Genomic DNA, 57,671 nt, shown 5'->3' with positions numbered 1-57,671 from the left:
CCGTGCGATGCACAGCCGCTGCCGCTGCCCGCCGGAGACGTTGACGCCGCCCTGGGCGATCGGAGCCTCGAGCCCCCCGGGCATCCGGCGGACGAAGTCCTCCGCCTGCGCGGTGCGCAGCGCGGTCCAGAGCTCCTCGTCCGTCGCCCCGGCGTCCCCGAGCCGGAGGTTGGAGGCCACGGTGCCGGAGAACAGGTACGGCCGCTGCGGCACGAGGGCCACCCGGGCGGCGATCTGCTCGTGGGACAGCCGGGGCAGCGGGACGCCGTCGAGCTCCACCGTGCCCCCGGTGGGGTCCAGCAGCCGGGGGACGAGGTGCAGGAGGGTGGACTTGCCCGACCCGGTGGCGCCGACGACGGCGGTCGTCCGGCCCGGTCCGGCCCGGAAGCCCACGCCCTCCAGCACGGGCAGCTCCGCCCCGGGGTACCGGAACGTCACGTCGCGCAGCTCCACCACGCCGGTCCGGGAGGCGGGGACCACGGGCGCGGCGGGCTCCCGCAGGGAGGGCTCGGTGCGCAGGACCTCGGTGATGCGCTCGGCGCACACCATGGCGCGCGGGACCATCATCACCATGAAGGTCCCCATCATCACGGCCGTCAGGATCTGCAGGAGGTACTGCAGGAACGCGGTGAGCGAGCCGACCTGGATCTGCCCGGCCCCCACCCGCTGGCCGCCGAACCACAGCACGGCGGCGGAGGCCAGGTGCAGGATCATGGTGATGACCGGGAACATCAGCACGAACAGGGAGCCGATGCGCACCGACACGTCGGTAAGCTCCCGGTTGGCGGCCGCGAAGCGGCGGCGCTCGTGGTCCTCCCGCACGAAGGCCCGCACCACCCGGATGCCGACGATCTGCTCGCGCAGCACCGCGTTGATCCGGTCGATCCGCCCCTGCATGAGCCGGAAGAGGGGCATGAGCAGGCCCACCAGCACGCCCACCGCGATCCCGAGCACGGGCACCGACACCCACACGAGCCAGGAGAGCCCGGCGTCCTCCCGGAGGGCCATCACGATCCCGCCGGCGCACATGATGGGCGCCGCCACCATGAAGTTGAGCCCCATGAGCACGAGCATCTGGATCTGCTGGACGTCGTTGGTGCCCCGCGTGATGAGGGTGGGGGCCCCGAAGCCGTTGACCTCCCGGGAGCCGAAGGAGCCGACCTGCCGGTGCACGGCGCGGCGGAGATCGCGGCCGGTGCCCATCGCCGCCCGGGCCGCGCAGTACACCGCGGCGACGGCGGCCGCCACCTGCAGGAGCGCGACGCCGAGCATCACCTCCCCGACGCGCAGGATCAGGCCGGTGTCGCCCCGGACGACGCCCTCGTCGATGATCCGGGCGTTGAGGCTCGGCAGCAGCAGCGCGGCGATCGTGGCGACCAGCTGGAGCGCGACGACGGCCAGGACCCACGGCAGGTAGCGGCCGGTGTGCTGCCGGACGAGACGGAGAAGCATGGGCGTCCGCTCCTGGTGGCGGGACGGGCGGGGCGGACCGGGCGGTCCGTGATCCAGGCTACGCCGGGGCGCGGACACCGTGCCCCGCCCGGTCCGCCGGGGCCTCGCCGCCGATTGTGGCCTTTCGTGAAGTGGATCACTACAACCCCTGGTAAAACCACACGAACTCACATAAACTCAAGGGAACGCAAAGACAGTCCATCGTTCCCGTCCGTGAGGTGCACGCCATGTTCGCAGAAGAACGCCAGGCCGAGATCGCCGAGCTGGTGCTCACGACTCGCCGGGTCAACGGCGCGGACCTGGCACGCCGCTTCGACGTCACCATGGAGACGGTCCGGCGCGACCTCGCGGCCCTCGAGGCCGCGGGCAGGCTCCGCAGGGTGCACGGGGGCGCCGTCTCCGCGGACCAGTCGACGTCCGACGAGAAGGCCATCTCCTCCCGCAAGCACCTGAACACCCCGGAGAAGCGGCGGATCGCGCAGGCGGCGTTCGACCTCCTGCGCACCAGCGGGGCCGGGGCCGTCGTGCTCGACGCCGGCAGCACCGTCGAGGCCCTGGCCGACCTCATCGTCCGCACCGACTCCACCCTGCCGGACGGGCAGGAGCAGCTCATCATCACCCACGCCCTGCACATCGCCGCCAAGCTCGCCGACGCCTCGGGCATCGGGCTCGAGCTCGTCGGCGGGCGCGTCCGCAAGCTCACCTGGGCCGCCGCCGGCGGACGGGCCGCGGAGCACTACACCCGCCTGCGCCCGGACCTCGCGTTCGTGGGCTGCAACGGGATCCACGCCGCGTTCGGGCTGAGCACCCCGGACCCCATCGAGGCGGTCGTCAAGACCGCCATCATCCAGACCTCCCGCCGGGTCGTGGTCCTCTGCGACTCGGCCAAGCACGATCAGGAGACCCTCATGCGCTTCGCGTCGCTCGACGAGATCGACACCCTCATCACCGACCGGGCCCCCGGCCCCGAGCTGGCCGCCGCCCTCGAGGAGGCCGACGTCGAGGTGGTGATCGCGTGATCCTCACCGTCACCCTCAACCCGTCCCTCGACCGCACGGTCGAGCTCCCGGCGCCGCTGCGCCGCGGCGCCGTCCAGCGCGCCGACGGCGCCCGGCAGGACGCCGGCGGCAAGGGCGTGAACATCTCCCGGGCGCTGCGCGCAAGCGGCGTCCCGACCCTGGCCGTGCTGCCGGGCGACCCCGGCGATCCGCTGCTGGCGGAGCTCACCGCGGCCGAGGTCCCCTACGAGGCGGTCCCCGTGGGCGCCCCGATCCGCTCGAACATCACGATCACCGAGCCGGACGGCACCACCACCAAGATCAACGCCCCGGGTGCGCCGCTGGGCACCGAGCACGTCGACGCCGTCGTCGAGCTCCTGGTGGACCGCGGCGCGGACGCCTCCTGGGTGGTCCTGGCCGGCTCGCTGCCGCCCGGCGCCCCGGAGGACGTCTACGCCCGGATCGTCCGCCGGGTCCGCACGGCCCTGGGGGAGCGCTCGCCCCTGTTCGCCGTGGACACCTCCGGGGCGGCGCTGCAGGGCGCCGTGTCCGGCGACGACGCCCTGCCCGACCTCATCAAGCCCAACGGCGAGGAGCTCGCCGAGCTCGTCGGGACGGTCGACGGCGAACGGCTCGAGGCGGACCCCGACCTCGCGGCCGCCACCGCCGCCGCGCTCGTGGACCGCGGCCTGGGCGCGGTCCTCACGACCCTCGGGGCCGGCGGGGCCGTGCTCACCGTCCCGGAGGGCTCCTGGCACGCCGTCCACGCCCCCGTGGCCGTGCGCTCCACCGTGGGCGCCGGCGACAGCTCGCTCTCGGGCTACCTCATCGCCCAGGAGCGCGGGGACGCGGCGCCGGAGTGCCTGCGGCAGGCCGTGGCCTCCGGGTCCGCGGCGGCCGCGCTGCCGGGCACCCGGGTCCCCACCCTCTCCGAGACCACCCCCGAGGCGGTCACCGTGCGGGAGCTCCCCGCGCGCGCCGTCTCCGGCTGAACCGAACCACTCCACCCCACCTCATCCGAACCACCCGGGCCACCGGCCCGGCCGCTCAAGGAGGACATCGTGTCCGAGCTCATCACTCCCGACCTGGTCTCGCTCGACCAGGACCTGGGAGCAGACAAGGAATCCGTCATCGGCCGGCTCGCCGCCCTGGTGCAGCGCACCGGCCGCGCCGAGCAGCTCGACGGGCTGCTGGCGGACGCCATCGCCCGCGAGAACAAGACCGCCACCGGCATCCCCGGCGGCATCGCGATCCCGCACTGCCGCTCCGCCGCCGTGACCGAGCCGACCCTGGTCATGGCCCGGCTCGCGCAGGGCGTCCCCTGGGGCGCCAAGGACGGCCCCGCCGACCTCGTCTTCTTCATCGCGGCGCCCGAGGGCGCCGACCAGACGCACCTGAAGCTGCTGGCCAAGCTCGCCCGCTCGCTGATGAAGAAGGACTTCGTGGCCGCCCTGCGCGCCGCGCGGTCCGAGCAGGAGGTCGTCCGGATCGTCGACGACGCGCTGGGGCTCGGCGGGACCGCCGAGGGCGCCTCCCCGACCGGCCCGGCGACCGCCGGCGCCACGTCCGCCGCCGCGGTGCCCGCCTCGGTCGACGCCCGGGCCGCGGACGGGGGCGCCGCGCCGGCGTCCGCCGCCCCGGCCGCGGGCGACGCCGGCCCGCACGCCGGCAAGAAGATCGTGGCCGTCACGGCCTGCCCCACCGGCATCGCCCACACCTACATGGCGGCGGACGGGCTGACCTACGCCGCCGAGGACATGGGGGTCGACCTCCAGGTCGAGACCCAGGGCTCCGCCGGCTTCACCAAGCTGGACCCCGCCACGATCGCCGCGGCGGACGCGGTGATCTTCGCGACCGACGTCGACGTCCGGGACCGCGCCCGGTTCGCCGGCAAGCCCTTCGTCGCCTCGCCGGTCAAGCGCGGCATCGACGAGCCGAAGGTCATGATCGAGGAGGCCCTCGCCAACGCCGGGAACCCGAACGCCCCGCGCGTGCAGGGCGGGGCCGGCGGGGACGCCGACCAGGGCGCCACCGGCGGCGCGAACGAGGGCTGGGGGACCCGCATCCGCAAGGCCGTGATGACCGGTGTCAGCTACATGATCCCGTTCGTGGCCGCGGGCGGGCTGCTCATGGCCTTCGGCTTCATGGTGGCCGGGGCGGACATCGCCAACATCGCCGACGACGTGCTGACCGGCTCCACCATCTGGAACCTCGGCGAGTTCACCCTCGCCCAGTACATCGGCGCGGTCCTGTTCAAGATGGGCAACCTGGCCATGAGCCTGCTGGTGCCTGCACTGGCCGGCTACATCGCCTACGGCCTGAGCGACCGTCCCGGCATCGCCCCGGGCTTCGCGGCCGGCCTGGTCGCGAACTTCATGGGCGCCGGGTTCCTCGGCGGCATCGTCGGCGGTCTGCTGGCCGGTCTCGCCGCCTACTGGCTGGCGCAGCCCCGGCTGCCCCGCTGGCTGGGCTCGCTGATGCCCGTGGTGATCATCCCGCTGCTCGCCACGATCTTCGCCGCGGGTCTGCTGCTGCTGGTCCTGGGCGGGCCGATCGCCACCTTCATGGCGTGGCTGACCGAGGTCCTCAACGGCATGACCGGTGCCAGTGCGCTGGCGCTCGGCGCGATCCTCGGCCTGATGATGGGCTCGGACCTGGGCGGGCCGATCAACAAGGTCGCCTACACGTTCGCCGCCGCCGGCCTCGGGGCCGCGACCGTCGCCAACACCGCCCCGCAGGAGATCATGGCCGCGGTCATCGCCGCCGGCATGGTGCCCCCGCTGGCCATGGCCCTCGCCTCGACGGTGGCCAAGCGCTACTTCACGGTGGCCGAGCGGGAGAACGGCAAGGCCGCGTGGCTGCTGGGGGCCTCCTTCATCTCCGAGGGCGCCATCCCGTTCGCCGCGGCCGACCCGCTGCGCGTGCTCCCCGCGTCCATGGTCGGCGGCGCCGTGACCGGCGCGATCAGCATGGCCACGGGCGTCACCTCCGCCGCGCCGCACGGCGGGGTGTGGATCCTGCCGGTGATCGGCAACCCGCTGATGTTCCTGCTCGCGGTGGTTGTCGGTACCGTGGTCACAGCAGGCATCGTCGTCGCCCTCAAGCACGTGGGCGGTGCGCACGGCCGGGTGGCCGACGCCACCCGCTCGCGCGAGGATGCCGCCGCTGTGCCGACCACCGCCTGAGCGGTGCGCACGGGCCCCGACCGGGGCCCGTGCGCACCGATCCGAGCCTTCTCGAGGAAGAGGAACACGATGCAGACACTGACAGGCGTGGGGGTGTGCGCGGGCCGCGTCATCGGCGAGCTCGTGAGCATGCCGGAGCCGGTCTCCGAGCCGGCCGCGGGGCTGATGCTGCGGGACGAGGAGCCCGAGGCGGCGGTGGCCCGGCTGCACACGGCCGCCGCCGCGGTCAAGGCCGAGCTCAAGCGCCGCGCCGAGGTGGCGACCGAGAAGGACGCCGCGGACGTGCTCAAGTCCACCGCGCTCATGGCGGGGGACAAGGCACTGCTGAAGAACGCCGCGAAGCTCGTCAACGGCAAGGGGCTCGCCCCCGAGCGCGCCCTGTGGGAGGCCGCGAGCGACTACGCGGACCAGATGCGCGCCCTGGGCGGGTACATGGCCGAGCGCGCCGCGGACATCGAGGACGTCCGGGCGCGGCTCGTGTCCCAGCTCCAGGGGCTGCCCATGCCGGGCGTGCCGCAGCGGGACGTCCCGTTCGTGCTGACCGCCGAGGACCTCGCGCCCGCCGACACGGCGACCCTGGACCCCGAGATGGTCCTGGCCCTCGTCACCTCCGGCGGCGGCCCGCAGTCCCACACGGCCATCCTGGCCCGCAACCTCGGGCTCCCCGCGGTCGTGGCGGCCCGGGGCGTCGAGGCGCTCGCCGACGGCACCCGCGTGTTCGTGGACGGCGCCACCGGTGAGATCCGCACCGAGCCCGGCGCGGACGAGCAGGAGCTCGTGGAGGCCTGGGTGCGCAGCGCCGCGGCGCGCGAGGCCTTCGACGGCCGAGGCGTGCTCTCGGACGGCACCGAGATCCCGCTGCTGGCCAACGTGGGCACTCCCGAGGACGCCCGCACGGCGGCCGCGGCCGGGGCCCAGGGCGTGGGGCTGCTGCGCACCGAGTTCTGCTTCCTGGGCCGGGACAAGGAGCCCTCGGTCGAGGAGCAGGTGGAGCAGTACACCGCGATCCTCGAGTCCTTCGCCGGCAAGAAGGTCGTGGTCCGCACGCTCGACGCCGGAGCGGACAAGCCGCTGCCCTTCCTCACCGACACCGCCGAGCCGAACCCCGCGCTCGGGGTCCGGGGCTACCGCACGGACCGCTCCGTGCCGGGCGTGCTCGCCCGGCAGCTCGAGGCGATCGCGCTGGCGGAGAAGGCCACGGACGCGGACGTGTGGGTCATGGCGCCGATGATCGCCACGCCCTCCGAGGCCCGGGACTTCGCCGTGATGGCGACCGCCGCAGGCCTGCGGGTGCCCGGGGTCATGGTCGAGACGCCGTCCGCGGCCGTCACCGCCGACCAGATCCTGCGCCACGTCAAGTTCGTGTCCCTGGGCACCAACGACCTGACCCAGTACACGATGGCCGCCGACCGGATGATGGGCTCCCTCGCGGAGCTCAACAACCCGTGGCAGCCCGCCGTGCTGCGGATGATCCGGTACACCGTGGAGGGCGCCCGCCGGGCCGAGTCCGAGGGCGCCGGTCCGCGCAACGTGGGCGTCTGCGGCGAGGCCGCGGCCGACCCCGCGCTCGCCGTGGTGCTCGTGGGCCTCGGGGTGCACACCCTGTCCATGAGCCCCCGCGGACTGGCCGCGGTCGCCGCCGTGCTGCGCAGCGTCGACCTCGCCACCGCCCAGGCCCTCGCCGAGGTCGCGATCGAGCAGCCCAGCGCGGAGGAGGCCGCCGCCGCCGTGCGGACCGAGCTCAGCGTGCTCGCCGAGCTCGGCCTCTGACCCACCGACCGCACCGTTTCCGCACCACCCCAACCACCGGGGCCCGTCACCCAGGGCCCCGCAACCCGAAGGAGCACCACCATGGCAGAACGCACCGCCACCATCGCCTCGTCCGTCGGCCTGCACGCCCGTCCCGCCGCGATCTTCGCCGAGGCCGCCGGGGAGTACGACCTCGACATCACGATCGCCGCCGAGGGCGAGCCCGAGGACGAGGCGATGGACGCCTCGAGCGTGCTGTCCCTCATGTCCCTCGGCGCCGGCCAGGGGGACAAGGTCGTCCTCCGCGCCGAGGGCGCGGGCGCCGACGACGCGCTCGACGCGCTCGTGCAGATCCTCGAGACGGACCACGACGCCGAGTAGGACCCCGCCGCACCGTCCAGCCACGGCGCCCGCCCACCGCACGGTGAGCGGGCGCCGTCGCGCGTGCCGACCCGCCGCACCGACCTCTCACGTGCTCCGACTACCGTGGAGGGGATGCCCGCACTCTCCGATGGAGGACCGATGACCGCCGATCGACCACCGCTCGACCACCGCCGCCGGGAGCCGGAGCGCGCCGCGCAGGCCCCGCGGCGGGCCCTCGTCGTGGGCACGGGCCGGGACCGGGGGGCCCTCGCGGCGGCGCGCGCCCTCGAACGGGCGGGCTGGCACGTGGGCGTCGGCACCCCGGACGGACCGGGCATGCTCGGCGCCACGCGGGCGGCCGCGGCCCGCCACGAGGTGCCCCGCCCGCGCGGGGACGGCGCCCGCTTCATCGACGGGGTCCGCCGGGCGGTCGCGGAGGGGTCCTACGACGTCGTCTTCGGCGCCGGCGACGACTGGATGGCCGCGGTCTCGGCCTACCGCCAGCACCTCCCGGCGGCGGTGGCGCACCCGGGCCCGGACGTGGTCGCGGAGGCCCTCGACAAGGTCGGGCTCGCGGACCGGGCGGCCCGGGCGGGCCTCGCCGCCCCCCGGACGCTGGCGGCCACGGACGAGGCGCTCGCCGCCTGGGACGGCCCGCTCGTCGTCAAGTGCCGGGCGCACTGGGCGCCCGGGCAGACCCGGCCCCACCGCATCGAGGCCAAGCTCTTCCCGGACGCCCCCGCCGCCGCCGGACAGGTGCGGCGGATCCGCGAGGCCGGTGCCGAGCCGGTGCTGCAGGTGCCCGTGCGCGGCACCCTCGGGGCCCTCATCGGGGTCCACCACGACGGCCGCCTGCGCGGCCGGGTGCAGCAGACCACCTCCCGGCTGTGGCCCACGCCCAACGGCGTCTCGACCCGTGCGCAGACGGTGCCCGTCGACGAGGAGCTCGCGGCGCGCGCCGAGGTGCTGCTGCGCGACCTGGGCTGGTGGGGCCTCGTGGAGCTGCAGTTCCTCACCGGGGACGACGGCGTCCCGCAGCTCATCGACCTCAACGGCCGCTTCTTCGGCTCGATGGCCCTGGCCGAGGCCGCCCGCCCCGGGCTGGCCGACGCGTGGGGCCGGCTGGTGCTCGGCGCGCCCGTGCCGGAGCTGCCGGACGCCCGCCCCGGGGTCCGCTACGCCTGGCTCGCCGGGGACCTGCGGCGGGCCTCCGTGGAGCGCCGCGGCGGTCTGGCCGCGGACGTCGCCGACACCCTCCGCTGGGGCCGCGGCGCCCAGCACAGCGTGTGGGACCTGCGCGATCCCGGACCCACGTGGCACCTGGCCACCTGGCGGCTCAGGAACGGCGCCCGCTCCGGGTAGGGCGGCGCCGCGTCAGCGCCTCCGGCGCAGCGTCCGCAGCGTCTCGCCCACGAGCAGGCGCTCGGGAGCCCGCAGCACGACGAGCCCGAGCAGGTACGTCCCGCCCACCACGGCGGCGCAGAGCGCCGCGAGCACGAACGAGGGCAGCTCCGCCAGCGCCTCCCGCGCACCCAGCCCTGCGGCGCCGGCGACGGCCGCCAGCACGAGCGCCCGCGCCACCAGTGCCGTCGTCGCCCTGGCGTCCAGCCCGGCGTGCCGCCGGTGCAGCAGCCACGCGTTGAGCAGCGCCGCCACGACCAGGGACGCGGTCGTGGCCGCGGCGATGCCGGCGAGGCCCAGCACCGGGGCCAGCAGGACGTCGCCGACCACGTTGACGACCATCGCCAGCACCGCCACGACCACGGGCCCGCGGGAGTCGCCGATGGCGTAGGACGCGCGGACCACGACCTGGCGGAAGCCGAGCGCGAGCAGCGCCGGCGCGTACCAGGCGACCGCGGTGGCCGTTGCCGCGACGTCCCCGTCGTCGAACGCGCCGTGCCCGAAGGCCGTGGCGACGAGGGGTCCGGCCGCGACCACGAACACCGCGCACACCGGGGCGAGCACGGTGACGACCACGGACAGCCCGCGGTCGACGAGCCGGCGCAGCTCGGGCCGGTCGTCCGCGGAGGCGCCCAGGGCCGGGTACAGGGGGACGAGCAGGGCCGCGATGACGAGGGTCTCCGGCAGGTCGACCAGGCGCCAGCCGTAGGTCAGCGCCGTGATCGTGCCGTCCTCGAGGGTGGAGCCCACCGCCCGGTCGACGAGGGTGTTGATGTTGACCACGGCGTTGCCCACCAGCATGGGCGGCACGAGCCGGGCGATCTCCCGGAAGCCCGGGTCCCGCAGGTCCCACCGGGGCCGGAGCCGGGAGCCGAGCGCCCGCACGGGGGGCACCTGCATCAGCAGCCGCGCCGCCGAGCCCACCACGTAGCCCACGGCGAGCGCCGAGACGCCGTACCGGGGCCCGAACAGACCTGCCGCGGCGATCATGACGAGGTTGAACGGGACGCCCTGCAGGGAGGACCACGCGAAGCGGCCGTGGGCCTGGACGAGCGAGGCCAGCAGGTCCGTGCCGGCCACGAGCACCGTCGCGACGAGGACGATCCGGGTGAGCGAGGCGGCCGTGGCGGTCTGGGCGTCGTCGAACCCGGGGGCGAGCAGGGCCGTCACCGGTTCCGCGAGCAGCCCCGTCACCACGGCGGCCAGGCCGAGGACGACCACGGTGACGGTGAGGGAGACCTCGAAGCCGCGGTGGCCGCGGCACCCCGTGCCGTCGGCGCGCTCCCGGGCGGCCTCCCGCGAGGTCACGGGGGTCACGGAGCGCGCCATCGCCCAGGCGATCAGGCCGAGGACGACGTTCAGCACGCCCTGGGCCACCAGCCACGCGTCGAGCTCGGCGCCCGCGCCGAAGACGGCGCCGACGACGACGTCCCGGGCGAAGCCCAGCACGGTGGAGACGGCGGTCAGTCCGGTCACGAGGACCGCGGCGCGGGCGATGCTCCAGCGCCCGCCCGGTCCACCCACGGCTCCCGCCACCTCCCTGGTCCGGACCGCGCCGGGGATCGGAGCGGACCTGCCGGTGCGCGCCGCGGACCTGCCGGTGCGAACCGCCTGAACAGGATACACAGCGCGGCACCCGGTGCCGCCCCGGTCCCGTCCCGGGCCCGCCGCGGGGACGGGAACGGGGGCGCGGCGCCCGAGCGGCACGGCTCAGAGGCCCCTCAGGCCCGCGCGGTTAGACTGACCGGGGCCGGCCCCCGCCGGCGCACCGGCCCGCCGGCCGCCCCCGGCCGGCCGGCCCCGACGACCCCGACGATTGAGAGAGCCTTGCGAGAGTTCACCGCACGCTTCGCCACCGCCCAGGAGATCGAGGCCTGGGACACCCAGGTCACGGCGAACCCGCACGGCGGCAACCTGCTGCAGTCGGCGTCCTTCGCGGACGTCAAGGCGGACCACGGCTGGCGGCCCCTGCACCTCGTGCACGAGCCCGCCGACGGCGGACAGGCGTCCTACAACCTCGTCCTCGAGAAGGCGGTGCCCGCCCTCGGCAAGCTCTGGTACATGATCAAGGGCCCGGACGTCGCCTCCGTCGACGACATCCCCGGGATCGCCGCGGCCAGTGCCCGGCTCGTGGCCGAGCAGCGGCTGAACGTCTTCGCGATCAAGATCGAGCCGGACGTCCTGGACTCCGACTACGCCCGCGGCGTGCTCGCGCGGGCCGGGCTGAAGAAGTCCTTCAACATCCAGCCCAACGACTCCACGGCGGTCCTCGACACCGACCGGGACGAGGAGGCCGTGCTGAAGTCGCTGCACTCCCGCGGGCGCAACGCCGTCCGGCGAGCCCTGCGCGAGGGCTGCACCGTCGAACGGGTCGAGCTGACCGAGCAGAACATGCGCCGGATGTACGCGCTCATGGACACCGTGGGGCAGGGGGACGCGAACGTGAACCTGCGCTCCTACGAGTACTACGCGAAGTTCTGGACGGCGTTCGAGCAGGCCGGCCAGGGGCGGCTGTACTTCACCTACGAGGACGGCGAGCCCTCGGTGGGCGCCTACGTCATCGCCTACGGCACCAAGGGCACCTACAAGGACGGCGGCTCGAAGCCCCGGCGCCGCCAGTACGGTGACTCCCACCTGCTGCAGTGGACCGCGATCACGGACCTCATGCGGGAGCACGGGATCGTCGAGTACGACTTCTGCGGCACCCCGCCGAGCGACCAGCTCAAGAACAAGGAGCACCCCTACTACGGTCTGGGGCTGTTCAAGACGAGCTTCACCAAGACCGTGGTCGACTTCGTGGGCGTCCACGACCAGGTCCTGAGCCCCGCCAAGTACGCGGTGTGGACCAACGTGGCCGAGAAGGTCCAGCGCCAGCTGTGGGTCCGCCGCACGGGCCAGCCCTTCTACTGATCCGACCCCGACCCCGACCGCCCGCCGGGCCCCCGCCCTCGCGCCCCGGAAGGAGGAACGCCGCGTGGTGACCGACCAGCGCGCCCCCCTGCGCCCGTTCGCCGCCTACCCCTCGTCGGACGGTGCCGAGGAGCCCGACCTCCACGTCGTCGAGCCCTTCGGTCCGGGCGGGGACACGACGCTCACGGGCGCCGCCCGCCCGGTCGCCCGGCACGGCGCGGGCCTGCCCGCGGTGCGCCCCACCGAGGACCAGGCCCAGCACGCCCGGCGCCGCGCCGGGACCACCGTGCTCGACATCGTGCCCGACGCCCCGCAGGCGCTGCCCGTGCTCAGCACGAGCCTGATCCGCCGGCACGGGGACACCCCCGAGCCGGAGAAGCGCCGCGAGCTGCTCTCCGCCGCCGAGACCGTGCCCCTGCCGGCGTCGGCGCGCCGGCGGCGCCGCACCGGCACCGACACGGTCCCCGTCTCCCGCCCGGAGACGACGACGATCGGGCCGCTCCCGGCTCCCGGCAAGAGCTCCGACCGGATGCAGCGGGGCGCCTACCCGTCCACCCGGGCGCAGGGGGCCCGGCCGGGCGGGCGCGCCCGGCTGCGCTCCATCCTGCAGGGGGAGGCCGCCCCGACCGCTCCCATGCGCGTGGTGGAACGGCTCAACGCCTCGCCCTTCGCCAATCTGCGCCGGTTCGGGGAGTCCACCAGCCGGCAGGCTCGGCGCACCCTCAACTTTGCGCTGCGGCTCGCGGAGACCATGTTCCACTACGGCGCGGACGCCCTCGACGTCGAGAACGCCATCATCGCCGTGTGCGCCACCTACGGGGTCGAGAACGTCGAGGTGGACATCACCAACCAGGCCGTGACGATCAACTACATCGCCGACGACCAGCCGGACGGCGGGGACACCCGGACCCGCGAGGACGTCTTCAACGACCCGGACACCAACAGCCACACGGTCATGCGGGTCGTGCGCTCCTGGACGGACAACTACGCGGGGCTGGCCGAGACGCACCAGCTGGTCGCGGACATCACGGGCGGTGAGATGCCCCGCGGGGAGGCGGAGCGGCGACTGGAGGCGATCAACGCCAAGCCCAAGCCCTATCCGCGGTGGATGGTGCGGGCCGCCACGGCCGCCGCGGCGATGACCATCACCGTCGGCATCGGCGGGGGAGTGCTGGGTGCGCTCGTGGCCGGTCTGTCCTCGGTCGTCAACCAGGTCGTGGCGCACCGGCTGGGCGTCTGGCGGATCCCCGAGTTCTTCACCATGGCCGCCCAGTCGGGGATCCTCACCACGATGGCCCTGCTGATGTCCTGGGCCGGTGTCGACCTGTCCCCGGCACGGGTCATCGCGGGCGGGATCATCCTGCTCCTGCCCACCACCCGCATGGTCTCCACCATGCAGGACGCGATCAACGGGTTCCCCGTCACGGCGGCCGGGCGGCTGCTCTCCACGTCCATGGCGTTCCTCGGCATCGTGGCCGGCATCGCCGGCGGCATCTCCGTGGCCGGCTACGCCGGCATGCCCCGGGTCGACGTCTCGCAGAGCGCCTTCGACCCGGTGGGCCCGCTGACCAACTCCGTGTTCATGCTGATCGCCACCGGGCTCATCGCGGTCACGATGCAGGCCAAGCCCCGTCACGTGCTCTCGACCGTGGCCGCCGCCCTCGGCGGTCTCGTGGTCTACCACACCGGCATGGCCGCCGGCCTGGGCTCCCGCCTGGACACGGCGCTCGCGGCGATCACCAGCGGGTGCGTGGCGACCGTGCTCGCGGCCCGGCACCGGATTCCCCAGCTGGTCCTGGCGATCCCCGCGATGACCTTCCTGCTGCCCGGGCTGTCCATCTTCCGCGGCATGTACACCATCACCGTGGAGACGGACACCTACGGCCCCGGGATCGTGGGTCTCGTCAACGCGATGGCCTCCATCGTGGCCCTGGCCTCCGGGGTGGTGCTCGGCAAGTACCTCATGCGGCCCTTCGTGGGGCACCTCAACGGCACCAGTTCTCGGCGCAACCGGCGCCGCTGACACGCTGACCAGTGTCAGCACCGTAGGGCGCTGTGGGCCGGGCCGGCACCGTGGTGGGCTGTGGGCCGGGGCATCGCCGGGGTGGATCGTCGGTGCGGCTCAGAACGGGGGCGGGTCGTCGTCCTGCCGGACCCCGTGGGGGCGGACCTGGTGAGGTCGGGCGCCGGAGGGCACGGTCCTGCGGGGTGTCCACAGGACCGCAGCCGGTGACGGCTCGTCCGGTGCCTGCTCTGCCGGGGGGCCGCCGTCGACGGGCAGGTCGTCGGCGATCCGCAGCGGCGAGAGCACGGGGTGGTGGTGCTGCTGGGGGTAGGTCACGTGGACGCGTCCTGCCGGTGAGGTCCATTCCAGGACGCCCTCCGGGGACTCCCGGCGGCGGTGCCGGACCCGCCAGCGCCCGAGCGGGCCGTCCCGGTGCTTGAGGACGTGGTGGTGACGGCACAGATGGGCGAGGTTGTCCGCGGCGGTCGGCCCGCCCTCGACCCAGGCCACGGTGTGGTCGAGGTCGCAGCGCTCGGCACGGCGCCGGCATCCGGGGAACCGGCAGGTGCCGTCCCTCGCTCGCAGCCGGCGCTTGAGATCGGCCGGCACGGCGTACGTGGTGCGGTCGTGGTCCAGGACGGTGCCGGTGACCGGATGTGTCAGAACCCTCGACCAGGACCCGGCGCCGGCGGCGATCCGCTCGGCCACGCTCACCGGGATCGGCCCGTAGCCGGCCAGCTCCGCGCAGCCCGGGCTCCCAGCAGGCCCGCCGCGGCCGGTGGCTCCGCCGGCGCTGCATGATCGGCCGGGGAGCCCGTCTCCGTTGGATGATTCACCGGGGACCGCGTGTCCGCCGGGTGATCTGCCGGGGAGCGCGCCTCCGTCGGGTGATCCTCCGGGAAGCCCGTCTCCGTCGGGCGACCGGCCGGGGGATCCGCGGTCGGGAGTCTGTGCGCTGTGCTCCAGCAGCGAAAGCACGGGAACGGTGACCGTGACCTGCCCGCGGATCCCGCGCAGGTGCTCCGGCATGCAGGCGGGCTCGCCGTCCAGCAGCAGTGCGGCGAGCACGTCCGCGCGCAGCTGCCCTGCCGTGCGCGGCCCGTCCTCCCAGCAGCTCCGGTCGTCGTCCGGGCCCCGGCCCTCAGCGACGCCCTGGCCGCCACACGCGGACCCGGCCAAGTCCGACGACGGGCTGTGCGGATCCACACGGGCGGCGACGGACGCGAGACGGGCGTGGACCGCGTGGGCGGTGGCCGCGTCCAGGAGCGCGCACAGCCGCGCCATGCCGTCCTCCTCGGGTTCTATCCACACCCTGCGCCCCCGGCGGGCCAGCCGGTGACGGTCCTCCTGAGACCCGGCCAGCAGCCAGGCCCGCCGCCTCCGGGCCAGCGCCCGGAGCTGCGACGCGGTGGCCGTCGGGGCCTTCTCCAGCAGCTCGTCCACGACACGGGACACGGCCTCGCCGAGCGGCCGCTGCTCGGGCGGCCGACCGGTCACACCCACCAGGTCCCGCCACAGGTCCACGATCACCTCGGTCTGGCGCGGGGCGATCGCCCCGGACTCGAGGGCCTGCAGGACCCGGGGCAGGCTCTCGGCGAGCAGGACCGCGTTCTCCACACGGCGCACCGCCGTACCCGCCGGCAGCCGCAGCGCCGGGCCGATCTCGTCGGCCACGTCCAGCACCGTGCGCTTCTCCGGTTCCGGGACGTGCTGCCCACGACTGCGGGCTCGCTCGTTCGACCAGCGTGCCCGGGCCGCCCGTCGCCGATCGTGCGCCTGCTCCTGCAGCTGCCACATCCGGTGGATCACCCGCAGCTGCCGGCCCGCAGCCCGTGCCTCCGCCCGGGCGTCCTCGACCAGCTCCGTCACAGCACCGGCGTACTCACGGTCGGCAACGGCCGTGTCCTCCCCGAGGACCTCCTCCGGGCTCCGCGGCCGGCCGGCGGTAGTGGTCATGTCTCATGATCCCCACCGGATCCGACACCATAAGGACGGAGACGGAGACGGAGACGGAGACGGAGACGGAGACGGAGACGGAGCCCGTGGCCCGGGCCGGGGCCATGCCCTGGGGCGGGGAGGAGCGGCCGTGAGACGCGGAGGGACGGCCCGGCTTCCGGGCGCGTCCGAGAACCGGTGCCCGATCTCGGGACGAGCAGCTCAGCGCCGCGCAGTCCGAAGGATCACCGCTCGCGGGTCCGGCTCAGAGGATCTGGCCGACCGGCAGCTTCTTCTCCGCCTGGAACACGTCCTCGGTGCGGCCCCTCGCCCAGTAGCCGGACAGCGAGACCTGGTCCCGCTCCAGCCGACGGCGCGTGAACAGCTCCTCACGCAGGGCCTTCATGACCTCCCGCTCGCCGTGGGCGAAGACCTGGACCCCTTCCGGGTCGGTGGGCCACCCGGCCTCGCGCACGGCCCGCACCAGGGCAGGGTCCTCTCCGGGACCGCTGTCCGCCCGGAACACCCAGCGCACCGCCATCCCGGCCGGGGCGGACACCGGCTGGACGTCGGAGGGCGTGTCCACCTCCAGCAGCACCTCGCCCTGCGCGGAGGCCGGGAGGGTCTCCAGGACGGCGAGGGCGGCGGGGATCGCGGCGTCGTCGGCGGCGATCAGGGTCCACGCGGCGTCCGGCGCCGGCGTCCACCTGCCCCCGGGGCCGAGGGCGATGATGCGGTCCCCGGGCTCGGCGCGGGCCGCCCACGGGCCGGCGAAGCCGTCGTCGCCGTGCAGCACGAAGTCCATCCACAGCTCGTGCCGCTCCGGCACGTACCGGCGGATGGTGAGGTGGCGGGTGACGGGCTGCCGGTCGCCCGGCAGGGTCTCCTTGAGCTCCCAGTAGTCGGGGTTCCGGCCAGGCTCCGCCCCCGGCCGCAACGAGCCTGTGGTCTCGGCGTCAGGAGCGTCCGTGCCAGGGTTCGCGGTGCCAACACCTGCCGTGCCGGGGAGCGCGGTGCCGGCTTCGCCCGTGCCGGGCCGGAGGAAGACGAGCTTCACGTACTTCTCGGGCGGGACGATGTCCGCGTAGCGCTCGGGCTCGTCGATGCCCAGGACCACCCGGACCATCGACGGGGACAGCAGCTCGCGGGAGCGCACCGTCAGGTTCAGCTGCGGCTTGCGGGGTCTGGCGGGCCGGGCCCCGGGGGTCGTCGTCATGCCGCCCACCCTAACGGAGGCCTCCTGGTGTCACAGCCGCCAGTCGACCGGCTCCGCGCCCTGCTGCTCGAGGAGCTGGTTCGTGCGGGAGAACGGCCGGGAGCCGAAGAAGCCCCGGGACGCGGACAGCGGGGACGGGTGCGCGGACTCGACCGTGGGGAAGCCGTCCAGCCACGCGGCAGTGCTCCGCGCGTCCCGGCCCCACAGGATGGCCACCAGCGGGGTCCCGCGGCCGGCGAGGGCCTTGATGGCGCGCTCCGTGACCGCTTCCCAGCCCTTGCCCCGGTGGGAGGCCGGGGCCCCCTCGCGCACGGTGAGGACCCTGTTCAGGAGCATCACGCCCTGCCGGGACCACGCGGAGAGGTCCCCGTGCTCCGGCGGGTCGACGCCGAGGTCGTCCCGCAGCTCCTTGTAGATGTTCTGCAGGGAGCGGGGCACTGGACGCACGTGGGGCTGCACGGAGAAGGACAGGCCCATGGCGTGGCCGGGAGTGGGGTAGGGGTCCTGCCCGACGACCAGCACCCTGACCTGCTCGAGCGGCTCCTGGAACGCCCGCAGGACCGCCGGGCCCTCCGGGAGCGTGCGGTGCCCGTCGGCGTGCTCCTCGCGCAGGAACCGGCCCATCTGCCGGATCTGCGGTTCCACGGGGGCGAGGGCCTCCGCCCAGTCGGGGGCCATGATCCTGTCCAGGGGCTGGGTCTCGCTCACGGTGCTCCTCGGTGCGGGTGCGGGGTCGATGCGGGTGCGAAAACGGGTGCGCCGTGCACCACTCTAGGCCGGTGCCGTGCCGTCCCCGGCGCGGGCGTGCTCCGTGGGGTCGGGACCGGCGTGCCGACGGCGCAGCGCGCGGCCCTCCTCGACGAGCTCCTGCTCCTTCGCTTGCATCCGCCGCACGCCCCGGAGGTCCCGCGGCGGCAGCCGCAGGTTCTCCTCGGCCTCGATCCCGGCCTGGAGCTGGCGTCCGCGCTCGATCTCGGCGTTGAGCTCGGCGCCCGCGAGCAGCACGATGTTCATGATCCAGATCCACAGCAGCAGGACGATCACTCCGCCGATGGCACCGTAGGTGGCGTTGTAGTCGTTGACGTTGGACACGTAGAAGCTGAACCCTGTGGTCGCAGCGCTCATGACCAGGATGGCGACCACCGAGCCGATGCTGAGCCACCGGAACCTCGGCTGCCGGATGTTCGGGGTGGCGTAGTAGAGCAGGGCGATCACGAACACGAGCAGCAGCAGCAGGGCCGGGATCCGCGCTGCCTGCCAGAGCTGGAGCACCGGCCCGCCCAGGCCGATCAGCCCGCCGAGCCGCTCGGCGACCGGCCCGGAGAGCAGCAGGAGCAGCATCATGCCCACCACCAGGACCACCAGGGACAGCGTCACCGCGATCATCAGGGGGTAGAGCTTCCAGACGGGGCGCCCCTCCTCGACCTCGTAGATCCGGTTCATGGACCGTCCGAAGGCCCGCACGTAGCCCGAGGCCGTCCACAGGGCGCCGACCAGACCGGTGACCAGGGCCAGGCCCGCGGACGGGAAGCCGGTGAGCTCGCCGATCGGCCCCTCGAGCACGGCCACGGCCCCCTCCGGGACCCCGAACTCGTCGAGCAGGCGCAGCAGGGTCCTGGTGGTCGCCTCGGCCTGACCGACGACGCCGAGCATCGACACCACTGTGAGCAGCCCCGGGAAGATGGACAGCACGGCGAAGAACGTCATCACCGCCGCCGAGTCCGTGCACTCGTCGCGGCGGAACTCGTGGACGGTCCGGCGCAGGATGTAGCTCCACGAGGGTCTCGTGATCTGCGCCGGCGACGAGGGCTTCTCCGCGCTGTCCGGGTCCGCCCCGGGATCTCCCGTGGCGTGGGGGTCGGCTGCCATGGGGCTCCTCCGCGTGGTCGGCTGCGGGCCAGGATACCGGGGCCGCCACCGCCCCGGCCCGTTCCGTCCTGGTCGGGCGGGACCGGCGGCGGACTGGCTAGAGTGGGCGCATGAGCGCTTCCTCCACCGAGACCCGACCCCTCGCCGTCGTCACCGGGGCCACCGGAGGCATCGGCCGCGCGTGCGTGGTGGACCTCGCCCGCGACCACGACGTCCTGGCCCTGGGCCGCGACGCCGGCCGGCTGGCCGAGCTCTCCGGCCTCCCGCACGTCACCGTCCGCGCCGCCGACCTGACCGACGTCGCGGCCCTGCCGTCCGTGGTGGCCGGCCTGGACCGGGTCGACGTCCTGGTGCACTCGGCGGCCGTGGCCGGGCGCACCACGGTGGAGGCCGCCTCCGTGGCGGACTGGCGGGCGCAGCTCGAGCTCAACGTGGTGGTCCCCGCGGAGCTGACCCGGCTCCTGCTGCCGGCCCTGCGAGCGGCGCGGGGGAAGGTCGTGTTCCTCAACTCCGGCTCGGGGCTCAACGCCCGCGCCGGGGACGCCGTCTACGCCGCCTCGAAGTTCGCCCTGCGCGCGCTCGCCGACTCGCTCCGCCAGGAGGTCGAGGCCGACGGCGTCGTGGTCAGCTCGGTGCACCCCGGCCCGGTCGACACGCAGATGCAGCGGGACATCCAGGCGGGCCTGGGCCACGAGTACGTCCCGGAGCGCTACCTCCGGCCGGAGTCCGTGGCCGCGGCGGTGCGCGCCGTCGTGGACGCGGGCGAGGACGCGCAGCTGACCACCCTCTCCCTGCGGCCGCGGGCCGAGTCGCGGTGACCGGCGAGGACGCGGTGCCCGAGGACGCGGTGCCCGCGGACGCCCGGCCCGACGACGACGCCGCCCTCGGCGCGGAGCCGGTGCCGGACGGGGAGGCCGCCCTCGACGGGGAAGACCCCGGGGAGGAGACCGGCCTGGACGCCGTGGACCGCGAGATCCTCTCGCTCGAGAACCTGCAGTGGAAGTACCAGGGGGCCAAGGAGATGGAGATCCGCCGCCGCCTGAACCTCTCGCCCACCCACTACTACCAGCGGCTCAACGTCCTGATCGACACCCGCGCAGCCCTCGAGCACGACCCGATGCTCGTGGCCAGGCTGCGCCGGCAGCGAGGAGACCACGGATGACCCAGTACCCGCACGACGAGTTCGACGACGTCCCCGAGGACGGGCCCCGCCAGGGCGCCCACCGCGGTGTCCGGCCGACCGTCCGCGTGGGCGCCCGGGAGCTCACCGCCATCGTCCTGGCCGGGGTGCTGACCCTCGGCGTCGGGGTGTTCTCGTTCCTCAACGCCCCGGGCGAGGCCGCCCCGGCGCCGGGCGCCACGTCCACGGGGTCCTGAGCCGGCCCGGTCCTCGAGGCGTCCCCCATCGGGCTCCGGTCCCGGAGCCCGACCGCTCCGACGCCGTTCACCACGACGTCGTCCACCACGACGTCGTCCACCCCTGACGCCACCGGAAGGAACCACCGTGCAGATCGAAGGAATCCGCGTCCGCGTCCGCGACTGGACCGAGGAGGACCTCGTCGACTACGAGGCGTGGATCATGCCGCCCGCCGGCGGCGGCGAGCACGAGTGGCAGCGCACGGACGGCCCGTTCTACCCGAACTTCACCGCCGAGGGCGCCCAGCGCTGGCTCGGCACCCTCCGGGAGCACGTGACGGCCGGGGACTGGCCGGATCCGCGCGAGACGATGGTGATCGCCGACGCCGCCGACGACCGGTTCATCGGGCAGGTGTCCTGGTACTGGTCGGAGAAGCCCACCGAGGACCCCGGTGACGGCACGCACCTGCTGCCGCTGCGCTCCCTGGGCATCACCGTGTACTCCCCGGAGCACTGGAGCGGCGGCTACGGCACCGAGGCGATGCGCCTGTGGATCGACTACCTCTTCGCCCACTCCGACTCCCACCGCCTCGACCTGGAGACGTGGAGCGGCAACGCGGGCATGTGCCGCGTGGCGGTGAAGCTGGGCTTCACCGAGGAGGCCAGGATCCGCCGGGCCCGCAGGGTCGGCGGCGAGTACTACGACCGGATGGTCTACGGCGTCCTGCGCGAGGAGTGGCAGGGCTGAGCGGAATCGGCTCAGGGGTTTGCACTCTCCGGGGACGAGTGCCAAGATTGCGATTAGCACTCAGTCGTGTGGACTGCTAATGGCTCGGTCCCCGGCCCGACCCGGGCAGCCACCGGCACAGGAGTGACACCTCAACCACCACGGTGAGGTGCCGCACGGCGTCGGGAAGAGTCCGCCGTCGTGCGCGCCGTCCGTCGCGGGCACCGTGGAGGTCGACCGTTTGTCTACCGTCCAGGAGGGACGAAGTCACATGGCAAAGATGATTGCTTTCGACGAAGAGGCACGCCGCGGACTCGAGCGGGGCCTGAACACCCTGGCCGACGCCGTCAAGGTCACCCTCGGCCCGCGCGGCCGCAACGTGGTCCTCGAGAAGGCCTGGGGCGCCCCCACGATCACCAACGACGGCGTGTCCATCGCCAAGGAGATCGAGCTCGACGAGCCGTTCGAGAAGATCGGCGCCGAGCTCGTCAAGGAGGTCGCCAAGAAGACCGACGACATCGCCGGCGACGGCACCACCACCGCCACCGTGCTCGCCCAGGCGCTCGTCAAGGAGGGCCTGCGCAACGTGGCCGCCGGCGCCGACCCGCTGAGCCTCAAGCGCGGCATCNTCGCCGGCGACGGCACCACCACCGCCACCGTGCTCGCCCAGGCGCTCGTCAAGGAGGGCCTGCGCAACGTGGCCGCCGGCGCCGACCCGCTGAGCCTCAAGCGCGGCATCGAGAAGGCCGTCGCCGCGGTCACCGAGGAGCTGCTGGCCTCCGCCAAGGAGGTCGAGACCGAGGAGCAGATCGCCGCCACGGCGTCGATCTCCGCCGGCGACCCCGAGATCGGCCGCCTCATCGCCCAGGCGATGGAGAAGGTCGGCAAGGAGGGCGTGATCACGGTCGAGGAGTCCAACACCTTCGGGCTGGACCTCGAGCTGACCGAGGGCATGCGCTTCGACAAGGGCTACCTCTCGGGCTACTTCGTCACCGACGCCGATCGCCAGGAGGCCGTCCTCGAGGATCCCTACATCCTCGTGGTCAACTCCAAGATCTCCGCGGTCAAGGACCTGGTCCCCGTGCTCGAGAAGGTCATGCAGGCCGGCAAGCCGCTGCTGATCATCGCCGAGGACGTCGAGGGCGAGGCCCTGGCGCTGCTGGTGCTCAACAAGATGCGCGGCTCCATCAAGTCCGTGGCCGTCAAGGCCCCCGGCTTCGGCGACCGCCGCAAGGCGCAGCTGGCCGACATCGCCATCCTCACCGGTGGCCAGGTCATCACCGAGGAGGTCGGGCTCTCCCTCGAGACCGCCACCGTGGACCTGCTGGGCCAGGCCCGCAAGGTCGTCGTGACGAAGGACGAGACCACCATCGTCGACGGCGCCGGCACCGCCGAGGAGATCGAGGGCCGCGTGGCCCAGATCCGCGCCGAGATCAACAACTCGGACTCGGACTACGACCGCGAGAAGCTGCAGGAGCGCCTGGCCAAGCTGGCCGGCGGCGTGGCCGTCCTCAAGGCCGGTGCCGCCACCGAGGTCGAGCTCAAGGAGCGCAAGCACCGCATCGAGGACGCCGTGCGCAACGCCAAGGCCGCCGTGGAGGAGGGCATCGTCGCCGGCGGCGGCGTGGCCCTGATCCAGGCCGGCCAGAAGGCGTTCGACAAGCTGCAGCTCACCGGCGACGAGGCCACCGGCGCGAACATCGTGAAGGTCGCCATCGACGCCCCGCTGAAGCAGATCGCGATCAACTCCGGCCTCGAGGCCGGCGTGGTCGTGGACAAGGTCCGCGGTCTGGCCCAGGGCCACGGCCTCAACGCCGCCACCGGCGAGTACGAGGACCTGATGGCCGCCGGCATCAACGACCCGGTCAAGGTGACCCGGTCCGCGCTGCAGAACGCGGCGTCCATCGCCGGGCTGTTCCTCACCACCGAGGCCGTCGTCGCCGACAAGCCGGAGCCCGCGGGCGCCGGTGCCGGTGCCGACGACGGCATGGGCGGCATGGGCGGCATGATGTGATCGACGGCTGACCCGTCGAGCGTGCCCAGCACGCATCCGGCACGGGCCGGGCACCTCGCGGAGGTGCCCGGCCCGTCGTCGTCCCGCACCTGGTGCCGCAGGGCCGGAAGTGGTGTTCAATCGTGAGCACCAGCTGCCGGAGGAGGTGCCGTGGACGTCGTCGTGTGGGACGCGGTCCCCGTCCAGGTCTCGCTCGTGCTGATCGCCTTCGGGCTCACCTCGCTGGTGGGCCTCGAACGGCGGCTGCGGCGCAAGAGCGCCGGACTGCGCACGCACGCCCTGGTCGGCACCGGGTCGGCGGTGTTCACCCTCGTGTCCGCCTACGGCTTCGGTGTCCTGCCCGGCATCGACGCCGGTCCCGACCCCTCCCGCGTGGCGGCCCAGATCATCACGGGCATCGGCTTCCTGGGCGCGGGCGTGATCTTCACGAACCGGGACGTGGTGCACGGCCTGACGACGGCTGCGAGCATCTGGCTCTCCGCGGCCATCGGGATGGCCTGCGGGGCCGGGCTCGTGCCGCTCGCCGTCGTCGCCACGGGCCTGCACTTCGTCTCCGCGATCCTGCTGACCCCGCTCTCCCGCCGCCTGCCCGGGATGGTGGCCCCGCAGGGACTCCGGCTGCGCTACGAGGACGGGCACGGCGTGCTGCGGGAGGTCCTGACGGTGGTCGACGAGCTGCAGCTGAGCGCCTCCGTGGTCTCGAGCCGGACGGTCGAGGGGTCCGAGGGCACCGAGGTGGAGCTGCTCCTGCGGCTCGAGGGCAAGACGGACCTGCGCACGGCGGCCGTGCAGCTGTCGAGGGTCGCCGGGGTGCGCGACGTCGCCCAGCAGCAGCTCGAGCAGGAGCCCGGCGACTGAGCCGGTGGCGCACGGGACCCGTGGCGCACGGCGTCCGGGCGCCGTGAAAAGATGAGTGCCATGACGATCACTGCTGCCGCCGACGGCTCCGCGCTGGGCAATCCCGGTCCCGCGGGATGGGCCTGGTACATCGACGACAACACCTGGCGGGCCGGCGGGTGGCCGCACGGCACCAACAACATGGGCGAGCTCAAGGCCGTCCTGGACCTGCTCGAGGCCACGGCCCACCGCCCCGACGAGCCCCTGCGGGTGCTGTGCGACAGCCAGTACGTCATCAACTCGATCACGAAGTGGATGCCCGGCTGGAAGAAGAAGGGCTGGAAGAAGAGGGACGGCAAGCCCGTCCTCAACGTGGAGCTCATGAAGGCCCTGGACGCCGCGATGGCGGGCCGCGACGTGCGCTTCGAGTGGGTCAAGGGCCACGCCGGCCACGAGCTCAACGAGGCCGCCGACGTCCGTGCCCGGGCCGTGGCCACCGCGTTCCAGACCGGTCGCCCCGCGCCCGAGGGACCCGGGTTCGACGGCGCCGCCCGGCACCCGGACGGAGCGGGCACCCGGACCTCGGCCCGGGAGCTGCTGGACGCCCCGGAGCCGGTGGACGCCGCGCCGCTGGTGGAGGCCCCAGGGCCGGGGGAGGACACGGATCCCGGCGCGTTCGAGGACCGGCACGACCCCGATCTGCTGAGCGAGCTGCTCGCCCACGAGGAGGAGCTCGCCCGCGGCCGCACGGCGGGGGAGACCGTCCAGGAACTCGAGCGGGACCTGCTCCGCCCGGAGGTCAGGGCGGACCCGGGCCGGCTGGGCCAGCTGCTGCACGAGGCCTTCGCCGAGGTCGGTGCCTCGGGGTCGTGGCGCTCCCGGGCGGACGTCCTCGACCGGCTGCCCCGCGAACCCGGGCTCGGCGCGGTGGACGTGCACGTGCTGGAGGCCACCGAGCTCGGCCCCGCGGCCGTGCACCTTGTCTACCGGCTCACGGCGGGGGACCGCACGAGCCTGCGCAGCTCCCTGTGGGTCCGGGAGGACTCCCGCAACGAGCTGGGGCCCTGGCAGCTGCGCTTCCACCAGGGCACCTACGAGTCCTGACGGGCCCGCTCACACCTCCGGGGCGTCGTCGGCGGGCTCGATGCCCGGCACGCGCACGGTCATCGTCGCCCCGCCGCCGGGGGTCTCGGTGAGCCGCACCGTGCCGTCGTGCTGCTGGACGATCGCGGCCACGATGGACAGCCCCAGCCCCGTCCCGCCGGTCTCGCGCGTGCGGGAGGAGTCGGCCCGGTAGAAGCGCTCGAAGACGCGCTCCGCGTCCTCGCCCTGGATGCCCGGGCCGTGGTCGCGCACCTGCAGGACGGCGTTGAAGGAGTCGTCGACCGAGCGCTCCACGCCCACCGCGATCTCGATCGGCGTGCCCTCCGGGGTGTAGCGCAGGGCGTTGGTCACGAGGTTCGCCACGACCTGGCGCAGCCGGAACTCGTCGCCGTGCACCCATGCCGAGACCGGGCCCCCGCCCCCCAGGCCGCCGACCTCGATCCGCCGGTCGGGGGCGGAGGCGCGGGCGTCCCCTGCCGCGTCGAACGCGAGGTGGAGCAGGTCCACGTCGACGTTCTCCGCGGGCCGCCGCTCGTCGAGGCGCGCGAGCATCAGCAGGTCCTCCACGAGCTGCGTCATCCGCTTCGCCTCCGACTCGATCCGGGACATCGCCCCGGCCACGTCCTCGGGCTCCTGCAGGGCGCCGTGCCGGTAGAGCTCCGAGTAGCCCCGGATGGTCACCAGGGGCGTGCGCAGCTCGTGGGAGGCGTCGGCCACGAACCGCCGGAGCTTGGTCTCGGACCGGGTGCGGGCGTCGAAGGCGTCCTCGATGTGGCCGAGCATCGCGTTGAGCGACGCCGAGAGCTGGCCGATCTCGGTCTGCCGGTTGTAGCCCTCCATGCGCTGGGAGAGGTCGCCCTCGGCGATCCGGGCGGCGGTCTGCTCCACCCGGTGCAGGGGCGCGAACGCCCGGGTGACCAGGATCCAGCCGACCGCCATGGCCGCGAACAGGGTCGCCACCCCGAAGCTCAGCGTCAGGAGGGTCACCGCGCTGAGCATCGCGTTCATGTCGTCGAGCGGCTCGGCGACCGCCACCACGAGGTTCAGCCGTTCCGTCTCGGCCGCGACCACCCGCCACCGGCGGTCCGGGGCGTCCACGGAGCCCACGGTCGTCGGCTCGAAGGGGTTCTCCCGCACGTGCTCGAGGTCGACCTGCGACAGGTCCGGCCGCCGCTCGAGCACGCCCTCCGGGGTGTGCACCGCCTCGGCGAGGGTCTCGCCGTCGGCGTCGAGCAGGAACCCGGCGTGCGGCACCTGGACGCCCTGCGCCCCGCCCATGTCGGCGACCAACACGGTGGAGACCGGCCGGACGGAGTCCCGCAGCCCGCGGTCGATGTCGTTCAGGAGCGAGGTGCGCAGCACCGAGATCGCCACGAAGCTCGTCACCAGGATGGACAGCGCCAGGAGCAGGCCCGTGAGCACCATGAGCTGCGAGCGCAGCGATGCCGAGCGCCACCGGGAGGACAGGGTGTGCATCCCGGGGCCGGGTCAGTGGTTCTTGTGCTGGGAGCGCAGGAGGTAGCCGACGCCGCGCTTGGTGTGGATCAGCGGGGGCAGCTCGGGGTCGTTGTCGATCTTCCGGCGCAGGTAGGAGATGTAGGACTCCACGATCGAGGCGTCCCCGTTGAAGTCGTACTCCCACACGTGGTCGAGGATCTGCGCCTTGGACAGCACGCGGTTCGGGTTGAGCATGAGGTAGCGCAGCAGCTTGAACTCGGTGGGGGACAGGTCGATCTCCCGCTCGCCCCGGAACACCTCGTGCGCGTCGTCGTCGAGGACCAGGTCGTCCACGCGCAGCCGGGAGTCGTCCTCCTCGGCGGGCTGCGTGCGGCGCAGGACCGCGCGGATGCGGGCGACGACCTCGTCGAGGCTGAAGGGCTTGGTGACGTAGTCGTCGCCGCCCACGGTCAGACCGGTGACCTTGTCCTCGGTCTCGTCCTTCGCCGTGAGGAAGAGGATGGGGAAGTGCTGCCCGGACGCGCGCAGCTTGCGGGTCACGGTGAAGCCGTCCATGTCCGGGAGCATGACGTCGAGCACCGCGAGGTCCGGGTTCTCGGACTCCGCCTTGGCCAGGGCGTCACGGCCGTTGGCGGCGGTGACCACCTCGAAGCCGGCGAAGCGCAGGGACGTGGCCAGCAGCTCGAGGATGTTGGGCTCGTCGTCGACGACGAGCAGTTTCGCTTCGGGGTTGTCGTTCTTCACGCCGCCCATTTTCTCGGAACACCCTGAACGCCGCCTGAACGGCGCTCACCGGTCCTCGGGGAGTTCGCCGGGGGCCTCGACGGCGGCGGCGTCGACGATCCGGTAGGCGTAGCCCTGCTCCGCGAGGAAGCGGCGGCGCCGGGCCGCGTAGTCGGCGTCCACGGTGTCGCGGGCCACCACGGTGTAGAAGGTCGCCGGGCGGCCGTCGTGCTTGGGCCGCAGCAGCCGGCCCAGGCGCTGCGCCTCCTCCTGGCGGGAGCCGAAGGCCCCCGAGACCTGCACCGCGACCGAGGCCTCCGGCAGGTCCACCGAGAAGTTCGCGACCTTGGAGACCACGAGCACCGGCAGCTCCCCGGCCCGGAACGCGGCGAAGAGCTTCTCCCGCCGGGCCGTGCCGGTGCTGCCGTTGAGCACCGGGGCGGCCAGCAGCGCGCCCAGCTCGTCGAGCTGGTCCAGGAACTGCCCGATCACGAGCACCGGCTCCCCGCGGTGGCGGGCCACGAGCCGGGCCACGACGTCGAGCTTGTGCGCGGAGGACGAGGCGAGGCGGTGCCGGTCGGCGTCCTCCGCGGAGGCGTAGGCCATCCGGTCCGCGAGGGGCAGCTCCACCCGGACCTCGACGCAGTCGGCGGGGGCGATGTGGCCCTGGGCCTCGATCTCCCGCCACGGCGCGTCGTAGCGCTTCGGGCCGATGAGGGAGAACACCTCGCCCTCGCGGTGGTCCTCGCGCACCAGGGTGGCCGTCAGGCCCAGCCGGCGCCGCGCCTGCAGCTCGGCGGTCATCCGGAACACGGGGGCGGGCAGCAGGTGCACCTCGTCGTAGACGATCAGCCCCCAGTCGTGCCCGTCGAGCAGCTCGAGGTGCGGGTGGATCCCGCCGCGGCGCGCCGTCAGCACCTGGTAGGTGGCGATCGTCACCGGACGGACCTCCTTGACGGCTCCGGAGTACTCGCCGATCTCGTCCTCCGTCAGGGTGGTCCGGCGCAGCAGCTCGGCCTTCCACTGCCGCGCCGAGACCGTGCTCGTGACCAAGACGAGCGTCGTCGTCGAGCTCGCGGCCATCACCCCGGCACCCACCAGCGTCTTGCCGGCGCCGCACGGCAGGACGACGACGCCGCTGCCGCCCGCCCAGAAGTTCTCCACCGCGTGGCGCTGGTAGGGGCGCAGGGCCCAGGCCTCGCCCGTCACGGGGTCCGTCTCCGTCAGGGCGACGGGGTGGGGCGTGCCGTCCACGTAGCCGGCCCGGTCCTCCGCCGGCCACCCCACGGTGAGCAGCAGCTGCTTGAGCTGGCCGCGGGCGCTCGCGTGCACCACCGTGGTGGCGCCGTCGATGCGGGGACCGAGCAGCGGGGCGATCTTCCGGTGCCGGGCGATCTCCTCCAGGACGGGGGCGTCGTGGCAGCGCAGCACGAGCCCGTGCACCGGGTCCTGCTCGAGCACCAGGCGGCCGTAGCGGGACATCGTCTCGTCGATGTCCAGGAGCAGGGCGTGGGGGACCGGGAAGCGGGAGCGGGTGAGGAGGACGTCGAGCACCTGCTCGGCGTCCAGCCCGGCGGCCCGGGCGTTCCACAGGCCCAGCGGGGTGATGCGGTAGGTGTGCACGTGCTCCGGGGCGCGCTCGAGCTCCGCGAAGGCCGCGAGCTCCCGCCGGGCGTCGTCGGCGTCCTCGTGGTCGAGCTCGAGCAGCACGGTCCGGTCGCTCTGGACGATCAGGGGTCCCACGGGGTGGCTCCTCCGCTGTCGGTCGGGTCGTCGATCAGGTCCTCGGCCGGGTCGTCGGGCGGGTCCTCGGGCGGGCGCCGTCCGCGGTCCCGGCCGGTGAGCCGGTCCACCAGGTCCTCGATCTCCTCCGCGGAGGGGACGGGCAGGCGCGGGGTGGGCACCTCGAGCAGCAGGGTCGGGTCCGCGGCGGGGGCCTGCGGCGCGGGCTCCGCGGGGGCGACGTCGAGGGCCGGCTCCGTGCCGGTGGCCCGGACGGCCGCCGCGAGCTCCCGGAGCCCGCTCTCCCGGCCGGCGGGTCCCCGGCGCCGGCCGGGGGCCTCCTCCCCGGCGTCGACCACGAGCACGCCGGGGGCGGGCCGGCGCAGCCGCCGCCCCGCGAGGTCCGGGGAGCCGGCGAGCGCCTCCAGCAGCTCCTCCTCGCCGGTGAGCACCCAGTCCGCCCGGGTGATCCGGATCCGCCCGTGGCCCCGGCCGGCCTCCTCGACCAGGTAGGCCAGGGCCTGGGGCACCGGGCCCCGGCCGTGCTCCTCGAGCCAGGCCAGGATCGAGGGCGGGGTCCAGCCGGCGTCGAGCGCCCGGTGCAGGGAGCGCTCGCTGAAGCGGTGCCGCGTTTTCGAACTCGTTTTGCGTCCGGTCNCGTGCCGTTGCTAAAACCCTTTCGAAAACGGTCGAGGGCGCGCGCCACGTCCGGGGCGAGGTGGCCCGTGGCCGTCGCCGTGAGGTCGCTCTGCAGCAGCACCGTCCGCGAGGGCGCGGGCAGCCACCCGGCCACGGAGCGGACGGCGTCCTCGGGCCGGTCCTCCGCGAGCGCCCGGCCGGGCTCGGTCAGGGCGTCGGCGCCCACCAGGCCGAGTTCGGCGGCCTCCGTCAGCATCCCCGGGCCCCACCGGTCCAGGGCGCGGGCCAGGCGCGGGCGCCGCCAGCGGGCGAGCGCCAGCACGTCCTCGGGGCCGTGGCCCCCCGGCGCCCGCTCGGCGAGCTCGGCGTGGGCGGCCAGCAGCGCCCGGCGCACCACCGGGGCCTCCGGGGCGTGGGTGCCGCGGGTGAGGACCCCGACGACCGTGCCGTCCGCGAGGGGCAGGCCCACCGCGGAGGGGACGACGTCGGAGGCCAGCCACGACCGGACCACGTGCCACCACTGGCCGGCGCGCTCGGCGTCCTCGAAGGGCGCCGGCGCGGGACGCCAGGCCGAGGTGTCCGGGTCCAGCCGCACGAGCCCGGCCAGTTCGCCCAGACCGAGGAGCCGGACGAGCTCGGAGTGCTCGATCCCGAGGGCGGAGCGCAGCCGGCGCAGCTCGCGCACGCCGATCCCGCCCGCCCGCAGGGTGGTCAGCGGGCGGGCCCGCAGCTCGGCGCGCAGGGCCGCGGTCCGGCGCAGCAGCTGCTCGACCGCCGCCGCGGCGGCGTTGTCCCGCAGCCGGTCGGGCACCCGGAGGGCCGGCCCGACCGGCGGCTCCGGGGAGGTCGCGGCCCATGGGTCGGGCCCGCGCAGGAGCAGCCCGACCTCCCTCGGGAGCTCCACGTGGCGGGAGTCCACGGGGAGGAGGATGCCGTGGGCCAGGAGCCAGTCGACGGGCCGGGCGCCGGCGTCGACGGCCGGGTCGACACGGCGCAGGGCGTCCGGCAGAGCACCCACGGGACGGGAGCGGAACCGTTCGAGGACCTCCCGCGCGGGGGCGGGCCACTGCGCGAGGTCCTCGGCGGTGCGCAGCAGGGCCGCGGCCCCCGCCGCGTCCGGCGCCCCGCCGCGCAGCCGGGCGGCGAGGGCGGCGAGCACCGGCCGCGGACGGCCCAGGCCCGCCGGATAGCGGCCGAGGGCCTCCGCCAGGCCGGGCACGAGCCGGAGCGCGTCGTCGTCCCGGTGGACCAGGCCCAGACGGTGCAGCCGGTCCCAGGGCGGGCCGGCCAGCAGCCGCGCGGCGGGATCCTCCGGCGGGCCCAGCAGCACGGCGCGCTCGACGGCGTCCAGCTCGGGCCGGGAGAGGGCGTCGAGGGCCCGGCGCAGCCCCGCCCGGGACAGCAGGGCCTCGGCGAGGTCCTCGAGGGACTCCGTGCCCGGGCGCGCGGCGTCGGGCCGGGCCGCGAGCAGCTCGCCCAGCTCGGCGGGGGAGCGGGACGCGAGATCCCGGAGCAGCCCGTCCGGGAGCACGGATCAGGCCCGGCGGCGGCGCAGCAGGGAGCGCACGAGGACCGCGCAGAACAGCAGGAAGGCCACCGGGAACGCGAACCACGGCACCACCGTGAGCCCGTCCCAGGGGTCCGCTCCGACGGCCGTGAGCACGAGCAGCAGGGCGAGGCACACGGCGCACACCAGGCCGAGCACCACCGCGGAGACGCCGAGGACGTCGATCCCGGGGCGTCGGGCGGTGCGGGGCGCGGGCGCGCGGTCGTCGGAGACAGGCATGGCTCCAGGGTACCGAGCGCAACGGTGTGCCGCTGACCGCGCCCCGGCGGTCCCCGCCCCCGGAGCAGGGCTAGAATGGGAGGTTCCACAGGGTGGCTCGGCGGCAGGGACCGACGGGCCGCCCCTCCACGAACACGAGGACGAGGGAGACAGCGTGCCCACCGGCAAGGTCAAGTGGTTCGATGCGAAGAAGGGCTTCGGCTTCCTGGCGGCCGACGACGGCCAGGAAGTGTTCCTGCCCTCCTCGGCGCTGCCCTCCGGTGCCACCACGGTGAAGCCGGGCACGCGGATGGAGTTCGGGGTGGCCCAGGGTCGGCGCGGCGCGCAGGCGCTCTCCGTCCGGATCCTCGACCGGACCCCGTCGGTCGCGAAGAACGTCCGCAAGCCCGCCGACGAGATGGCGGTCATCACCGAGGACCTCATCAAGCTCCTGGACGAGATGTCCAACGGGCTGCACCGGGGCCGCTACCCGGACTCCGCGCACGGGAAGAAGATCGCCGCCATCCTGCGCACGGTGGCCGACAACCTGGACGTCTGAGGCCGCCGCGCCGTTGCCGTCCACCGATCCCGAGCAACCACCCGCCGGCCCCCGCCGGCACCCACCCGAGGGAGACCAGCAGTGACCGAGGAGACCGTCCAGGACGCGCCCGCCGAGGCCGTGCCGCCGGCGCCCGAGCAGGCGGCACCGGTGGCGGCGGCGCCCCGCCGTCGCCGGGCCCCGAAGCAGGACCCCCTGCTCGTGGCCGACGTCGCCACGGCTCGCGCCGGGGTGGAGCAGATCGCGGAGCCCTCGCAGATCGGCGGCGGTCACCGGGTGACGGTGGAGGAGGACCGGCTGGTCGTCCACCACTTCGAGTGCACCCTGCCCGGGTACCGGGGCTGGAACTGGTTCGCGAGCCTGGCCCGCGCCCCGCGCAGCAAGGCGGTGACGGTCTGCGAGGTCGGCCTGCTGCCGGGGGAGGATGCCCTGCTGGCGCCCGAGTGGGTCCCGTGGTCCGCCCGCGTCAGCGCCGAGGAGAAGGCCCAGGAGGAGCAGGACCGGGCCGAGGACGAGGCCGGGGAGACCGCGGCGGCCGGCGGGCCCGAGGGCTCCGGCGGCGCCCCCGACGGCGAGCCGGCGTCCGGTGACCGGGCCGAGGACACGCCGGTCCCGCCGCAGGAGGGCGAGGAGCTCTGACCGTCCCGCCGGGGACCGCGAGGACGGACGAGGCCCCGGAGCCCGCGCGCGGGATGTTCCGGTCCTTCCGGTTCCGCAACTACCGGCTGTGGTTCCTGGGCGCGCTCGTGTCCAACATCGGCACGTGGATGCAGCGCACGGCCCAGTCGTGGCTGGTCTTCGACGAGCTCTCGGACCACGACGCCACCGCCATGGGCGTGGTGACGGCCCTGCAGTTCCTGCCCCAGCTCTTCCTCGCGCCCTGGGCCGGCGTGCTCGCGGACCGGCTCGACCGGCGGCGCCTGCTGCTGTGGACCCAGACGGCCATGGCGGTGCTGGCGGCCGGCCTGGGGGCGCTGGTCCTGGCCGACGCGGCCACCCTGTGGCACGTCTACGGCTTCGCCCTCGCCCTGGGCGTCGTCTCCACCCTCGACGCCCCCGTGCGCCAGACCTTCGTCTCGGAGATGGTCGACGACGCATACCTCTCCAACGCCGTGGCCCTGAACGCGACCTCGTTCAACGCCGCACGGATGATCGGGCCCGCCGTGGCCGGCGTGCTCGTGGCCGCCATCGGCTCGGGCTGGGTGTTCCTCCTCAACACGCTGACCTTCGGCGCGATGCTCGCCGCCGTCCTGGCGATCCGCGCCGACGAGCTGCGCGGGATGCCGCGCTCCGGCCGGGGGCGGGGCCAGATCCGGGAGGGGCTGGCCTATGTGGCCGGCCGCCCCGACATCGTGGCGGTGCTGGTCACCATCTTCCTCATCGGCACCTTCGGGCTGAACTTCGCGGTCTTCCTGGCCGCCATGGCCGGACCCGAGTTCGGCCGGGGCTCGGAGACCTTCGGGCTGCTCAACTCGGTGCTCGCGGTCGGCACGGTGGCCGGGGCCCTGCTCTCGGCCCGGCGCCGCAGCGCCCGGCTGCGCTACGTCTACGGGGGCAGCGCCGTCTTCGCCCTCAGCTGCCTGGGCGCGGCGACGGCGCCCACCCTGCCGCTGTTCGCGCTGTGGCTGGTCCCCTGCGGGCTGTCCTCCCTGACCATCATGACCACCGCCAACGCGTACGTGCAGTCCACCACCTCGCCGGTGATGCGCGGACGCGTCATGAGCCTCTACATGGCCATCTTCATGGGCGGCACCCCGATCGGGGCGCCGGTCGTCGGCTGGATCACCGACGCCCTCGGGGCGCGCTGGGGCATGGGGGTCGCCGTGGCGGCGGGACTCGGCGGGGCCCTGGTGGGCTTCGTCGTCTGGCTGCGGCTGCGCGCGGAGCGCTCCGCGCCCGAGAACTCCGGCTAGCGCCCGGCTCCTCCGCGGAGCTGCTCGACGACGTGGTCCACGCAGGCCAGCAGCCGGGCGACGTCGTCGGGCTCGATGGAGACGAACGTGGCGATCCGCAGCTGGTTGCGCCCCAGCTTGCGGTAGGGCTCGACGTCGACCACGCCGTGGGCGCGCAGGACCGCCGCGACGGCGGCCGCGTCCACGGCGGCGTCGAAGTCCACGGTGGTGATCACGGTGGAGCGGTCCTCGGGGCGGGCCACGAACGGGGACGCGAAGGACGAGGCCTCGGCCCACCCGTAGACCAGGTCCGAGGAGGCCTTCGTGCGGGCCGCGGCCCAGGTCATGCCGCCCTGGTCGTTGAGCCAGCGGACCTGCTCGTCGAGCATCACCAGCGTGGCCAGGGCCGGGGTGTTGTAGGTCTGGTTCTTCCGGGAGTTCTCCAGCGCCGTGGTCAGCTGCAGGAAGTCGGGGATCCACCGCCCGGAGGCGCCGATCCGCTCGATCCGCTCGATCGCCGCGGGGGAGAACGCGCCCAGCCACAGTCCGCCGTCCGAGCCGAAGTTCTTCTGCGGGGAGAAGTAGTAGACGTCCGCCGCGGCCACCTCCGCGGCCATCCCCCCGGCGGCCGAGGTCGCGTCCACCAGCACCAGCGCGTCGTCCGCGATCCCGGAGGGCCGGTGCACGGGCGCGGCGACACCGGTGGAGGTCTCGTTCTGGGGCCACGCGTAGACGTCCACGCCCTCCTCCGCCCGGGCGTCCGGGCGGGTGCCGGGGGCGGACTCCACGATCGAGGAGGGCTCCAGGAACGGTGCGCCGTCGGTGGCCTGGGCGAACTTCGCGCCGAACTCCCCGAACACCAGGTGCTGGGCCCTCCGCTCGACCAGCCCGAACGCGGCGGCGTCCCAGAACGCGGTGGCCCCGCCCAGGCCCAGGAGCACCTCGTGGCCGGAGGGCAGGCCGAGGAACTGCGCGAGGCCCTCCCGCACCGAGCCCACGAGCTCCTGCACCGGCGCCTGGCGGTGGGAGGTGCCGAGCAGGCCGGCCCCGGCGCGCGACACGGCCTCGACCTGTGCCGGACGGATCTTGGAGGGGCCGGCGCCGAAGCGGCCGTCGGCGGGCAGCAGGTGCTGGGGGATGGTGACGTGTGCGGGCAACGGGCGCTCCCTCGTGGGTGACGTGCGGCGGGTGGTGCGCGACGGGCACGGCCGCCGCGGAGGCCGCTCGCGCCGTTCGCGACTCGGCCCATTCTGCCCCACCCGCGGACGGCGGGCCCCGCGGGCGCCTCCTCCCTCCGGGCGGCCGGAGGGCTCGCGCACTAAGCTCGTGCGGGAAGACCGGACCGGGCGGGATCCCCGGGCCGGGACGGCCGGACGAAGGATGACTGAGGCATGAGCGACCTGATCGACACCACGGAGATGTACCTGCGGACCGTCCTCGAGCTCGAGGAGGAGGGGATCACGCCGATGCGGGCGCGGATCGTCGAGCGCCTCGACCACTCCGGGCCCACGGTCTCGCAGACGGTGTCCAGGATGGAGCGGGACGGGCTGCTGACGGTGGGCCAGGACCGGTCGCTGCTGCTCACCCCTGCCGGCCGTGAGCGTGCGGTGCAGGTGATGCGCAAGCACCGGCTGGCGGAGCGGCTGCTCGCCGACGTCATCGGCCTGGACCTCGCCCAGGTGCACGACGAGGCGTGCCGGTGGGAGCACGTGATGAGCGAGCAGGTCGAGCGGCGGCTCGTGGACCTGCTGCACAGCCCCCGGTACTCGCCGTACGGCACGCCGATCCCCGGTCTGGCCGCCCTCGGGGTCGAAGAGAGCCCCGCAGCGGCGCACCCCTCCCTGCTCGACGCCGCCCGCCACGACCCGGACGGGTCGCACACCGTGGCGCTGCTGCCGGAGGTGGTCCAGGCGGACGCGGACCTCCTGGGCGTGCTGAGCGACGTGGGAGTGCTCACCGGGGCGGAGGTCACGGCCCGGGTGGACGGTCAGATCGTGCGCATCGAGGTGGCGGCCACGGGGCGGTCCGCGGAGATCGACCTGCGCACCGCCGCGGCCATCCGCGTCCTCGCTCCCTGAGGCGCCGCCGTCTCCCGGAGCGGGGCGGCGAACGGTTCTTCCCGGGTGTGGGGACGTTCACAAGCCACTTTCGGCCAGTCCGGCCCGAGCCGGACCCCGGAGGCGCGGCTTCCCTGGTGACAGGCGGATTCCCAGGGCGCTCGAAGACACTGCACAGCTCGTCACAGGTGCGAATTGATTCGACCTTTCCTCTCAATAGCTACTCATTGAGACCCGCAGCGTTGTCCGGCTGTTATCTGTCGTGATCAAAACGTGACACTTCCGTAATCTGTCATGTACTGTTCAACGCGTGCCGATCACTGGTCGGATCGGCGCCCTCGGAGCACATCGCCGAATTCTGCCGGTGCCCGTGGCCTCTACACAGAAACTGCTTGGCAGAAGCGGGGGAACCACTTTCGGTCCCGGTGATCCGGGTCCTTGGGGTTAAGTCGTCAGAGCGCGTGCGTTCTGCGGCCGGGTGTCTCCCACCCGAATCCGACAGCTCACCTCGTAGGCAAAGGGAGGAACTCAACCATGTCGCTTTTCACGCTGAACGCTGCCCGCCACCGTGCCGAGACCACCTCGCACGTCGTGCGCAACACCACCATCGCCGCCGCTGCCGGCGCCGCGATGATCGGCTCCGTCGCCCCGGCCCAGGCCTTCGCTCAGGCTCCCGTCGAGACCGGCGCGGCCTACTCGGCCCCGGCCTCCGCCTCGCTGGCCGAGTACTCCTCGTACACCTACCAGGCCCCGGTCGCCGCGCAGCCCGCCGCTCCCGCCTACGAGGCCCCGGCCCCGCAGCAGACCGCCGCCACCTCGAGCGTCACCCCGCAGTCCACCGCCACCACCGAGATCGCCCCGGCCGCCGGCGGCGTCGTGGGCACCGCGATGTCCGCGCAGGGTGCGGGCTACGTCTACGGCGGCACCGCCTACGGCGCCTGGGACTGCTCCGGCTTCACCCAGTGGGTCTTCGCCCAGAACGGCATCGACCTGCCCCGGACCACCTGGTCCCAGTTCGCGGCGGGCACCCCCACCGCCAACCCGCAGCCCGGTGACCTCGTCTCGCAGAACGGCGGCGCCCACGTGGGCATCTACATCGGCGGCGGCAAGATGATCTCCGCCCTCAACCCGACCCAGGGCACCCAGGTCCACTCCGTCAACGCCATGCAGCTGGACGGCTACTACACCTTCTGATCCGGTCCGCCGCCCGCGACGACCCCGCTCGTCGCGGGCGGCACCCGATCACCCCCCCCACCCCGCACGCCGAGAACCGCTCTCCCGGTTCCCGGCGGTGCCTGCTGTCCGACCGGACGGCGCCCCCTCCTCCGCTCGCCGGCCGTCGTTCCCGATCCCGGAACGCACCCCTGCCGGACACCGGCCCACCCCGCGCACTGCCCGGGGCGATCCGTGCTGTCACCCGCGCCCTCCGGCAGGCCCGGCTCCGAAAGAAAGTCGTCTGAACTCCTCATGACCCGTGATCTGACCTCCTCGAACGGCATCGGCTCGCTCTTCTCCGGCAAGGCCCGCACCGTGGCCGCCGTGGCCGCCTTCTCCGGGCTGGCCCTCGCCACCACCGTCTCCGTGCAGGCCGCTCCGGCCCAGGACGCCTCCGCCGACGCCCCGCTGTCCGCCGTGGCCGCGGCCACCCCCGCCGCGGCGCCCGCCGTGTCCCTCGAGCCCGTCGCCCACGTGCAGAAGGTCGAGTCCGACCGGAAGTCCGAGAAGAAGGCCGAGCGGCAGAAGGTCGAGACCCCGGTCGTCGCGGCTCCCGCCGTGGCCGCTCCGGCGCCGAAGGCCGCCGCCGCGCCCGCCCCGGTCGCCGCCCCGAAGCCGGCCGTGCAGGCGGCTCCGGCCCCGAAGCCCGCCGCCGCGCCGGCCCCGAAGCCGGCCCCGAAGCCCGCACCGGTCGCCGCGCCGAAGCCGGCCGTGCAGGCGGCTCCGGCCCCGAAGCCCGCCGCCGCGCCCGCCCCGAAGCCGGCCGTGCAGGCCGCTCCGGCCGCCCAGCGCACCGTCACCCCGCAGAGCTCGGCTTCCGGCAAGGGCGCGACCATCTCCTCCGCCGCCATGGGCCAGCTCGGCGTGGGCCAGGACTGCACCGCGCTCGTCACCAACGCGCTGCGCGCCGCCGGCATCAACCACCACGGCTGGCCGGCCTCCTACCTGAGCCTCGGCACGCAGGTCTCCGCCGGCCAGGCGCAGCCGGGCGACCTCGTCTACTACGCCGACGGCGGCATGGGTGCGGCCCACATCGGCGTCTACATCGGTGGCGGCAAGGCCGTCCACGGCGGCTGGAACGGCGGCACGACCGTCATCGACAGCGTCAACGTGGGCTCCGGCCCCGTCTACGTCCGCGTGCGCTGACCGCACGCGAGAGCACCGCTTCGGGTGCGCGGTTCCTGGTCGGCCAGACGGGAACCGCGCACCCGCTGTCATCCCGGCGCCCACCGCGCCGGCCACCCCGGCGCCCCGGCGGCGGCCGATAGACTGGCCCCATGTCCACCGACTACAGCCGCAACGCCCGCACGAGCCTGGATCGCGAGTACGCCTACATGGCCTACGGCATGATCGGCGGCGCCGTGCCAGGCATCGTGGCCGGCTTCGTCGTCGCCGCGTTCGTGGGGCACGCCGCGATGTGGCTCTCGGTGTTCGGGGGCATCGGGATCGTGCTCGGCCTGATCACCGGGATCCTGCTCCACCGGAGGCGGCACGCTGCGGCCGTGACCGAGGACCGCCGGGAGCGCGGCGCAGCGCCGGAATGACGTGCTCCCGCAGCAGCGGGGCCAGGTCCGCGGGCAGCGCGCCGGGGGAGTCCTCGTCGACGGGCTGCCAGCGCAGCTCCTCGATCTCCGCGAGCGGCACCGGCCGCCCCGTGAGAGGTGCCGTGAACACGGTGCACCGCACCCACGTGCCCGCCTCGTTCGCGGCCGGCGCCACGAACACCCCGAGCGGGCGCAGCTGGGCGGCGTCCAGCCGCAGCCCGACCTCCTCCGCGGTCTCCCGCACGGCGGCGGCCGCCGGGGACTCGCCCGGGTCGAGCTTGCCGCCCACCAGCATGAAGCGCTCCGTGCCCCGCTTGCGCACCGTCAGCAGCGCCCCGTCGTCGTCCCGCAGGCACACGGCGGTGATGGTCAGCACCTCGGCGTCCGCCGGGGGAGCGTCCGGGGACACCTCGGCGGCCGCGCGCAGCCGGCCGATCTCCTCGTCGAGGTTGCGGGCCGCCGCCGGACCCCACCGGTCCTGCGCCGCGGCGGTCCGGAACAGCGGATACCGGCCCCGGAGGTCCTCCAGCACCTCCAGCCGGGCCCGGGCGAACTCCGGTCCGGGCACGTGCGCGTACTCCTTCCGCACGCCCGCCGCGTAGGCGGCGTACCCGTCCGGGTCCGCGCCGAGCACGGAGAGGTCGGCGTCCAGGAGCACCCGTCCGGCGGCGTCCCCCTCGGGGACCCGGTGCCCGAGGGTGAGCAGGACGAGCCGCTCGACCTCCGCCACGAGCGGCGCGGCGAAGCCGGCGGCGCCCAGCCGGGTGCGGGCCAGCTCCGCCGACTCCCGCTCGTCCGCCCCGGGGCGGCCCCGGTAGACGGCGTCGTGGAACCACGCGGCGAGGACCAGGGCGGCGGACCGGTCGGGATCGAGGTCGACGCCGGGCCGCAGCAGGTCGACGGCCTCGAGCACCGCCAGCAGGTGGGCGGGACCGTGGTAGTGCCGGTGCGGCTCGCTCCACCGGTCCACGAGCTCCTCGCCCAGCGCCGGGTGCCCCGGGAAGCGGGCGGCCCACCGCCGCAGCAGGACCCGGGCGATCCGGTCCGGGCGCGCCCGCGCCGGGACGCGCAGCCCGCTGCGCACGAGCAGGCGCGTGAGCTGCCGCCCGTCGACCGGCACCGCGCCCGCGGCCACCGCCCGCCGGTACAGGCTCTCCGGCACGTCGTAGTGGTCCCGGTCGAAGGCGCGCCGGGCCACGCCCAGCCGGTCCGCGAAGTCGTGCAGCTCCTCGTAGGAGGTGTCGGAGACCAGGTGCGAGAAGTGCGTCCCGCGGGCGGGCCAGAGCGGCGGATCGATGTAGACGGGCATGCGACCGATCCTAACGGGGCCGGTTAGCGGGGGTCCGGGGGACCCCCTAGACTGTTCGCGTCGCCCTCGTAGCTCAGGGGATAGAGCACGGCTCTCCTAAAGCCGGTGTCGTTGGTTCGAATCCAATCGGGGGCACGCACGGACGCCCCGGACCGCACGGTCCGGGGCGTCCTTTTGTCCGGAACGGAACCGGCGGGGCCGGGCGGCCTCCGCGCGACCGGGAGCCGGGCTCACCCCCGCTGTCCGGAACGCGGGTCCTGCCGCGGGGCGCCGGCGGTCCTCGACCGGCGCCGCAGGGCCTCCACGGCCACGGCCCCGGTCACGGCGAGCAGCAGCACGAGCAGCACCCAGCGGGCGATCACCAGCACGGACGCCGTGGTCACGGCGGCGCCGTCCCCGGGGTCCGCGAGAGCGGCGTCGATGGCCGCGTTGCCGGCCAGGGACACGGACGCGAAGCCGAGCACCACCGCCGAGCGCAGCCACCGCCGGGCTCGGGACTGCGTGTTGACCGCCACGAACAGCAGCCACGCCAGCCCCACGAACAGCGGCGCCAGCAGCCCGGAGGAGCCGTGCACCGCCTCGTACTGGGCGAGTCCCTCCTCGCCCAGCGCCGCGGCGAGCCGCTGGGCGTGCGCCTGGTCGAAACCGCCCGGCATCCACTCGGGCAGGGTCAGCCCGCCGGCCGCGGCGGCGCCGAACCGGGGGAGGACCCCGGCGTGCACCCAGAGCCACAGGAGCGCCGAGACGGACATGGCCACGCCCACCACGAGGCCCGAGCTCGACCTCGTGGGCTCGGGGCGGAGCTCACCGGGAGCCGCCTCGTGCAGGCGGGTGCCCCGGGCCGGTCCCGGGGGTGCCGCGGTGCCGCCGTGCTTGCGTGCCTTCTGTGCGCGTGTCAGTCCCATGCCCCCATTATCCGGCGCGCGCGCCCGCCGCCCAACGCCGGGACCGCGGGGTAGGCTGGGGCCACCCGCACCGGCCCTGACGGGCCGCACGGGGGGCGGACCGGCCGACGACGACCGGGCGCTCGACGAGGACGACACGGAGGTGCCGGTCATGGAACTGTCCATCGGACTCCCGGACGGCCTGCTCATGCGGCTGACCGAGGGCAACGTGCTGACGCTGTTCGAGAAGGACCACGAGACGGTGCGCCGCACGGTGGACTGCTCCGTCCTCGGAGGCGCCCCCATCGCCGACATGGTGTGGTCGCACAAGCTCTCGGCCGTGATCGTGGCGGTGCCCTCCCTGCACCGGCTCTTCCGCTGGGACCCGTACACCGACGTGCTGTACGAGTTCGCCGGCACGGGCGAGTCCGGGCGGCGGGACGGGAAGGCGGCGCAGGCGAAGTTCGCCGCGACCGTCTCCATCACCGAGGACGGCAACGGCACGCTGTGGCTCATCGACCGGGACTCCTCGTCCCTGCGCTGCATCGAGATCGACACCGACAAGCCCGACGGCTCCCCGCAGGTCTGCACCGTGGTCGGCCGGGCGGGCGCGGGGTTCGCGGACGGGCCCGCGGACGTGGCCCAGCTGGACCACCCCGAGGACCTGCAGATCCTCTACGACGGCTCCATCGTGATCGCCGACACCGGCAACGACGCCATCCGGCACCTCGACCCGGCCAGCCGGGAGCTCGACACCGTCTACGGCGGAGGGACCGAGGGCTCCGTCGAGTTCGACGACGACATCGAGCTGAAGCGGCCCGTCCGGGTCACGGTCGCCGACTCGGAGCTGTGGGTCGAGGACGACAACGGCCGGCACCGGCTCGAACTGCACTTCGTCTGAGGGCCGTTCCCCGGCCGGCCCGGCTGTCACCGGGCCTCGGTAGACTGGGTCCACGATGGACTACCTCTTCGACAACCCGCTCCTGCCCTCCGCCTCCGTGGCCCGCCCCGGCACCGACGCCCGTCCGAGGCGGGGCACCGTCTCCGCCGAGGCCCTGGTGGAGGGGCTCAACGACCCGCAGCGGGCAGCCGTGGAGCACTCCGGCTCACCGCTGCTGATCGTCGCCGGCGCCGGCTCCGGAAAGACCCGGGTGCTGACCCACCGGATCGCGCACCTGCTGGCCACCGGGCGCGCCCACCAGGGCGAGATCCTGGCGATCACGTTCACGAACAAGGCCGCCGCCGAGATGCGCGAGCGCGTGGTGGAGCTGGTGGGGGACTCCGCGAGGTCGATGTCGATCTCCACCTTCCACTCCTTCTGCGTGCGCGTGCTGCGGCGGGAGGCCGCCAGCGTGGGCCTGAAGTCGACCTTCTCCATCTACGACTCCGCCGACTCCCTGCGGCTGCTCACCCTCGTGGCCAAGCAGCACGACCTCGATCCGAAGCGCTTCGCCCCCAAGAGCATCCAGCACCGGATCTCCGCGCTGAAGAACGAGCTCGTCGACGACGAGACGTACCTGTCCCGGGTCTCCGAGACCGACCCCTTCGAGAGCGCCGTGGCCCAGGTCTACCGCGGCTACACGGAGCGGCTGCGCGCGGCCAACGCCATGGACTTCGACGACCTCATCGCCCAGACCGTGCACATGCTCCGGGCGTTCCCGCAGGTCGCCGAGTACTACCGGCGGCGGTACCGGCACGTGCTCATCGACGAGTACCAGGACACCAACCACGCGCAGTACGCGCTGGTCCGGGAGCTCGTCGGGACGGGGGCGGACGCCGGGACCGGGCCGGGGGCGAGCCCCGTGCCGCCCGCCGAGCTGACCGTCGTGGGGGACTCGGACCAGTCGATCTACGCGTTCCGCGGGGCCGACATCCGCAACATCGTCGACTTCGAGCAGGACTACCCCCAGGCCCGCACCATCCTGCTGGAGCAGAACTACCGGTCCACCCAGAACATCCTCACCGCGGCCAACGCGGTGATCGCCAAGAACAAGGGCCGCCGGGACAAGCGGCTGTGGACGGCCTCCGGCAGCGGCGAGAAGATCACCGGCTACGCCGCCGAGAACGAGCACGAGGAGGCCCGCTTCATCGCCGAGGAGATCGACCGTCTCCAGGACGAGGACGGGTACCGCCCCGGCGACGTCGCCGTGTTCTACCGCACCAACGCGCAGTCCCGCTCTCTCGAGGAGATCCTCATGCGCGTGGGCCTGCCCTACAAGGTGGTGGGCGGCACCCGCTTCTACGAGCGCAAGGAGATCAAGGACGCCCTGTCCTACCTGCGCGCGATCGTGAACCCGGACGACGACATCAACGTCCGCCGGATCGTCAACGAGCCCAAGCGCGGCATCGGCGACCGCGCGGAGGGCGCCGCCGCGGCCCTCGCCGAGCGCGAGCGGGTCTCCTTCATGGCCGCGCTGCGCCGCGCCGACGAGGCGCCCGGCATGGCCACCCGCTCCCTGAACGCGGTCAAGGCCTTCGTCCAGCTCATGGACGACCTCGCCTCGGTCGCCGAGGGCTCGGGGGCCGCCACGGTCCTCGAGGCCGTCCTGGAGCAGTCCGGATACCTCGCCGCGCTGCGCCAGTCGCAGGACCCCCAGGACGAGTCCCGGGTCGAGAACCTCGCGGAGCTCGTGGCCGTGGTCCGCGAGTTCGAGCGGGACCACCCCGAGGCCGGGCTGCCCGAGTTCCTCGAGCACGTCTCCCTCGTGGCCGACGCCGACCAGATCCCGAACCGGCCCGCCGCCGGCACCGAGGGCGGACCGAGCGCCGAACAGATCGCGGCGGAGGTCGCCGAGGCCCGCGCCCAGGGCGTGGTCACGCTCATGACCCTGCACACCGCCAAGGGCCTCGAGTTCCCCGTGGTCTTCCTGACCGGCATGGAGCACGGGCTGTTCCCGCACCAGCGCTCCCTCACGGACGAGAAGGAGATGGAGGAGGAGCGGCGGCTCGCCTACGTGGGGCTCACCCGGGCCCGCGAGCGCCTCTACCTCACCCGCTCCGAGTTCCGCTCCATGTGGGGGCAGTCCCAGTACAACCCGGCCAGCCCGTTCCTCGACGAGATCCCGGCGGAGCTCCTCGACTGGAAGCGCGAGGGGTCCTCGGCCCCGGCGTCCTGGGGTTCCTCGCTGCACGGCGGCTCCGGGCAGCGGGACCCGATGCGGGGGTCCTACTGGGGCGCCGCCGCGGCGTCGAACGCGGCCTTCGAGCGGATGGCACCGTCCCGGGCCACCACGGCCGGACGGGTCCAGCCCAACAAGGAGATTCCCAGTCTCGCGGTCGGCGACACCGTGGACCACACGGCGTTCGGGAAGGGCACCGTGGTGTCCCTCGAGGGCGCCGGCGACAAGACCGTGGCGAAGGTGCGCTTCGGGGCCGACGAGAAGCGGCTGCTGCTGCGCTACGCGCCGCTGACGAAGGTCGGCTGAGCCGACCCGGTTCCGCCCGCCCCCGCGGTGGTCGTACCGGTGGTCCCGCCTCCGGTCCCGTGCCGGAGCGGGGGCGGGACGTGCGAAGAGCCTCCGGCCGGAGCGTGGTCAGGGACCACGTCCGGCCGGAGGCTCTCCTCGGGTCAGGGCGTCCCCGCCGCTGACCTCTCGGGCTTGTTCCCTAGGAGGACTTCGCCTTCACCGTGTAGATCGCGCCGGTCGAGACGTCCTCCTCGAGCGCCTCGAGGGTGCGTCCCCGCGTCTCCGGGACCTGGGTGTAGACGAAGATCAGGGACAGCACGCCGAACCCGGCGAAGAGGAAGAACGTCCCGGTGATCCCGACCGCGTCGACCAGGGAGGGGAAGTAGAGCGCGAGGACGCCGTTGGCCACCCAGAGCATGAAGACGGACACGCCGATCCCGAAGCCGCGCATGTGCAGGGGGAACACCTCGGAGAGGTACACCCAGACCGCGACGTTGAGGAAGGTCTGCATGGAGCCGACGAAGGCCACCACGAGGGCCAGGATCACCCAGGGCCGCAGCGGGTTGTCCACCGTCATCGTCATCGCGGCGATCCCGATCAGCAGGTGGCACGTGGTGGTGAGGCTCAGACCGATCATGAAGGTCTTGCGCCGGTCGAGCCGGTCCATCATGTACAGCGCGATGAAGCCGCCGACCACGGCGATCACCCCGGGGGCGATGTTGGCGATGAGGGCCGCGCCGGCCTCGAAGCCCGATTCGATCAGCACGATCTGCCCGTAGTACATGATCGAGTTGATGCCGGTGAACTGCTGGACGATGCCGAGGCCGATGCCGACGAGCAGGATGCGGAGCAGGTGCTTGTTGGTCAGGATCGCGCCCAGCCCGATCCGGTTCTCGGCGCGCTCCTCCTCGGTGATGTGCTCGACCTCGCCGAGCTCGGCGATCGCACGGTCCTCGGAGCGCACCGTCTTGAGCACCTCGAGGGCCTCCGCGTGCCGGCCCTTCTCGACGAGCCAGCGCGGGGACTCCGGCATCCGGAGCATGCCGATGAACAGCGCCACGGCCGGCAGCGCGCAGATCGCGAACATGATCCGCCAGACGCCGGTGACGTCGCTGAAGACGTTGCCGATGATCGCGTTGATCACGAACGCGGAGAGCTGGCCGATCACGATGGCCACCTCGTTGCGTCCCGCGATCGAGCCGCGGATCTCGTACGGGGCCATCTCCGCGAGGAAGACGGGCACCACCGCCGAGGCGCCGCCCACGGCCAGGCCGAGCAGGACGCGCCCGAGCACGAGGATCTCGTAGTTGGGGGTGAGCACGACGACCAGGGTCCCGACGAAGAACAGGACGGCCAGCAGGAGGATGGTCTTCCGGCGCCCCCAGGCGTCCGAGAGGCGTCCGCCGGACAGCGCGCCGACGGCGGCGGCGAAGACGAGCGAGCTGGTGACCACGCCCTCGGTGAACGGGGTGAGGCCGAGCTCCTCCGACATCGGGCGGAGCGCGCCGTTGATCACGCCGGTGTCGTAGCCGAAGAGCAGGCCGCCGAAGCAGGCGACGACGGAGATGAGACCGAGGCGCTTGCGATGCGGCCCGGACGTGAGGGGAGGCAGCGTGGCTGCTGCTTCCCGGGGTGAGGAGGTGGCCATCGGGAGTTCCTTTGCTCGGACGCAACCGGTGCGCTCTGCACGGTGCTGACGGGTCGGACGGGTCACTCCGTGCGTGACGCACGTCTCAGTGGTCCTGATGTCATTATGTTAGGACATATGACCGGGGTGGGGAACCCCGGCGGGCAGATTCTTGTGATCGCCGCAACATTTCTCCGCCACGGTCCTGCCCGGGTCGGAGCCGGAGGGGCGCACGGCGACAGGGGCCCCGGCCGACGCCGCTAGACGAACAGCAGCACCGCCACGGCCGCGGGGGCCGTCCAGCGCAGCGACCTGCCGGTGAGGTTGTGCACCACGCCCAGCAGCGTGCAGCAGACCACGGCCGTGGCGACCGAGGCCCAGCCGCCCAGGACCAGCCCGGGCAGGGCGAGCAGGAGCCCGAGAACGAGCCCGCCCACCGGGGCGACCCGTGCCCAGGGGGCCGGCCGGCGCAGCTCCACGGCCCGCTGCACGCACGTCACGACCAGTGCGAGGAGCAGGGCCCGCCCCACGTGGTAGGCGGCGAAGCCCACCATGCCGAGCCACGCGCCCGCGCCGTACTCCGCGTAGAGGTCCAGGTAGAGCTGGATCGGCTGCACGCGCCACTCGCCCACGAGGAAGACGGGCAGGATCACCCCGAGCAGGACGGCCAGCACGAAGACGACGAGGGCCGTGGTGGTCCGCCGGTGGTCGACCGCGGAGGAGGGGGCGGGGTCCGAGGGCGCAGGGACCGCGGGGTCCGCCGCCCGGTGGCGCAGCCACGCCACGAGGCCCCGCTGGATCGCGAGCCACGCCGCGCCGAGGGTCAGCCAGGTGACGACCTGCCAGCCCAGCGGGTATACGTCGGGGATCCCGCCGGTGAAGGTGAGCACCGTGCCGTCGACCACGGCCTCCAGTCCGAGGGCCACGAACGCGAAGGTCGCGATCGAGACGAGGAAGCCGGCATCGGCAGGGGCGAACGCCCGGTTCTCGGGGGAGTCGACAGAGCTCATGGGGCCAGTCAATCAAGAATCGCCGGGCCGCACGCGCGCGCCCCCGGTTGTGGCCGCAGTTTCAGCATGCACTACAGTCTCGTACAGGGAGTGCACCGGTACGTCCCGCGCCCGGAACGGCTCCGCGGAACGGCCCGGACGCATCCTGCCGGCCCCGGCCGGGAGGATGCTGAGTGCTCCGTTCACCACCAGGTCGGAGGACGACCCGCACACTGCCCGGGTCGCCGCCGCCCACGACTTCGACGAAGAAGGGCATTCACCCGTGGACCTGTTCGAATACCAGGCACGCGACCTGTTCGAGAAGCACGGCGTCCCCGTGCTCCAGGGCATCGTCGCGACCACCCCCGAAGAAGCAAGGGCCGCCGCCGAGAAGATCGGCGGGGTCACCGTCGTGAAGGCGCAGGTCAAGGTCGGAGGCCGCGGCAAGGCCGGCGGCGTCAAGGTCGCCAAGACCGCCGACGAGGCCTACGAGTACGCCCAGCAGATCCTCGGCATGGACATCAAGGGCCACACCGTCCACCGCGTCATGATCGCCCAGGGCGCGGACATCGCGGAGGAGTACTACTTCTCGATCCTGCTGGACCGTGCCAACCGCTCCTACCTGGCCATGTGCTCCGTCGAGGGCGGCGTGGAGATCGAGCAGCTCGCCGTCGAGCGGCCCGAGGCCCTCGCCCGCGTCGAGGTCGTCCCGACCGAGGGCATCACCGAGGCCAAGGCCCAGGAGATCGTCCGCGAGGCGAAGTTCGACGACGAGACCGCCGCGAAGGTGGTCCCCGTGCTCGTGAAGCTGTGGGACGTCTTCAAGAAGGAGGACGCCACGCTCGTCGAGGTCAACCCGCTGGTGAAGACCGGCGACGGGCAGGTCATCGCTCTCGACGGCAAGGTCACCCTCGACGAGAACGCGGAGTTCCGCCAGCCGGAGCACGCCTCCCTCGCCGACAAGTCCAGCGCCGACCCCCTCGAGGAGAAGGCCAAGGAGCACGACCTCAACTACGTCAAGCTCGACGGCGAGGTCGGCATCATCGGCAACGGCGCGGGCCTGGTGATGTCCACCCTGGACGTCGTCGCCTACGCCGGCGAGAAGCACGGCAACGTCAAGCCGGCCAACTTCCTGGACATCGGCGGCGGGGCCTCGGCCGAGGTCATGGCCGCGGGCCTGGACGTGATCCTCAACGACCCGCAGGTGAAGTCCGTGTTCGTCAACGTCTTCGGCGGCATCACCGCGTGCGACGCCGTGGCCAACGGCATCGTGAAGGCCCTCGAGATCCTCGGGGACGAGGAGGACAAGCCGCTCGTGGTCCGCCTGGACGGCAACAACGTCGAGGAGGGCCGGCGCATCCTGGCCGGCGCCAACCACCCGCTCGTCACCCTCGCCGAGACCATGGACGAGGGCGCGGACAAGGCCGCCGAGCTCGCCCACGCCGCCAACTGATCCGCCGACCGGACGAACACTTCTAAGGAACGAACAGCAATGTCAATCTTTTTGAACAAGGACTCCAAGGTCATCGTTCAGGGCATCACCGGCGGCGAGGGCACCAAGCACACCGGCCGCATGCTCGCGGCGGGGACGCAGGTCATGGGCGGCGTCAACGCCCGCAAGGCCGGCACCACCGTGGCCCACCAGGACAAGGACGGCAACAGCGTCGAGCTGCCGGTCTTCGGCACCGTCGCCGAGGCCGTCGAGAAGACCGGCGCGGACGTGTCGATCGTCTTCGTGCCGCCGGCCTTCACGAAGGACGCCGTGATCGAGGCCATCGACGCCTCGGTCCCGCTGGTGGTCGTCATCACCGAGGGCATCCCGGTGCAGGACTCCGCCGAGTTCTGGGCCTACGCGAAGTCGAGGACCGGTGCGGACGGCAAGCAGACCACCCGCATCATCGGCCCGAACTGCCCCGGCATCATCACCCCGGGCGAGTCGCTCGTCGGCATCACCCCGGCGAACATCACCGGCAAGGGCAAGATCGGCCTGGTCTCCAAGTCCGGCACCCTGACCTACCAGATGATGTACGAGCTGCGCGACATCGGCTTCACCACCGCCATCGGCATCGGCGGCGACCCGGTCATCGGCACCACCCACATCGACGCCCTCGAGGCGTTCGAGGCGGACCCCGAGACCGAGGCCATCGTGATGATCGGCGAGATCGGCGGCGACGCCGAGGAGCGCGCCGCGGACTTCATCAAGGCGAACGTCTCCAAGCCGGTCGTCGGCTACGTCGCCGGCTTCACCGCTCCCGAGGGCAAGACCATGGGCCACGCCGGCGCCATCGTCTCCGGCTCCTCGGGCACGGCGCAGGCCAAGAAGGAGGCCCTCGAGGCCGCGGGCGTGAAGGTCGGCAAGACCCCGTCCGAGACCGCCCAGCTGATGCGGGAGATCTTCGAGACGAAGTGATCCGGCGGGCTCCGGCCCGTCGACCCAGCACCCGGGGAAGGCCCCGTCCGCGAACACCGTGGACGGGGCCTTCCCTGTGCGCCGAGCCGGCCGAGGAGTCAGAGCCGGCCTTCGAGGAACTGCGCGACGCCCTCGCCGAAGGACCAGTCCTCGCGGGTGTTCTCGGTGACGGAGACGATGAGGTCCTGCGGGTCCAGCCCGGTGCGGGCGCGGAGGCGGTCGGCCAGGGCCCGGTACATGGCCTGCTTCTGGGCCTCGCTGCGGCCCTGCTGGACCACCTGGACGATGACGAGGTCGTCGGTGCGGGTGAAGCCGAGGCCGGTGTCCTCGGCGATGATCTGGCCGGGCCGGTGCTCGGTGATGATCTGGTAGCGGTCGCGGGGCGGGGCCGCGAAGGTGTCGAGCATGACGTCCTGGACGGTGTCGGCGAGCTCGCGGAGCTGTTCGGGGGTTCGACGGTCTTCGATGACGTCGATGCGCACGAGGGGCACGGGTGGGTCCTTCCGGTGGATGGCACGTGGTGGATGACTGTTCCACCGTGCTCGAAAGTATGTCAAGACATTACGACAAAGAAAAGACCTGATGGGCGTCCCTTGCCCCCTCCGGTGGCCCCGAATCGGGTCTCGGGGATCGCCGGGCGCGCAGTTAGACGGTATGTCTTTACAAACTGACCTGATGTCGTATTCTGGTTGTGATCCGGACCACTGATCGGCCGGGCGCACGGGATCCGCACCGTGACGCCGGTCCAGCACCAGAAAGCAGGTCACCATGGCGCAGCAGAGCGCGACCTCCACGACCGCCGGCGCGGCGGCACAGCAGCAGAACCCCGTCCTCATCGGCACCGCCCCCGACTCCTGGGGCGTGTGGTTCGCCGACGACCCGAAGCAGACCCCCTGGGAGCGCTTCCTCGACGAGGTCGCCGAGGCGGGCTACTCCTGGATCGAGCTGGGTCCCTACGGCTACCTGCCCACGGACCCCGCCCGGCTCGCCGACGAGCTCGCCCAGCGCAACCTGAAGGTCTCGGCGGGCACCGTCTTCACGGCGTTCCATCGCGGCGCCGGTCAGTGGCAGGAGGCGTGGGAGCCCGCGCGGAAGGTCGCCGAGCTGACTGCCGCCATGGGCGGCGAGCACATCGTGGTGATCCCGGCCATGTGGCGGGACGACGTGACGGGCCAGGCGCTCGAGAACGAGCACCTGAGCACCGAGCAGTGGAACGCTCTGTGCGAGGGCCACGACCGGCTGGGGAAGGTGCTGCGCGAGGACTTCGGTCTGCAGCAGCAGTTCCACTCCCACGCCGACTCCCACGTGTGCGGCCAGCCCGACATCGAGACCTTCCTGCAGCGCACCGACCCCGAGCTGGTCACCCTCTGCCTGGACACCGGCCACGCCGAGTACGGGGGAGCGTCCTCCGTGGACCTCATCCGCCGCTACCCCGAGCGGATCGGCTACCTGCACCTGAAGCAGATCGACCCCGTGGTCCTCGAACGCGTGCGCCGGGAGAACCTGACCTGGGCCGCGGCCAACCTCGCCGGTGTCATGGTCGAGCCGCCCGCCGGCCTGCCGGACCTCGCGGAGGTCATCGCGGAGGTGGAGAAGCTGGAGCGGCCGGTCTTCGGCATCGTCGAGCAGGACATGTACCCCGTCTCCTCCTTCGATGTCCCGCTGCCCATCGCCACCCGCACGCGCTCCTACCTGCTGGGCTGCGGCTCCCGCACCCGCGTCCGCTGACCCGTCCGCGCACCACAGACCTGGAGATCCGCCCATGAAGATCGCCCTCGATCCCACCCCGTTCCATTCCACCCACTCCCTGCTCGAGTTCCCGCAGCTCGCCGCGGACCTGGGCTACGACCACCTGCAGCTCACGCCGCACGCCGACTTCCTGCCCTTCTTCGGCCACCCCAAGGCCGACGACCGGCTCGTCGCGGACCTGCGGGCGGCCTGCCGTGCCGCCGGGGTGCAGATCGCCTCCGTGCTGCCCGTGCTGCGCTGGTCCTCCCCGGACCCCGACGCCCGTGAGGCCGCCGTGCGGTACTGGAAGCGCGCCGTCCGGATGACGGTGGACCTCGGGGTGCAGCAGATGAACACCGAGTTCTCCGGCCGGCCCGAGCTCTCCGAGGAGTCCGAGCGCGCGTTCTACCGCTCCATGGAGGAGCTCCTGCCGCTCGTCGAGGCGGAGGGCGTGCACATCGCGATCGACCCGCACCCCGACGACTTCGTGGAGCAGGGCCTGGCGGCGTGGCGGGTGATCCGGGGCGTGAACTCCCCGAACCTCGGCTTCGCCTACGTGGCCCCGCACACCTTCCACATGGAGGACGCACCCCTGGACATCATGGCCGCGGTGGGCGACCGCCTGCGCGTGGTGCACGTGGCGGACACGATGGACCACCACCGCTCGCACGGGCTGCGCTACATCACCAACCCTCCGGGCAACGCGGCCCGGGTGCACCAGCACCTGAAGATCGGGGACGGTGACGTCGACTGGGACGAGTTCTTCGGCGGGCTGGCCGCCAACGGCTTCCTCGACCGGGCGGACTCCGTGATGGTCTCCTCGGTCTTCGCCGAGGACGAGAGCGCGATGGAGGTCTCCCGCTACCAGCTGGCCCAGATGACCGAGCGCGCCGAGGCGGCCCGGAAGGCCGCCGCCCGCACCCCGCAGCACACCGAGCAGAGGACGGAGGCCCACGCGTGAGCTACGACGTCGTGACCCTGGGACGCATCAGCGTCGACATCTACCCCGACGACGTGGGCGTCGGACTCGAGGACGTGACCACGTTCCGCAAGTACCTCGGCGGTTCGCCCTCCAACGTGGCGGTCGCCGCGGCCCGCCACGGCGAGTCCACCGCGGTGATCACCCGCACCGGCGACGACCCGTTCGCCACCTTCCTGCACCGCGAGCTCACCCGCTACGGCGTGGACGACCGGTTCGTGAGCGCCGTGCCGGGGCTGCAGACCCCCGCCACGTTCTGCGCGATCCGCCCGCCCGAGGACTTCCCGCTGTACTTCTACGGACGCTTCCCCACGGCCCCGGACCTGCAGATCCGGCCCGAGGAGATCGACACCGAGGTCGTGGCCGACACGCGGATCCTGTGGTCCACCGTCACGGGCCTGTGCCAGGAGCCGTCCCGGGCGGCCCACTTCGCCGCCCACGAGGCCCGTCCCCGTGAGCAGCTGCGGGCCGACCAGCACACGATCCTGGACCTCGACTACCGGCCCATGTTCTGGGAGTCCGAGGAGGACGCCCGCGCGCAGGTCCACGAGCTGCTCGGCCACGTGACCATCGCCATCGGCAACGACAAGGAGTGCGCGGTGGCCGTGGGGGAGGGCACCCCCGACGAGCAGGCCGACCGGTTGCTGGAGGCCGGCGTGCGGATCGCCGTCGTCAAGCTCGGCCCCGAGGGGGTCATGGCCAAGACCCGCGACGAGCGCGTGGTCTCGGCCCCCGTCCCGGTGGAGACCGTCAACGGCCTCGGCGCCGGCGACTCCTTCGGCGGGGCCTTCTGCCACGGCATCAACCAGGGCTGGAGCCTCGAGCAGGTCCTCGACTACGCCAACGCCTCCGGCGCGATCGTGGCCTCGAAGATCTCGTGCTCCGACGCCATGCCCACCCCCGCCGAGGTCTTCCAGCTGCTGCGCGAGCGCGGCCGCGCCGTACCCGAAGGAGCCACCCGATGACCACGACCACCCCCCTCGAGCTCGACACGGCGGACCCCCGCCGCTACGAGCACCTGACCCGGGTCCGGCTGGAGGACCCGCGCGCCGTCCAGCGCGCCGCCGACTCCCGCCGTCGTCACCCCGGACCCGTGCACGGGCGGCAGAACTTCGTCGTCGCCGCGGACCACGCGGCCCGCGGCGCCCTGCGGGTGCGCGGCGAGGCCGACGCCATGGCCGACCGGCGCAGCCTGCTCGACCGGCTGCAGATCGCCCTGGCGGACCCCCAGGTGGACGGTGTGCTCGCCTCCCCGGACGTGCTGGACGACCTGCTGCTGCTCGGGGCGCTCGAGGGCAAGCTCGTCTTCGGCTCCATGAACCGCGGCGGTCTGCCCGGCCTCGTCAACGAGATCGACGACCGCTTCACGGGGCACACGGCCGAGGCCCTGGACCGGATCGGCGCCGACGGCGGCAAGATGCTCACCCGCATCTGCTTCGAGGACCCGCACACCACCTCCGTGCTGGAGAACACCGCCAAGGCGGTGGACTCCCTGGCCGCCCTGGGGCTCATCGCGATGGTGGAGCCGTTCATCTCCCGGATCACCGGCACCGGCATCGTCAACGACCTCTCCGCCGACGCCGTGATCCAGTCCGTGGCGATCGCCCAGGGGCTCGGGGGAACCTCCGCGCACACGTGGATGAAGCTGCCCGTGGTCGAGGACATGGAGCGCGTCATGGCGGCCACCACCCTGCCCACGGTCCTGCTGGGCGGCGACCCGAGCGGCCGGCCCGACGAGGTCTTCGCGACCTGGGAGGCCGCCCTCGCGCTGCCCGGCGTGCAGGGCCTGACCGTCGGCCGCACCCTCCTCTACCCCGAGGACGGCGACGTCGCCGGCGCCGTGGCCACCGCCGCGTCCCTGCTCAAGGGGCACACCGTCGAGGAAGGAGCCGCCCGATGAGCACCCGCACCCTCTCCGTCTCCCAGGCGCTCGTGGAGTTCCTGGCCAACCAGTGGACCGTCGACCGGATCGGTGCCGAGGAGTACCGGCAGCGCACGATCCCGGGCATGTTCGGCATCTTCGGCCACGGCAACGTGGCCGGGGTGGGGCAGGCCTTGAAGCAGTACCAGGCCCAGGACCCCGCCCTGATGCCCTACTACCAGGGCCGCAACGAGCAGGCCCAGGTGCACCAGGCCGTCGGCTACGCCCGGCACACCCGGCGCCGGGCCACCTTCGCGGTGTCCACCTCGATCGGCCCCGGCGCCACCAACATGGTGACCGGCGCCGCCCTGGCCACCACGAACCGGCTGCCCGCGCTGCTGTTCCCCTCGGACCAGTTCGCCTCCCGGCGCCCGGACCCGGTTCTCCAGCAGCTCGAGCGCCCCGACGCCAACGACATCACCGTCAACGACGTCTTCCGGCCGGTGTCCCGCTACTTCGACCGCGTCTGGCGGCCGGAGCAGCTCTTCTCGGCGCTGCTCAACGGCATGCGGGTGCTCACGGACCCGGCCGAGACCGGCGCCGTGACGATCGCGCTCCCGCAGGACGTGCAGGCCGAGCCGCTGGAGGTGCCCGAGGAGTTCCTCGCCCCCCGGGAGTGGCGGATCCGCCGGCCGGCGCCCGAGGAGGAGGACGTCCGCGCGGCCGTCGCGGCGATCCGTGCGGCCGAGCGGCCCGTGGTCATCGCCGGCGGCGGGGTGCACTACTCCTTCGCCACCGAGGCGCTGGCCGAGTTCGCCGAGACCACCGGGATCCCCGTGACCTACACCCAGGCGGGCGTGGGGGTCATGGACTGGGACCACCCGCTGTGCCTCGGGGCCGTCGGCTCCACCGGCTCCACGGCCTCCAACGCCGTGGTCGCCGACGCCGACCTGGTGATCGGCATCGGCACCCGGTACGAGGACTTCACCACCGCGTCCCGCACCGCGTTCCAGCACCCGGACGTGCGCTTCGTCAACATCAACGTCGCGGCGTTCGACGCCTACAAGCAGGGCACCGCCGTGCCGGTCGTCGCCGACGCCCGCAAGACGCTCGTCGCGCTGACGCAGGCGCTGGGCGGGTACCGGGTCGGTGCGGACCTCGCGGCGACCGTCGAAGCCGAGAAGCAGCGCTGGGACGCGACCGTGGACGCGGCGTTCTCCGAGCGGCACCTGCCGCTGCCCAGCCAGAACGAGATCATCGGGGCCGTCAACGAGGCCATGGACGACCGGGACGTCGTCGTGTGCGCGGCGGGCTCGCTGCCCGGTGACCTGCACAAGATGTGGCGGGTCAAGGACGCCTTCGGCTACCACGTCGAGTACGCGTTCTCCTGCATGGGTTACGAGATCGCCGGCGGGCTCGGGGTCAAGCGGGCCGCCGTGGCCGAGGCCCAGCGGGCCGGGACGCCGCAGGACGCGCGCGACGTCGTCGTCATGGTCGGGGACGGCTCCTACCTGATGATGCACACCGAGCTCGTCACGGCCGTGGCCGAGGGGCTCAAGCTCGTGGTGGTGCTGATCCAGAACCACGGCTACGCCTCGATCGGCGCGCTCTCGGAGCAGCTGGGGTCCCAGCGCTTCGGCACGAAGTACCGCTACCTCGACGGGGCCCGGCACAGCTTCGACGACGGCTCGACGCTGCCGATCGACCTCGCCACGAACGCCGAGTCCCTCGGCGTGCGCGTGCTGCGGGTCGAGCCCGGCGAGGGCGTGATCGACCGGCTGCAGCGGTGCGTGGCCGAGGCCAAGGCCGTGCCCGAGGGCTCCGGTCCCGTGCTCGTGCACGTGGAGTCGGACCCGCTGATCGACGCGCCCAGCTCCGAGTCCTGGTGGGACGTGCCCGTCACGGGCACCGCCACCCTCGAGTCCACGAACGAGGCCTACGAGGTCTACCAGCAGCACAAGGCCCGGCAGCGTCCGCTGCTGGGGAACTGAAGGAGGAGTCCCATGACCCAGCAGATCGACAGGACCGACCAGCAGATCCAGCACGTCGAGCACTTCATCGCCGGGGCCCGCACGCCCGGCACCGGTGACCGCACCCAGGAGATCTACAACCCCGCCACCGGGCAGGTGTCCGGCATCCTGCACCTGGCCACCGACGAGGACCTGCAGACCACGGTGGCCGCGGCCCGGGCGGCCGCCGACTCGTGGGGCGACGTGTCCCTGGCCAAGCGCACCGCCGTGCTGTTCAAGTTCCGCGAGCTCGTGGCCGCCCACACCGACGACCTCGCCGCCCTGATCACCGCCGAGCACGGCAAGGTGCTCTCCGACGCCAAGGGCGAGGTGGGCCGCGGCCTCGAGGTCGTCGAGTTCGCCTGCGGGATCGCCGAGCAGCTCAAGGGGGAGTACTCCGACCAGTTCTCCACCGGCATCGACGTCTACTCCTTCCGCCAGCCCCTCGGCGTGGTCGCGGGCATCACCCCGTTCAACTTCCCCGTCATGGTGCCGCTGTGGATGGCCCCGGTGGCGATCGCCACCGGCAACGCCTTCATCCTCAAGCCTTCCGAGCGGGACCCCTCCCCGGCCCTGCTGATCGCCGAGCTGTGGCAGCGGGCCGGACTGCCGGACGGGGTGTTCCAGGTGCTGCACGGCGGCAAGGAGGCCGTGGACGGGCTGCTGACCCACCCGGACGTGGACGGCATCTCGTTCGTGGGCTCCACCCCGATCGCGCAGTACGTGCACGAGACCGCGACCAAGCACGGCAAGCGCGTCCAGGCCCTCGGCGGGGCGAAGAACCACGCGATCGTGCTGCCGGACGCCGACATGGACTCCGCGGCCGACAACCTCACCGCGGCCGCCTTCGGCTCCGCCGGGGAGCGCTGCATGGCCGTGTCCGTGGCCGTGGCCGTCGGCGAGGCCGCGGACCTGCTCGTGGACAAGCTCGCCGCCCGCGCCAAGGACATCACCGTGGGCAACGGCATGGACGCCTCCTCCGACATGGGCCCCGTCATCACCCCCGCGTCCCGGGACCGCGTGCGCCGGATCGTCACCGCCGCCGAGCAGGACGGCGCCGCCGTCGTCGTGGACGGCCGCGACCTGATCGTGGCCGACCACGAGGACGGCTTCTTCGTGGGCCCCACCGTCCTGGACAGGGTCCGGAAGGACATGGCCGCCTACGAGGAGGAGATCTTCGGGCCCGTCCTCGTGGTGCTGCGCGTGGACACCCTGGACGAGGGCATCGAGGTCATCAACGCCAACCCGTACGGCAACGGCACCGCGATCTTCACCTCCTCCGGCGCCTACGCCCGCCAGTTCAAGCGGCAGGTGACCGTGGGCATGATCGGCGTCAACGTCCCGATCCCCGTGCCCGTCGCCTGGCACTCCTTCGGCGGCTGGAAGGCCTCGCTGTTCGGCGACCACCACATCTACGGGCCCGACGGCGTGCGCTTCTACACCCGCGGCAAGGCCGTCACCGAGCGGTGGCCCGAGCCGCACCACGCCTCGGGGGCGTCCTTCGCCTTCCCGTCCTCGTCCGACCACTGACCCGCACGCCACCCCGCTCCCGCTTTTCGAAGGCGTTTTGCATCCTGGCGTCAGATATTCCTGCTGATTCCACTGCGTTTGCCGGTGCCGTTGTTTTGGTGCGGTTGCCGGTGATGACGGTGCCCTCCTGGGTGAGGTCCACGCAGAGCATGCCGTCCTCCATGAAGGGTTTCCATCGTCTGGTGGCGGTGGTGTCGATGCTAGATCGGAAGAGCGTCGTGTAGGGAAAGAGTGTAGATCTCG

At 73.4% G+C, this 57,671-nt stretch carries 49 protein-coding genes, 1 tRNA gene and 1 riboswitch (1 of these 51 running past the window's edge); of the genes, 33 read left to right on the top strand and 17 right to left on the bottom strand.

Going from position 1 to position 57,671, the window contains the following annotated elements:
* A protein-coding gene (locus tag H488_RS24435) for an ABC transporter ATP-binding protein (RefSeq protein ID WP_017832769.1) crosses the window boundary here: on the bottom strand, window positions 1-1,452 show its 5' portion. The gene continues 282 nt to the left of window position 1, outside the view; 1,452 of the gene's 1,734 nt are visible here — the first part of the coding sequence; it begins with the start codon at window positions 1,450-1,452; the stop codon falls past the left edge of the window.
* Window positions 1,453-1,679: 227 nt separating this feature from the next.
* On the opposite strand from H488_RS24435, the gene H488_RS24430 reads away from it, so the two are divergent.
* From H488_RS24430 to H488_RS24405, 6 genes are all read left to right on the top strand, one after another.
* Window positions 1,680-2,471, top strand: coding sequence for a DeoR/GlpR family DNA-binding transcription regulator (locus H488_RS24430; RefSeq protein WP_017832768.1), 792 nt, complete (start codon window positions 1,680-1,682; stop codon window positions 2,469-2,471).
* A complete protein-coding gene (locus H488_RS24425) occupies window positions 2,468-3,442 on the top strand; it encodes a 1-phosphofructokinase family hexose kinase (protein WP_017832767.1) in 975 nt (324 codons plus the stop codon). Before H488_RS24430 ends, H488_RS24425 begins: the two co-directional genes overlap by 4 nt.
* A 69-nt stretch (window positions 3,443-3,511) precedes the next feature.
* Entirely contained in the window at window positions 3,512-5,635 is a 2,124-nt protein-coding gene (locus H488_RS24420; protein WP_017832766.1) for a PTS fructose transporter subunit IIABC, read from the top strand.
* A 69-nt stretch (window positions 5,636-5,704) separates the two neighbouring features.
* Window positions 5,705-7,405 carry a phosphoenolpyruvate--protein phosphotransferase gene (gene ptsP / locus H488_RS24415; RefSeq protein WP_031282639.1) on the top strand — a complete coding sequence of 567 codons (1,701 nt, stop codon included), beginning with the start codon at window positions 5,705-5,707 and terminating at the stop codon, window positions 7,403-7,405.
* Between the two features lie 81 nt (window positions 7,406-7,486).
* Entirely contained in the window at window positions 7,487-7,765 is a 279-nt protein-coding gene (locus tag H488_RS24410; protein WP_017832764.1) for an HPr family phosphocarrier protein, read from the top strand.
* A 141-nt stretch (window positions 7,766-7,906) separates the two neighbouring features.
* Complete coding sequence (locus tag H488_RS24405) at window positions 7,907-9,109, top strand: ATP-grasp domain-containing protein (RefSeq protein ID WP_017832763.1); 1,203 nt, start codon at window positions 7,907-7,909, stop codon at window positions 9,107-9,109.
* A 12-nt stretch (window positions 9,110-9,121) separates the two neighbouring features.
* Here H488_RS24405 and murJ read toward each other — a convergent pair whose 3' ends face one another.
* Window positions 9,122-10,672 carry a murein biosynthesis integral membrane protein MurJ gene (gene murJ / locus H488_RS24400; RefSeq protein ID WP_017832762.1) on the bottom strand — a complete coding sequence of 517 codons (1,551 nt, stop codon included), beginning with the start codon at window positions 10,670-10,672 and terminating at the stop codon, window positions 9,122-9,124.
* Window positions 10,673-10,975: 303 nt separating this feature from the next.
* Here murJ and H488_RS24395 point away from each other — a divergent pair, with 303 nt between their 5' ends.
* Complete coding sequence (locus H488_RS24395; RefSeq protein WP_017832760.1) at window positions 10,976-12,058, top strand: lipid II:glycine glycyltransferase FemX; 1,083 nt, start codon at window positions 10,976-10,978, stop codon at window positions 12,056-12,058.
* 64 nt (window positions 12,059-12,122) lie between these two features.
* A complete protein-coding gene (locus tag H488_RS24390; protein WP_017832759.1) occupies window positions 12,123-14,081 on the top strand; it encodes a threonine/serine ThrE exporter family protein in 1,959 nt (652 codons plus the stop codon).
* Between the two features lie 99 nt (window positions 14,082-14,180).
* On the opposite strand, the gene H488_RS24385 is transcribed toward H488_RS24390, so the two are convergent.
* The 4 genes from H488_RS24385 to H488_RS24370 form a co-directional block, all read right to left on the bottom strand.
* Window positions 14,181-16,019, bottom strand: coding sequence for an HNH endonuclease signature motif containing protein (locus tag H488_RS24385; protein WP_017832758.1), 1,839 nt, complete (start codon window positions 16,017-16,019; stop codon window positions 14,181-14,183).
* 244 nt (window positions 16,020-16,263) lie between these two features.
* The gene (locus tag H488_RS24380) at window positions 16,264-17,214 is read right to left on the bottom strand and encodes a siderophore-interacting protein (protein ID WP_017832756.1); all 951 of its coding nucleotides are present in this window, start codon (window positions 17,212-17,214) and stop codon (window positions 16,264-16,266) included.
* A 30-nt stretch (window positions 17,215-17,244) separates the two neighbouring features.
* Window positions 17,245-17,922 carry a uracil-DNA glycosylase gene (locus H488_RS24375; protein WP_017832755.1) on the bottom strand — a complete coding sequence of 226 codons (678 nt, stop codon included), beginning with the start codon at window positions 17,920-17,922 and terminating at the stop codon, window positions 17,245-17,247.
* A 63-nt stretch (window positions 17,923-17,985) separates the two neighbouring features.
* A complete protein-coding gene (locus tag H488_RS24370) occupies window positions 17,986-19,083 on the bottom strand; it encodes a YihY/virulence factor BrkB family protein (RefSeq protein ID WP_017832754.1) in 1,098 nt (365 codons plus the stop codon).
* A 110-nt stretch (window positions 19,084-19,193) separates the two neighbouring features.
* Between H488_RS24370 and H488_RS24365 the strand changes: the two genes are divergently transcribed.
* The 7 genes from H488_RS24365 to H488_RS24335 all read left to right on the top strand — a co-directional run bounded on the left by H488_RS24365 (window position 19,194) and on the right by H488_RS24335 (window position 25,121).
* On the top strand, window positions 19,194-19,901 hold the full coding sequence (locus H488_RS24365) for an SDR family oxidoreductase (RefSeq protein ID WP_017832753.1): 708 nt from the start codon (window positions 19,194-19,196) through the stop codon (window positions 19,899-19,901).
* A 14-nt stretch (window positions 19,902-19,915) separates the two neighbouring features.
* A complete protein-coding gene (locus H488_RS24360; RefSeq protein ID WP_237740427.1) occupies window positions 19,916-20,245 on the top strand; it encodes a DUF3263 domain-containing protein in 330 nt (109 codons plus the stop codon).
* The gene (locus H488_RS24355; protein ID WP_017832751.1) at window positions 20,242-20,460 is read left to right on the top strand and encodes a hypothetical protein; all 219 of its coding nucleotides are present in this window, start codon (window positions 20,242-20,244) and stop codon (window positions 20,458-20,460) included. The genes H488_RS24360 and H488_RS24355 overlap by 4 nt, the downstream gene beginning before the upstream one ends.
* Before the next feature lie 127 nt (window positions 20,461-20,587).
* Entirely contained in the window at window positions 20,588-21,187 is a 600-nt protein-coding gene (locus tag H488_RS24350; protein WP_017832750.1) for a GNAT family N-acetyltransferase, read from the top strand.
* 250 nt (window positions 21,188-21,437) lie between these two features.
* A complete protein-coding gene (gene groL, locus H488_RS24345) occupies window positions 21,438-23,180 on the top strand; it encodes a chaperonin GroEL (protein WP_043738743.1) in 1,743 nt (580 codons plus the stop codon).
* 150 nt (window positions 23,181-23,330) lie between these two features.
* A complete protein-coding gene (locus tag H488_RS24340; protein WP_017832748.1) occupies window positions 23,331-24,038 on the top strand; it encodes an MgtC/SapB family protein in 708 nt (235 codons plus the stop codon).
* Between the two features lie 60 nt (window positions 24,039-24,098).
* Window positions 24,099-25,121 carry an RNase H family protein gene (locus tag H488_RS24335; RefSeq protein ID WP_017832747.1) on the top strand — a complete coding sequence of 341 codons (1,023 nt, stop codon included), beginning with the start codon at window positions 24,099-24,101 and terminating at the stop codon, window positions 25,119-25,121.
* Between the two features lie 9 nt (window positions 25,122-25,130).
* Here H488_RS24335 and H488_RS24330 read toward each other — a convergent pair whose 3' ends face one another.
* The 5 genes from H488_RS24330 to H488_RS36490 form a co-directional block, all read right to left on the bottom strand.
* Window positions 25,131-26,597 (bottom strand): sensor histidine kinase, encoded by a 1,467-nt coding sequence (locus H488_RS24330; protein ID WP_017832746.1) that lies wholly within the window; start codon window positions 26,595-26,597, stop codon window positions 25,131-25,133.
* A 12-nt stretch (window positions 26,598-26,609) separates the two neighbouring features.
* On the bottom strand, window positions 26,610-27,332 hold the full coding sequence (locus H488_RS24325; RefSeq protein WP_017832745.1) for a response regulator transcription factor: 723 nt from the start codon (window positions 27,330-27,332) through the stop codon (window positions 26,610-26,612).
* Window positions 27,333-27,368: 36 nt separating this feature from the next.
* On the bottom strand, window positions 27,369-29,045 hold the full coding sequence (locus H488_RS24320; RefSeq protein ID WP_017832744.1) for a DNA repair helicase XPB: 1,677 nt from the start codon (window positions 29,043-29,045) through the stop codon (window positions 27,369-27,371).
* Window positions 29,033-29,629 (bottom strand): helicase-associated domain-containing protein, encoded by a 597-nt coding sequence (locus tag H488_RS38510; RefSeq protein ID WP_081615736.1) that lies wholly within the window; start codon window positions 29,627-29,629, stop codon window positions 29,033-29,035. Before H488_RS38510 ends, H488_RS24320 begins: the two co-directional genes overlap by 13 nt.
* 1,568 nt (window positions 29,630-31,197) lie before the next feature.
* On the bottom strand, window positions 31,198-31,449 hold the full coding sequence (locus tag H488_RS36490; RefSeq protein WP_081615734.1) for a hypothetical protein: 252 nt from the start codon (window positions 31,447-31,449) through the stop codon (window positions 31,198-31,200).
* Window positions 31,450-31,603: 154 nt separating this feature from the next.
* Here H488_RS36490 and H488_RS24305 point away from each other — a divergent pair, with 154 nt between their 5' ends.
* The 3 genes from H488_RS24305 to H488_RS24300 all read left to right on the top strand — a co-directional run bounded on the left by H488_RS24305 (window position 31,604) and on the right by H488_RS24300 (window position 33,900).
* Window positions 31,604-31,987: a cold-shock protein gene (locus H488_RS24305; protein ID WP_017832742.1), complete on the top strand. Its 384-nt coding sequence runs from the start codon at window positions 31,604-31,606 to the stop codon at window positions 31,985-31,987.
* Between the two features lie 81 nt (window positions 31,988-32,068).
* The gene (locus H488_RS36005) at window positions 32,069-32,626 is read left to right on the top strand and encodes a DUF3027 domain-containing protein (protein WP_017832741.1); all 558 of its coding nucleotides are present in this window, start codon (window positions 32,069-32,071) and stop codon (window positions 32,624-32,626) included.
* A 53-nt stretch (window positions 32,627-32,679) separates the two neighbouring features.
* Window positions 32,680-33,900 carry an MFS transporter gene (locus H488_RS24300; protein WP_017832740.1) on the top strand — a complete coding sequence of 407 codons (1,221 nt, stop codon included), beginning with the start codon at window positions 32,680-32,682 and terminating at the stop codon, window positions 33,898-33,900.
* Here H488_RS24300 and serC read toward each other — a convergent pair.
* Entirely contained in the window at window positions 33,897-35,036 is a 1,140-nt protein-coding gene (gene serC, locus H488_RS24295; protein WP_017832739.1) for a phosphoserine transaminase, read from the bottom strand. The two genes, H488_RS24300 and serC, sit on opposite strands and share 4 nt — an antisense overlap.
* A 234-nt stretch (window positions 35,037-35,270) precedes the next feature.
* Between serC and H488_RS24290 the strand changes: the two genes are divergently transcribed.
* The 4 genes from H488_RS24290 to H488_RS24275 all read left to right on the top strand — a co-directional run bounded on the left by H488_RS24290 (window position 35,271) and on the right by H488_RS24275 (window position 38,695).
* Entirely contained in the window at window positions 35,271-35,957 is a 687-nt protein-coding gene (locus H488_RS24290) for a metal-dependent transcriptional regulator (protein WP_017832738.1), read from the top strand.
* Between the two features lie 358 nt (window positions 35,958-36,315).
* Window positions 36,316-36,465, top strand: a riboswitch (cyclic di-AMP (ydaO/yuaA leader).
* A 5-nt stretch (window positions 36,466-36,470) separates the two neighbouring features.
* Window positions 36,471-37,130 (top strand): C40 family peptidase, encoded by a 660-nt coding sequence (locus H488_RS24285; protein ID WP_017832737.1) that lies wholly within the window; start codon window positions 36,471-36,473, stop codon window positions 37,128-37,130.
* A 273-nt stretch (window positions 37,131-37,403) separates the two neighbouring features.
* Window positions 37,404-38,297 (top strand): C40 family peptidase, encoded by an 894-nt coding sequence (locus H488_RS24280; RefSeq protein ID WP_017832736.1) that lies wholly within the window; start codon window positions 37,404-37,406, stop codon window positions 38,295-38,297.
* A 131-nt stretch (window positions 38,298-38,428) separates the two neighbouring features.
* Window positions 38,429-38,695 (top strand): hypothetical protein, encoded by a 267-nt coding sequence (locus tag H488_RS24275; RefSeq protein ID WP_017832735.1) that lies wholly within the window; start codon window positions 38,429-38,431, stop codon window positions 38,693-38,695.
* Here H488_RS24275 and H488_RS38395 read toward each other — a convergent pair.
* Entirely contained in the window at window positions 38,613-40,004 is a 1,392-nt protein-coding gene (locus tag H488_RS38395) for a DUF4031 domain-containing protein (RefSeq protein WP_017832734.1), read from the bottom strand. The genes H488_RS24275 and H488_RS38395 overlap by 83 nt on opposite strands.
* Before the next feature lie 62 nt (window positions 40,005-40,066).
* Here H488_RS38395 and H488_RS24265 point away from each other — a divergent pair.
* Window positions 40,067-40,139, top strand: a tRNA-Arg gene (locus tag H488_RS24265).
* A gap of 95 nt (window positions 40,140-40,234) precedes the next feature.
* On the opposite strand, the gene H488_RS24260 is transcribed toward H488_RS24265, so the two are convergent.
* Complete coding sequence (locus tag H488_RS24260; protein WP_017832733.1) at window positions 40,235-40,909, bottom strand: hypothetical protein; 675 nt, start codon at window positions 40,907-40,909, stop codon at window positions 40,235-40,237.
* A 151-nt stretch (window positions 40,910-41,060) separates the two neighbouring features.
* Between H488_RS24260 and H488_RS24255 the strand changes: the two genes are divergently transcribed.
* On the top strand, window positions 41,061-41,789 hold the full coding sequence (locus tag H488_RS24255; RefSeq protein WP_109222567.1) for an integrase: 729 nt from the start codon (window positions 41,061-41,063) through the stop codon (window positions 41,787-41,789).
* Between the two features lie 55 nt (window positions 41,790-41,844).
* On the top strand, window positions 41,845-44,313 hold the full coding sequence (pcrA, locus tag H488_RS24250) for a DNA helicase PcrA (protein ID WP_017832731.1): 2,469 nt from the start codon (window positions 41,845-41,847) through the stop codon (window positions 44,311-44,313).
* Window positions 44,314-44,494: 181 nt separating this feature from the next.
* Here the strand turns inward: pcrA and H488_RS24245 are convergent, their stop codons facing one another.
* Complete coding sequence (locus H488_RS24245) at window positions 44,495-45,943, bottom strand: sugar porter family MFS transporter (RefSeq protein ID WP_017832730.1); 1,449 nt, start codon at window positions 45,941-45,943, stop codon at window positions 44,495-44,497.
* Window positions 45,944-46,182: 239 nt separating this feature from the next.
* Window positions 46,183-46,932, bottom strand: a complete 750-nt coding sequence (locus H488_RS24240; RefSeq protein ID WP_017832729.1) for a hypothetical protein — start codon at window positions 46,930-46,932, stop codon at window positions 46,183-46,185.
* 262 nt (window positions 46,933-47,194) lie between these two features.
* Here H488_RS24240 and sucC point away from each other — a divergent pair, with 262 nt between their 5' ends.
* Both sucC and sucD read left to right on the top strand, forming a co-directional pair.
* On the top strand, window positions 47,195-48,364 hold the full coding sequence (gene sucC, locus H488_RS24235; RefSeq protein WP_017832728.1) for an ADP-forming succinate--CoA ligase subunit beta: 1,170 nt from the start codon (window positions 47,195-47,197) through the stop codon (window positions 48,362-48,364).
* Between the two features lie 39 nt (window positions 48,365-48,403).
* A complete protein-coding gene (gene sucD / locus H488_RS24230) occupies window positions 48,404-49,321 on the top strand; it encodes a succinate--CoA ligase subunit alpha (RefSeq protein ID WP_031282624.1) in 918 nt (305 codons plus the stop codon).
* Window positions 49,322-49,419: 98 nt separating this feature from the next.
* On the opposite strand, the gene H488_RS24225 is transcribed toward sucD, so the two are convergent.
* The gene (locus tag H488_RS24225; protein WP_017832726.1) at window positions 49,420-49,812 is read right to left on the bottom strand and encodes a tautomerase family protein; all 393 of its coding nucleotides are present in this window, start codon (window positions 49,810-49,812) and stop codon (window positions 49,420-49,422) included.
* Between the two features lie 277 nt (window positions 49,813-50,089).
* On the opposite strand from H488_RS24225, the gene H488_RS24220 reads away from it, so the two are divergent.
* Genes H488_RS24220 through H488_RS24195 form a run of 6 tightly spaced genes read left to right on the top strand, consistent with a single transcriptional unit; the run spans window position 50,090 to window position 57,428 of the window.
* A complete protein-coding gene (locus H488_RS24220) occupies window positions 50,090-51,049 on the top strand; it encodes a sugar phosphate isomerase/epimerase family protein (RefSeq protein ID WP_017832725.1) in 960 nt (319 codons plus the stop codon).
* Between the two features lie 34 nt (window positions 51,050-51,083).
* Window positions 51,084-52,010, top strand: coding sequence for a sugar phosphate isomerase/epimerase family protein (locus H488_RS24215; protein ID WP_017832724.1), 927 nt, complete (start codon window positions 51,084-51,086; stop codon window positions 52,008-52,010).
* On the top strand, window positions 52,007-52,993 hold the full coding sequence (iolC, locus tag H488_RS24210) for a 5-dehydro-2-deoxygluconokinase (protein ID WP_017832723.1): 987 nt from the start codon (window positions 52,007-52,009) through the stop codon (window positions 52,991-52,993). The genes H488_RS24215 and iolC overlap by 4 nt, the downstream gene beginning before the upstream one ends.
* Window positions 52,990-53,928 (top strand): Cgl0159 family (beta/alpha)8-fold protein, encoded by a 939-nt coding sequence (locus H488_RS24205; protein ID WP_017832722.1) that lies wholly within the window; start codon window positions 52,990-52,992, stop codon window positions 53,926-53,928. Before iolC ends, H488_RS24205 begins: the two co-directional genes overlap by 4 nt.
* Window positions 53,925-55,880: a 3D-(3,5/4)-trihydroxycyclohexane-1,2-dione acylhydrolase (decyclizing) gene (iolD, locus tag H488_RS24200; protein ID WP_017832721.1), complete on the top strand. Its 1,956-nt coding sequence runs from the start codon at window positions 53,925-53,927 to the stop codon at window positions 55,878-55,880. The genes H488_RS24205 and iolD overlap by 4 nt, the downstream gene beginning before the upstream one ends.
* 12 nt (window positions 55,881-55,892) lie before the next feature.
* Window positions 55,893-57,428 carry a CoA-acylating methylmalonate-semialdehyde dehydrogenase gene (locus H488_RS24195; RefSeq protein ID WP_017832720.1) on the top strand — a complete coding sequence of 512 codons (1,536 nt, stop codon included), beginning with the start codon at window positions 55,893-55,895 and terminating at the stop codon, window positions 57,426-57,428.
* Window positions 57,429-57,671 lie beyond the last annotated feature (243 nt).

It is taken from the genome of Kocuria sp. UCD-OTCP (assembly GCF_000349605.1).
GTDB lineage: Bacteria > Actinomycetota > Actinomycetes > Actinomycetales > Micrococcaceae > Kocuria > Kocuria rosea.
Note: the sequence above shows the minus strand (reverse complement) of the source record. Positions and strands in the feature narration are given on the sequence as shown.

Coding starts and splice junctions, on each gene's coding strand:
- H488_RS24430 (WP_017832768.1), top strand. CDS start 1,680: ATGTTCGCAGAAGAACGCCAGGCCGAGATCGCCGAGCTGGTGCTCACG.
- ptsP (WP_031282639.1), top strand. CDS start 5,705: ATGCAGACACTGACAGGCGTGGGGGTGTGCGCGGGCCGCGTCATCGGC.
- H488_RS24410 (WP_017832764.1), top strand. CDS start 7,487: ATGGCAGAACGCACCGCCACCATCGCCTCGTCCGTCGGCCTGCACGCC.
- H488_RS24405 (WP_017832763.1), top strand. CDS start 7,907: ATGACCGCCGATCGACCACCGCTCGACCACCGCCGCCGGGAGCCGGAG.
- H488_RS24385 (WP_017832758.1), bottom strand. CDS start 16,019: ATGACCACTACCGCCGGCCGGCCGCGGAGCCCGGAGGAGGTCCTCGGG.
- H488_RS24380 (WP_017832756.1), bottom strand. CDS start 17,214: ATGACGACGACCCCCGGGGCCCGGCCCGCCAGACCCCGCAAGCCGCAG.
- H488_RS24370 (WP_017832754.1), bottom strand. CDS start 19,083: ATGGCAGCCGACCCCCACGCCACGGGAGATCCCGGGGCGGACCCGGAC.
- H488_RS24365 (WP_017832753.1), top strand. CDS start 19,194: ATGAGCGCTTCCTCCACCGAGACCCGACCCCTCGCCGTCGTCACCGGG.
- H488_RS24355 (WP_017832751.1), top strand. CDS start 20,242: ATGACCCAGTACCCGCACGACGAGTTCGACGACGTCCCCGAGGACGGG.
- H488_RS24335 (WP_017832747.1), top strand. CDS start 24,099: ATGACGATCACTGCTGCCGCCGACGGCTCCGCGCTGGGCAATCCCGGT.
- H488_RS24330 (WP_017832746.1), bottom strand. CDS start 26,597: ATGCACACCCTGTCCTCCCGGTGGCGCTCGGCATCGCTGCGCTCGCAG.
- H488_RS24325 (WP_017832745.1), bottom strand. CDS start 27,332: ATGGGCGGCGTGAAGAACGACAACCCCGAAGCGAAACTGCTCGTCGTC.
- H488_RS36490 (WP_081615734.1), bottom strand. CDS start 31,449: ATGCCTGTCTCCGACGACCGCGCGCCCGCGCCCCGCACCGCCCGACGC.
- H488_RS24300 (WP_017832740.1), top strand. CDS start 32,680: ATGTTCCGGTCCTTCCGGTTCCGCAACTACCGGCTGTGGTTCCTGGGC.
- H488_RS24290 (WP_017832738.1), top strand. CDS start 35,271: ATGAGCGACCTGATCGACACCACGGAGATGTACCTGCGGACCGTCCTC.
- H488_RS24285 (WP_017832737.1), top strand. CDS start 36,471: ATGTCGCTTTTCACGCTGAACGCTGCCCGCCACCGTGCCGAGACCACC.
- H488_RS24280 (WP_017832736.1), top strand. CDS start 37,404: ATGACCCGTGATCTGACCTCCTCGAACGGCATCGGCTCGCTCTTCTCC.
- H488_RS24275 (WP_017832735.1), top strand. CDS start 38,429: ATGTCCACCGACTACAGCCGCAACGCCCGCACGAGCCTGGATCGCGAG.
- H488_RS38395 (WP_017832734.1), bottom strand. CDS start 40,004: ATGCCCGTCTACATCGATCCGCCGCTCTGGCCCGCCCGCGGGACGCAC.
- H488_RS24260 (WP_017832733.1), bottom strand. CDS start 40,909: ATGGGACTGACACGCGCACAGAAGGCACGCAAGCACGGCGGCACCGCG.
- H488_RS24255 (WP_109222567.1), top strand. CDS start 41,061: ATGGAACTGTCCATCGGACTCCCGGACGGCCTGCTCATGCGGCTGACC.
- pcrA (WP_017832731.1), top strand. CDS start 41,845: ATGGACTACCTCTTCGACAACCCGCTCCTGCCCTCCGCCTCCGTGGCC.
- H488_RS24245 (WP_017832730.1), bottom strand. CDS start 45,943: ATGGCCACCTCCTCACCCCGGGAAGCAGCAGCCACGCTGCCTCCCCTC.
- H488_RS24240 (WP_017832729.1), bottom strand. CDS start 46,932: ATGAGCTCTGTCGACTCCCCCGAGAACCGGGCGTTCGCCCCTGCCGAT.
- sucD (WP_031282624.1), top strand. CDS start 48,404: ATGTCAATCTTTTTGAACAAGGACTCCAAGGTCATCGTTCAGGGCATC.
- H488_RS24220 (WP_017832725.1), top strand. CDS start 50,090: ATGGCGCAGCAGAGCGCGACCTCCACGACCGCCGGCGCGGCGGCACAG.
- H488_RS24215 (WP_017832724.1), top strand. CDS start 51,084: ATGAAGATCGCCCTCGATCCCACCCCGTTCCATTCCACCCACTCCCTG.
- H488_RS24205 (WP_017832722.1), top strand. CDS start 52,990: ATGACCACGACCACCCCCCTCGAGCTCGACACGGCGGACCCCCGCCGC.
- iolD (WP_017832721.1), top strand. CDS start 53,925: ATGAGCACCCGCACCCTCTCCGTCTCCCAGGCGCTCGTGGAGTTCCTG.
- H488_RS24195 (WP_017832720.1), top strand. CDS start 55,893: ATGACCCAGCAGATCGACAGGACCGACCAGCAGATCCAGCACGTCGAG.